Source organism: Streptomyces sp. ISL-1, from assembly GCF_018614585.1.
Classification (GTDB): domain Bacteria; phylum Actinomycetota; class Actinomycetes; order Streptomycetales; family Streptomycetaceae; genus Streptomyces; species Streptomyces maoxianensis.
In genome coordinates this window covers 1-55,844 of sequence record NZ_JAGGOI010000023.1, presented here as the reverse complement: position 1 = coordinate 55,844, position 55,844 = coordinate 1, and the positions used below count along the sequence as shown (strand labels likewise).

The window sequence follows — 55,844 nt, the reverse complement described above, 5'->3', positions numbered from 1 at the left end:
CTTGCGCTCGGGCTGTTTGCGCTGCTCGGCGAGGAACATCGAGTAGAAGGCGGTGGAGCCGCCCGCGACGGTGACGCCGTGGCTGCGGTAGCCCTCCAGCGCTTCGGGCAGCGCGAAGTGCTCGAACATCACCGCGGGGAAGCCGTACAGCAGCAGCATCACCGTGTAGTCGGGCCCGGCGATGTGCGCGAAGGGAAAGGCCATCGAGCCGACGTCGTCGGACGACAGGTGCAGCGCGTGCGCGAGGCAGGAGCCGCCCGCGATCAGCGAACGGTCGGTGTGCAGCACGCCCTTGGGGTCCGATGTGGTGCCCGAGGTCCAGTAGATCCACCGCACGTCCGTCCCGGAGGCGGGCGGTGGCGGCAGCACGGCGGGGTCGGCGTCGGGCAGGGTGTCGTACGCCTCGAAGACCAGCGGCGGTTCGGGGAGTTCCAGCGCGAGACGGCGTGCCATGCCGGTGTGGTCGAAGCCGCGCCAGGTGCCGGGAACGGCAAAGAAGGCGGCCTTCGACTCCCGTAGCGCGAAGCCGACCTCCCGTTCCCGGTAGAAGGGGATGACCGGCGACTGTACGGCTCCGAGACGGGCGAGCGCGAAGGAGAGCAGCGCTGTCCCGATCCGGGTGGGCAGCTGCCAGGCGACCACGCTGCCGGGCCGTACGCCCAGCTCCCACAGCCCGGCCGCGACCCGCTCGGAGCGGTCCCGCAGGGCGCCGAAGGTGAGGATGCGGTCGTCCTGGAGGAGCACCGGCCGGTCCGGGGTGAGGTCTGCCCTGCGCTGGACGAGTTCCCAGAGTGTGCGCGATTCGCCCAGTGCGTGTGGGGTCTCGGTCATGCCCGTGTCCCTCCGTGGCAGGCACCTAGCTGACGGTTAGTCAGATGTTGCGGCGAGCGTAGGGCTCACCGCCTTGTCGGTCCAGGGGTGCGGGGCTAGCCTGATTTCTGACGGGCCATCAGAAACTGCTGGATCCATCAGAAACTGTCGGAGGGGACACCATGACCGAACTGCCTCGGATCATCAGCGTCGACGACCATGTGATCGAGCCGGCCCACCTCTTCGAGACCTGGCTGCCCGCCAAGTACCGGGACCGCGGGCCCAAGCCGCTGACCGCCGGCATCGGCGATCTCGCGTACGTCGCGGGCAAGTACCGGATCACGATGGATCCCGATGGACCGCCGACCGACTGGTGGATCTACGAGGACCTCAAGTTCCCGTACAAGCGAAATATCGCCGCCGTCGGCTTCGACCGCGACGAGATGACCCTCGAAGGCATCACCCGCGCGCAGATGCGGCCCGGCTGCTGGGACCCGAAGGAACGCCTCAAGGACATGGACCTCAACCATGTCGAGGCCTCACTCTGCTTCCCGACCTTCCCGCGCTTTTGCGGGCAGACCTTCGCGGAGGCGCACGACAAGGAGGTCGCGCTCGCCTGCGTACGCGCCTACAACGACTGGATGGTCGAGGAGTGGTGCGGGGACAGCGGTGGCCGGCTCATCCCGCTGTGCATCATCCCGCTCTGGAACATCGACCTGGCGGTGGCGGAGATCGAGCGCAACGCCGCGCGCGGGGTGAAGGCCGTGACCTTCTCCGAGATCCCGACCCATCTCGGGCTGCCGTCGATCCACTGCGGCTACTGGGACCCGTTCTTCGCGATCTGCCAGGAAACCGGCACGGTCGTGAACATGCACATCGGCTCGTCCTCCCAGATGCCCGCCGCGTCGCCGGACGCGCCGCCCGCCGTGCAGGCGTCCCTCAGCTTCAACAACGCCATGGCCTCGATGATGGACTTCCTCTTCAGCGGCGTGCTGGTGAAGTACCCGCGGCTGAAGCTGGCGTACAGCGAGGGCCAGATGGGCTGGATTCCCTATGCCCTTGAGCGCGCCGACGATGTGTGGGAGGAGCACCGGGCGTGGGGTGGGGTGCGCGACCTCATCCCCGAGCCGCCCTCCACGTACTACTACCGGCAGATGTTCTGCTGCTTCTTCCGGGACAAGCACGGGATCGCCTCGCTGGACGTCGTCGGCCGCGACAACGCCACCTTCGAGACCGACTATCCCCATGTCGACTCGACCTTCCCGCACACCAAGGAAGTCGCTCTCGACCACGTGAAGGGCCTGGACGACGAGACGGTCTACAAGCTGATGCGCGGCAACGCGATCCGCATGCTCGACCTCGACCTGGACCGGTAGTGGACCTCACGTACACCGCGGAGGAGGAGGGCTTTCGGGCGCGGCTGCGCGAATGGCTGGCCGTTTCGCTGCCGAAGCTGCCCGTGAAGCCCGGCCCGCTGGACTGGCCGGGTCGGCGTGCGTACGACACCACCTGGCAGCGGATGCTGTACGACGCCGGCTACGGCGAAGTGCACTGGGACGCGCCCCCGACCCAGCGGCTGATCTTCCTGGAGGAGACGGAGCTGGCCGGCGCGCCCTATGTCGGCGCGAACTTCGTGGGGCTGCTGCACGCGGGCCCCACCATCGCCGCTGAGGGCGCGGCCGAGCAGCGCGCCCGCTGGCTGCCGCCCGTGCTGCGTGGCGACGAGGTCTGGTGCCAGGGCTTCAGCGAGCCCGAAGCCGGCTCCGACCTGGCGTCGCTGCGTACGAGAGCCGTCCGGGACGGCGACTCCTACGTCGTCACCGGATCCAAGATCTGGACCTCGCACGCCGAGGTGGCCGACTGGTGCGAGCTGCTCGTACGCACCGATCCACAAGCGTCCAGGCACCGCGGCATCACCTGGCTCGCCATGCCGATGGACGCGCCCGGGGTCACCGTCCGACCGCTGCGGACACTGGCCGGGGCGGCGGAGTTCGCGGAGATGTTCCTCGACGAGGTCCGGGTGCCGGTCGAAAACCGGGTCGGCCGGGAGAACGACGGCTGGCGCGTCACCATGGTCACCCTCTCCTTCGAGCGCGGCACCGCCTTCGTCGGCGAGGTCGTCGCCTGCCGCCGCACGCTGGGCGAACTGGCCGCCGCCGCCCGCGCGAACGGCACCTGGGACGACCCGGTGCTGCGCCGCTCGCTCGGCCGGCTGAATGCAGAGTTCCGCGCCCTGTGGCGGCTCACCCAGTGGAACGTCAGCGAGTCCCAGAGGACGGGCGGCGTACCCGGCATCGGCGGCTCGGTCTTCAAGCTCCGCTACTCGCACGCACGCCAGGAGCTGTACGACACGGCCGCCGAGGTGCTCGGACCCGACGCCTTCGACCTCGACCGGGAGTGGACCGCGGACCGGCTCTCCTCCCTCTCGTACACCATCGCGGCGGGCACCTCCCAGATCCAGCGGAACATCGTCGCCGAGCGGATCCTCGGCCTCCCGAAGGGACGCCGGTGGACTTCCAGTTGACGGACGACCAGCGTGCGCTGCGCAGAGGTGTACGGGAGCTGCTGGCCCGCCGCTTCGGGCGCGATGCCCTCAGGGCGGCCGTGGACCGCGAGGGCACCGTCGACCGGAAGCTGTGGCGGGAGCTCGGCGCGGCCGGATTCTTCTCGCTGCGCCTGCCGGAGGCGGAGGGCGGGGCGGGGCTCGGCCTGCCCGAGGCGGTCCTGGTCTTCGAGGAGGCGGGCCGGGCGCTGCTCAATGGGCCGCTGGTGGCGACCCATCTGGCCGCGTGCGGCGGGCTGCCGGGTGCCACGGACGGCACACGGATGATCACATGTGTAACCCAACTGAGCTCCCTCGTACCGCATTTCGCCGACGCGGACGCGGCCGTCGTCATCCATGGCGGCTCGATGCGGGTCCGGTACCCGAAGGAGCTGCCGTCGGCCAGGGCTGTACGGTCCATGGACCCGCTCACGCCGCTGCACCGGATCCAGGGCGGGGCTCCGAAGGCCCCGCCGCGTCCCGACGCCGTGCTCCTCACGGCGGCCGAGCAGCTCGGCAGCGCCGCCCGCACCACCGAGGCAGCCGTGCAATACGCCAAGGAGCGCGAACAGTTCGGGCAGCCCATCGGCGGTTTCCAGGCAGTCAAGCACCTGTGTGCCCAGATGCTCGTACGCACGGAGGTGGCCCGCGCCGCCGTCTACGCGGCTGCCGTCACCGAGGACTTCACCGAGATCGCCGGCGCCAAACTGCTCGCCGACGAGGCCGCGGTCCAGGGCGCGCGCGACTGCCTCCAGGTATACGGCGGAATGGGCTTCACCTGGGAGGCGGACGTGCATCTGCACCTCAAGCGGGCCTGGCTGCGCGCACAGATGTGGCTGACGGCGGCGGAGGCGGAGGAGATCCAGGCGGAGGCATTGGCCTCAGCACTCTGAAGCGTCACCGAGAGTTGCCGATACGCCGGGAATGGGCGTCGATACCGGGTTGTGTCCTTCGAGTGACTCGTCACGGCCCGGAGTCGGGTACCTGCTCCGGTACCCTCCGTGGGATGCGAGTGGTTCCGAGGCGGGGTTGTCACGGTGTTGCCGGTGCGGCGGCTCCGAGCCCGGGAATGCGTGCCGTTCACCCCGTGCGCGCGGGTGCTGCGAGCCTCAGTTCGACTCCCCGCAACGTGCGTCGCACAGTATGCACCACGGGTACTCCTTCGCGCTGGAATATGCCCGAAGCGCTTGTTGCGGTGACTGTACGTCAACCATGCTGTCTTGCAAGGGAGTCACGTTCAGTGACCTGGTTCAGGACCTTGTCGAGGCGCGAGGCGATGTGTCCGCCGGTTCGGATGGTGTGAGCGGTGCAGGTGCTTCTGGTTCAGTTGGAAGTCGGGCCCGACCCCGCGGAGGTGGGACGCGCCCGGAGGTGGGCCCGTTCGCGCCTCGCCGGATCCGGCATAGGGGACGACGAGCCACTGGCCGACACGCTGATCCTGCTGATCTCGGAGCTGGTGACCAACGCGGTCGTGCACACCGGCTGTCCGGCGGTGCTGCGGATGCTCTTCGGCGCGGGCGCGGCGGAGGCCGGGACCGTTCGGGTGGAGGTCGCCGACATCAGCGCCTGCCCGCCGCGGCCGCGCCACGCCGACGGTGACGACACCAACGGCCGCGGGCTCGAGCTGGTCGATGGCCTCGCCGACAGGTGGGGCTGGCAGCCGGAGGGCGCGGGCAAGTCCATCTGGTGCGAGGTGGACAGGGGCGCGCGGCAGGTCGCGTACGAGCCGGCGGTGCGGGGCTTCGTCGCCGCGCCGTAGGGCGGGGCCTCCCACGACGGCGGTCCCTCCCACGACGGCGGGGCCTCACAGGATCGCGACCGGGGCGACGGGGGTTCCGGTGCCGCCGACGAAGGGCTCGGGCATCGCGGAGAGCAGGAACGCGTACCGCCGCGCTTCGGCACAGGCTGTGGACAGGTTCTCCAGATTCCAGTTCTGCCCCTGGAGCATGCCCATCTCGACGAGGTCGAGGGCGTGCACGGGCAGCCAGAGGTTCTCGATCTCCGGCGGGAAGATCTCGAAGGTGAGGGTGTCGTTCGCCACCGCGGCGACATCGTGTGCGTGGAACCACTCGGGGGTGCGTACGGACAGGCCCGGGGACGGATATCCGTAGCCGTGCTTGTCGCCGGCGAGAGCGACCTGCAGCTGTCCGGTCCGTACGAGAACGATGTCACCGGGCTTGACGGTCAGGCCCGCGAACGCGGCGGCCTCGTCCAGGTCCTCGGGCGTGACGGCGTGATCGCCGGGCAGCCGGTCGAGCCCCTTGGTGCGGGCGACGTCGAGCAGCACGCCGCGCGAGACGATGTGTTTCGCCTTGTCGATTCCGCTGTACCGGGCCCGGGTGTGCGGGGTGATGGTGCCGGCGGGGCGGCCGTTGTAGATCTTCCCCGAGTGGGAGACATGGGTCAGGGCGTCCCAGTGGGTGGCGGCCTGAAGTCCCATGGTCACGACGTCGTCGCTGGTGGCGACGGTGCCGGGGCCGAAGAGCTCCTGGTTGATCTGGACCATGGTGTGCAGGGGGTTCACCCGGCCGGGGATCATGCCGGTCTGGATGCCGTCCTGCTGGAGGGGGAGCGCGAGGGCGACACGGCGGCCGCTGCGGACGGTGGCGGCGGCGTCCTTGACGACCTCGTCGGTGATCAGGTTGAGCGTCCCGATTTCGTCGTCCTGGCCCCAACGCCCCCAGTTGTTCACCCGCTTGGCGATCTCGTGGAACTCGGCCGGGAGTGACATCGGGCCTCCTGGGTCTTGTGCTCATGTATCTGACTGCCCGTAGAATCTAACGGTCCGTCAGAAACTGCGGGAAGGGGCCGGACGTGGGGAACTTCTTGGCAGGCAAGGTCGTCGCCGTGACGGGTGCCGGGCGCGGCATCGGCCGGGCGGTGGCACTGGCCGCGGCGGCGGAGGGGGCACGGGTCGTCGTAAACGACTACGGCGTCTCGATCGAAGGCGGCGAGCCGACGTCGGAGGTCGCGTCGGCGGTCGTCAAGGAGATCGCCGCGGCGGGTGGCGAGGCGGTCGCGGTGGCCGACGACATCGCGACGATGGCCGGGGGGCAGCGACTGATCGACGTTGCGCTCGCGGAGTACGGCCGTATCGACGGGGTCGTATGCGTGGCCGGGATTCTGCGTGAGCGGATGCTCTTCAACATGTCGGAGGAGGAGTGGGACCCGGTCGTGGCGACCCACCTGAAGGGGACCTTCACGGTCTTCCGCGCGGCGTCCGCGGTGATGCGCAAACAGGGCATGGGCACGCTGATCGGCTTCACCAGCGGCAACCACCAGGGCAGCGTGGCGCAGGCGAACTACTCCGCCGCGAAGGGCGGAGTCATCTCCCTGGTCCGCAGCGCGGCGCTGGGCCTGAACAAGTACGGCGTGACGGCGAACGCGATCGCCCCGGTGGCCCGTACGCGCATGTCCGCGAACGTCCCGATGGAGCTGAAGGAGATCGGCGAGCCTGAGGACGTGGCGGCGTTGGTGGTCTACCTGCTCTCCGAACGGGCCCGGGAGGAGCGGATCACGGGCCAGGTCTACACGATCGCCGGCCCGAAGATCGCGGTGTGGGCCCAGCCGAGGGAACTGCGCGCGGGATACGCGGAGGGCTCCTGGACCCCGGAGAAGATCGCGGACTTCCTGCCGGGAACGGTGGGCGTGGACCCGATGCCGATGCTGGCGCGACTGGAGGAGATGGCGCGGGCGGCGGCGTCCGGGGACCGCCCGAACGCGTGAGGGGGCCGCGCCTCGATCGCCGGCGGGGCTGGATGTGCGGCTCGGCCGCAAATTTCAGCCCGTCCGGTGTTTGAGGACATGCGGCCGAAGGTTGCATCCGGGGTCCGGGGCGAAGCCCCGTCGGGGGTCTGGGGGCTTGCCCCCCAGGTCGGGCAGGGGCGGGGTGGGGGAAACACAACTCCTGGGAGACGATGTGGACTTCGAGTTCGGCCCGGCGGACGACGCCTTCCGCGCAGACGCCCGCGCCTGGCTCAACGCGCACGTGACCCGCGCCATCACCCCCCGCACCTGGGAGCGCCGGCTCGGCCGCGACGGCTGGATCGGGATCGGCTGGGCCGAAGCCGGTTACGGCAACAGGCAGGCCGGCCTTACCCAGCAGGTCGTCTGGGCCGAGGAGTACGCCCGTGCCGCCGCCCCCGCCCGCGTCGGCCACATCGGCGAGAACCTGCTCGCGCCGACGCTCATCGCGCACGGCACCGCCGAGCAGAAGGCGCGCTTCCTGCCCGCGATCGCCCGCGGCGAGGAGCTCTGGTGCCAGGGGTACAGCGAGCCGAACGCGGGGTCCGACCTCGCCGCGGTCCGGACCATGGCCGTACGCGACGGGAACGTCTACCGGATCAGCGGGCAGAAGATCTGGACCTCCCTGGCGCGGGACGCCGACTGGTGCTTCGTACTGGCACGGACCGACGAGGGATCCCGGCGCCATCACGGGCTGTCGTTCCTGCTCGTGCCGATGGACCAGCCGGGCCGTATCGACGTACGGCCCATCCGGCAGATGACCGGGACCAGCGAGTTCAACGAGGTCTTCCTCGACGCCGCCGAAGCCCGCGCCGAGCATCTCGTCGGCGGCGAGGGCAACGGCTGGGGTGTCGCCATGGGGCTGCTCGAATTCGAGCGCGGGGTCTCCACGCTCGTCCAGCAGATCGGCTTCGCCGAGGAGCTGGGGCGCGTGATCCGTCTGGCCGTGGAGAGCGGGGCCGCCGACGACCCCGTGCTGCGCGACCGGCTCGTGCGGCAGTGGGCCGAGCTGCGCACCATGCGGTGGAACGCCCTGCGGACCCTGGGCAGTTCGGGTGACCCCGGCGCCCCAAGCGTCGCCAAGCTGCTCTGGGGCGGCTGGCACCAGCGTCTGGGCGAGCTCGCCATGACCGTGCGGGGCGCGAGCGCGGCAGCGGGCCCGTACGACTGGAGCGGCGAGAGTCCGTATGAACTCGACGCCCTCCAGCGCCTGTTCCTCTTCAGCCGCGCCGACACCATCTACGGCGGCTCGGACGAAATCCAGCGCAACATCATCGCCGAGCGGGTGCTCGGTCTACCGAGGGAGCCCCGATGAGAGGCGTCGTCTTCGACGGCACGCAGGCCCAGGTGGTCGACGATCTGGAGATACGGAGCCCGGACCCCGGCGAGGTGCTGGTCGCCGTCGCCGCCGCCGGGCTGTGCCACAGTGATCTGTCCGTGATCGACGGCACGATCCCCTTCCCCGCGCCGGTCGTGCTCGGGCACGAGGGCGCGGGCGTCGTCGAGGCGGTCGGCGCGGGTGTCGGCCATGTCCTGCCCGGCGACCATGTCTCGCTGTCCACCCTCGCCAACTGCGGCGCGTGCGCGGACTGCGATCGCGGCCGTCCCACGATGTGCCGCAAGGCGATCGGCCGCCCCGGCCGGCCCTTCTCCCGCGGCGGTGAGCCGGTCTTCCAGTTCGCCTCCAACTCGGCCTTCGCGGAACGCACGATCGTCAAGGCCGTCCAGGCGGTGAAGATCCCCGCTGATCTGCCCCTCACCTCGGCCGCGCTGATCGGCTGCGGGGTGCTGACGGGGGTGGGAGCCGTACTGAACCGCGCGAAGGTCGACCGCGGTGACACCGTCGTGGTCATCGGCACGGGCGGCATCGGCCTGAACGTCATCCAGGGCGCCCGGATCGCGGGCGCCGCGGCGATCGTCGCCGTCGACTCGAACCCGGCGAAGGAGGCGGTGGCCCGGCAGTTCGGGGCGAGCGACTTCCTCGCGTCGGTGCAGGGCGTACGGGACATCCTGCCGACCGGCGCCGACCATGTCTTCGAGTGCGTCGGGCATGTGGGGCTGATCCGGCAGGCGATCGAGCTGCTCGACCGGCACGGCCAGGCGATCCTCCTCGGCATGCCCGCGGCGACGGCGGAGGCGAGCTTCGTGCCGGCGGCGATGTTCCTGGACAAGTCCATCCTGGGCTGTCGTTACGGCTCCTCGCGCCCGCAGCACGACATCGCTCTGTACGCCGAGCTGTACCGGCAGGGCAGGCTGCTGCTGGACGAACTGGTCACCGAGACCTACCCGATCGAGGACTTCGCGAAGGCGGCGGACGACGCGCACCACGGGCGGGTGGCGCGCGGCGTTCTGACCTTCTGAGCCCTCGCGGCCCCGCGGCCCTCAGTTTTCCGCTCCGGCGCGGAAAGCACGCCGGTAGGCGGTCGGCGGCACCCCGAGCGACGCCTGCATGTGCTGGCGCATCGACTGCGCCGTGCCGAAGCCCGCGTCCCGTGCCACCTGGTCGACGGAGAGATCCGTGGATTCGAGCAGATGCCGGGCCCGCTCCACGCGCTGCCGCGTCAGCCACTGCCCGGGGCTGACCGCGCTGTGCGCGGCCGCGGCGCTGATGGCACTGGTGATCCGGCGCAGACCACTGGCAACGCCGGCGCCGGTGCCTCGGTGAAGTCGGCCGACCCGGTCGGGTGAGCCGCACTTCGCTGCCGTACGGCGTGACCGGCATGTGTGCTCCTCGGCGAGAGCAGGATGATCCGACGCCCGCTCCGCCGTGCTGAACGCCTCTCGTTCACCCGATCGTGAGTCGGGCATGCGTAAGGGTGGGGGGCGACACGCACCGGGCGCGGGTCAGTCCGCCAAGCGCCCGAATTTCCCCCGGTGGAAGAGCAGCGGCGCGCCCTCGTCCTCCGCGCCGAGCGCCGCCACCCGGCCGACGACGATCAGGTGGTCGCCCCCTGTATGCACGGCCTGGATCGTGCAGTCGATCCAGGCCGGTACGGCGTCGAGGAGCGGCGACCCGGTCGCGGGTGACGCGGTGTGGGCGACCCCGGCGAACTTGTCCGCGCCGCTGACGGCGAACCCCCTGCACAGCTCGCCCTGGTGCGCCCCGAGGACGTTGACGCAGAAGGCCCCGGCGCGGGCGATACGCGGCCAGGTCGTGGACGTACGGGCGACCATGAAAGCGATCAGCGGTGGGTCGAGCGACAGGGACGCGAAGGACTGACAGGCGAACCCGGCGGGACCGTCCTCGTCGTACGCCGTGACGACGGTGACGCCGGTCGCGAAATGCCCCAGCACGCGCCGGAATTCGGCCGGTTCGACGGGCAGCCGCTCGTCATCGCCGACAGCCCGCAGATCGGGGCGCGGCAGCACGTCGAACGGCTCGCCGGCCGGGTCGGCGGCCGTGGGAGCCCCCACGGACCTGAGGTATCGGACGGCGGTGGCCGCCATCCCTGCGTGTCCCATCACATTTCTCATTGAACCTGACGATGCGTCAGATTGGAAGAGCGTCCGCGCAGCACGAGCGGCGGTCCGTGCTCAGCGGTGCTCAGCGGTGCTCAAGGTGCTTGCATTTCGTCCCCCTGTCACATCGCATTGGTTTCTTCGGTCATCGCTGTGACACGACGCGACGGAGGTATGTGGCCGATGGACGAGCACGAGCGGCTGGCTGAGCGGTTCGAGGCGCACCGGAGCCATCTGCGGGCCGTGGCCTACCGCATGCTCGGCTCGGTGAGTGAGGCGGACGACGCCCTTCAGGAAGCCTGGCTGCGGATCAGCCGGTCCGACACCAGCGAGGTCCGGAACCTGGGCGGCTGGCTGACGACAGTGGTCGGCCGGGTGTCGCTCAACATGCTGCGGTCGCGGACGTCACGGCGTGAGGACCCGCTGGACGCGCAGGCGCCCGAGCCTGTCGTGAGCCGCGCGGATGGCGCCGAGGGGATCGACCCCGAGCGGGAGGCAGTGCTGGCCGACTCGGTCGGGCTCGCGCTGCTCGTCGTACTCGACACGCTGGCGCCTGCGGAGCGGCTCGCTTTCGTACTGCATGACATGTTCGCCGTGCCCTTCGACGAGATCGCCCCCATCGTGGAGCGCTCTCCGGCCGCGGCGCGGCAGCTCGCCAGCCGCGCACGCCGCCGGGTGCAGGGGGCGGCCCTGGTTCCCGAGGTCGACCTCGGTCGCAAGCGTGCGGTCGTCGACGCCTTCCTCGCCGCCTCGCGCGGCGGCGACTTCGGCGCGCTGCTCGCCGTGCTCGATCCGGACGTCGTGCTCCGCGCCGACCGCGCCGCGGTTTCCGCGGGCGCGGCGGAGCAGGTCCGAGGTGCGCAGGCGGTGGCCGACACATTCTCGGGGCGGGCCCGGATGGCGCAGCCGGCGCTGGTGGACGGGGCGGCGGGTGCCCTGTGGGCTCCGGGCGGGAAGCCGCGGATCGTATTCGACTTCACGATCAGGGACGGGAAGATCGTCGGGATCGACATCCTCGCCGACCCCGGGCTGATCGGCGAACTCGAGCTGGCGGTCGTCGACGACTGAGCTCAGGCGACCGGTGAGCTGGTGAGCTGGTGAGCGCTTGAGCCGGCGCGCCAACGGCCCCTGTGGCCGGGCATTCAGTCCGGCCGCAGGGGCCGTCACAGCGAGCGCCTCAGAGAGAGGGCTGCGAGCGGAGGGTGGGACGAGGTCTCAAAACCCCTGGACGTAGTACGGCTCGAGGGTCATCCGGCCGTTCGCGCGGGCGCCGTTGCGGCGGCCGGTGTCGTTCTTGGCCAGGGTGTACCAGGAGTCGACGTAGTCCGGGTCGTCGGTCCACCAGTCGTCGGGAATGGCGTCCAGGACCGCGTTCACCAAGGGGATGTAGACGCCCTGGTCGGCGATGGTGAGCAGGATGCCGGCGATGGCCTTGGCGAGGTCGCGGTAGTTGGTGCTGCCGTCCTCCTCCATCATCACGGCGTCGGCGAGGTTGTACTTGTAGTTGGACCAGTTCACCAGGATCTGGTTGGGGTGGTAGACGACTCCGTCTTTGTCCAGATAGGGCATCTCGACCGGGTCGACGCGCACCTTGCCGTCCAGACCGAAGCCGGTGACGAGCGAGTAGATCTCGGCGTCGCCCTTGACCCAGGGCTCCTCGTCGTCCGAGAGCTCCACGCCGGTGATACGCGTGGTCCAGAAGCCCGCAGCGGCGGTGCTCGCCTGCGGCACGTTCAGGCCGTGCTTGCTGAACTCCTGGCGCATGACCGTCATGCCCGCCGCAAGGGCCTTGGACTCGTCGATGTCGAGCACATAGACGGGCCGGTCGGGCGCATTGCGCGCGTCCAGGGTGTGGGCGGCCCCACGGCTGTCGTACGCGGTGATCGTCTTGGCGTGGTCGTCGGCCGTGGCGGCGGCGACGAGCGGGGCGGCGCCCGCCTTGAGGTCCTTGCGCATCGAGTCTGCGCCCAGGCGCAGTCGCAGCAGGGAGCCGGTGTCCGCGCCGAGGCCCTTGGCGGCGGCGATCTGCCGGTCGGCCGAGGCCAGCGAGGATGTGAGGCGCTTGCCGGCCTGCGCCGCGGCTGCCCGGCCGGTCAGCGCGCGCAGATCCAATTGCTTGTCGGTCACGGCAGCGTCCCGCACCTGCGAGCGCCAGCCCGCGTCGGCGAGGGAAACGGCGACCGCCCGGGCGGTACGGTCCTCGATGCGGCTGACCGCGGCCGAGGTTGCCGCGCGGGACGACGGGGCCGATGCGGTCGCCCGGTCACCCGCCGCGGTGTCGTCCGGGGCAGCTGCCGCGGGGAACGCGGCAAGCTGGACGGTGGCCAGGCAAGTGACGGAAATGATGGCACCGGCAAGGAGTTTGGGCCGTGCACGTCTACTGCTCAAGAGGTCCTCCTGAAGCGAGTGGGGGATTCTGGTCGCATTCGGATGGAGCGTGAGAGCGGTGGTACAGAGCGATCTACACGAGTAGACCTACTCGCGGGTACAGCATGGCGGGGCCATGTCAGAAATGCAACGGGTCTGTGCCCAACTCGGTTTTGCCCAGGGCGCGTTGGCTGCCTATTCGAGGAAGCCGACTGGGGCGCTGGTGCTGTGACCAAGGTGGTTCGCCGGGTTGCGGGTGGAGCCGAAAGTGCCTGCGCCGGTCGGATATGAGGGCACATCAAACGCGGTGCGGGAGGGGCGTGGTGGCACAACCGGTCAAGGAATGCGGGCTGACTGATCAAGAGGGGCAGAAGCTGCAGCAGTTCGTGCGTCGGGGCAGCACCGGCACCGTGCGCTACCGGCGGGCAGACACCGCGAACGCGCCCGAATCGGCGCCCGAATCGGCAGCGAGAAAGGCGTCTGCCGGGGCGGACGACCCCGGCCGACCGCAGCCTGAACAGGCGTCCCGGCGAACTTCACGGTCACAGCACTACAGAGGCGCCCCTCCGTACCCGATCTCGTTGCCGTCGGGATCGCGGTACAGCACCTTGCGCATGCCGTTGGGATAAGTCTCCCGCTTCACGGGTTCGATCCCGCGATCGGCGATCCGATCGACGCGGGCGTCGAGATCGTCGACGAGAATCGTCTGGACGGCGTGACCGGCGTGCTCGGCGTTCTGCTGGATGTACAGATATCGGTGCTCGGCGAGCTCCCACACCGCTTCCGTGTCGGATGGGAGGAAGGCCGGCTCGGAGCCCAGCACACGCACGTACCAGGCCTTCGCAGCCTCGTAGTCACTGACGTAGATCCCGGCGAACAAGTCGATCGGCATCTGACCAGGCTAGTGGCGCGGCCTGAGCCGACCCGGCGAACCTATTGCGGTCACAGCATTAGAGCCCGCGGTACTGGGGCGTGCGGCGTTCCACGAAGCTCGCCACGCCCTCGTTCGCGTCCCGCGTCGTCATATTGATCTCCTGCGCGGCCGCCTCCGCGGCGAAGGCCGCGGTCCGGTCGGCGTCGAGTGAGGCGTTCACCAGCTGCTTGGTGAGCGCGATCGCCCTCGTCGGCCCGGCCGCCAGCCGCAGCGCCCACTCACGCGCCGTCTTCGCCAACTCCTGCGCCGGCAGGACGTGGTTGACCAGCCCAATCCGCTCGGCCTCCGCCGCGGGCAGCGAGTCGCCGAAGAACATCAGCTCTTTGGCCCGTTGCGGACCGACCAGCCGCGCCAGCAGATACGCCCCGCCGCCGTCCGGGACGAGCCCGCGCCGCACGAACACCTCGATGAACTTGGCCTCTTCCGCGGCCAGTACGAGATCACAGGCGAAGGCAAGATGCGCGCCGATGCCCGCGGCGGTGCCGTTGACCGCCGCGATCACGGGCTTCTCGCAGTCCAGTACGGCCCCGATGAGGCGCTGCGCGCCGAGCCGGATCGTCCGCGCGACGTCCCCGGGGATCCGCTCGCGGCCGTCCGTCGGCGTCCCGCGCAGGTCCGCGCCCGCGCAGAAGCCCTTGCCGGTTGCGGTGATGACGACGGCCCGTACTTCGGGGTCGGCGGAGGCGGCGGCGAGCAGCGCGATGAGCTTCTCCCGCTGGTCCCAGGTGACGGCGTTCATGGCTTGGGGGCGGTTGAGGGTGATCCATGAGACTGCGTTGTCAGTGCTGTGCAGTATCAATGAGTCAGTGGATTCTTCGGGGGAGGAAGTCATGGGGGAGCAGCTCCGATTCGTACGGTCGACGTCACCGGCACACTCACCGGCACACGGCCAGCGCGTCCAGCGCCACCGCGCCCTGCCCGCGCGGCAGCACCATCAGCGGATTGATGTCCAGCTCCGACAGCTGCTCGCCCAGCTCCAGCGCCATCCGCTCGACCCGCAGCATCACCTCCACCAGTGCGTCCACATCCACCGGCGGGCCGCCCCTGACACCGTCCAGCAGCGCGCGGCCGCGCAGTTCGCCGAGCATCGCGCGCGCCTGGCCCTCGCCGAAGGGCGGTACGCGTACGGCAGCGTCGTGCAGCACCTCCACCAGCACCCCGCCGAGGCCGACCGTCACCGTCGCGCCGAACAGCGCGTCGTGGGTGACGCCGACGACCATCTCGACACCCCGCTCGACCATCTGGCAGACCAGGATCCCGTCGAGGTCGACGCCCTCGTAGTGGGCGATGTCGGTCAGTTCGCGATAGGCGTCGCGGACCTGGCTGGCCGACGTCAACCCCACCTTGACCAGGCCGAGTTCGGTCTTGTGGGCGAGCTGAGTCCCGGACGCCTTCATGACGACCGGGTAGCCGACCAGGCCCGCTGCCCGTACCGCCGCCGCCGCGCTGGTCACCAGCTGCTCGCGCGGCACGCGGATGCCGTACGCCCGAAGGAGCTGCTTCGCCGCGTGCTCGCTCAGTTGCTTGCCCGGGCGCATCAGTGCCTGCGCCTTGCGGAAGGAGGGGGACGAGGTGCGCGGCGCGTCGTCGAAGGGGGAGCGGTAGCCGGCCCTGAAGCGGTGGTGGTCCAGGTAGGCGCTGACGGCGCGGATGCAGTTGGCGAAGGTACGGAAGGTGGCGACCCGCGAGGACCCGAGCAGCGTCTCGCGGTACGCCGCCTCCGTGCCCACCGGCGACCCCCACACCACGCACACCAGCTTGTCCGTGGCCTCCGCCGCGTCCACCAGGTCCTGCGCCAGCTTGTCGCTCATCGGCGGGAAGGGGCCGGTGATCGGACAGATCAGGACCCCGACCGCCGGGTCGGCCAGGATCGCGTCGATGATCTTGCGCCCGCGCCAGTCGCCGACGGGATGGCCGCCGTTGTCGACGGGGTTCGCGACGCTCAGATAAGGGGGTATCCACTCGTGCAGCTCAGCCTGCTTGGCCTCGGAGAGCCGCGGCAGTCGCAGCCCCGCCGCGGTCGCCAGGTCCGAGAAGTGCGCGCCCGTGCCGCCCGAGATCGAATAGACGACGATGCCCTCGGCCACGGGCCTGCGCGCTCGCGCCAGCAGCGCTGAGGTGTCCTGGAGTTCGTCGAGCCCGTCCACCCGGATCACGCCGAACTGCCGCATCGCCGCGTCCACCACTTGGTCCGCGCCGGTCAGCTTGCCGGTGTGCGAGGCGGCCATCCGTGCCCCGGTCTCGGTCCGCCCGACCTTGACCGCGACTACCGGCACCCCGCGCCGGGCGGCCCGGTCGGCGGCGAGCAGGAAGGAGCGTCCGTCCTTGAGCCCCTCCACGTAGCAGGCGATGGCCCCGACCTCGGGCCGCTCGGCGAAGTACGAGATGAAGTCGGCGGTCTCCAGGTCGGCCTCGTTGCCGGTGGGTGCCCAGTGGGACAGCCGTACGCCGAGTTCCTGCATGGTGAAGACGGGCCGCCCCTGGTGTCCGGACTGGGTGATCAGCGCGATCGCGGGCCCGTCCAGGTCGTCCCGGAACTTCTCAAAGGCGTTGAGGTTGGTGTTGGGGCCAAGGAGCCGTAGCCCGGAGCGTTCCGCCGCTGCCGCCAGCCGCCGCTGAGCCACCGCGCCCTGCTCGCCGGTCTCGGCGTACCCGGAGGCGAAGGCCACGGCGAACTTCACCTTGGCCTGGGCGAGTTCCTCGATCACCGGCAGCGGGTCGCCTACCAGCAGCACGGCGAGGTCGACCTGCTCGGGCAGCTCTCCGACGGACGGCACGCAGCGCAGCCCGAAGACGCTCTCCCGGGTCGGGTGCACGGGATGGATCCGCGCCCCGACGCGCTCTGCCCAGTCGACGAGCTGACGGGTGATCCCGGTATTGGGCCGCCCGTCGCCGTCGGACGCCCCGACGACGGCGACGGACTCGGGCCGGAAGAACCGGTCCAGATCGGGCACGGGCGCGTACAGCGGCCGCCCGCTGACATCCAGATCACCGTCGGTGGCGGTGCCGTGCACAACGGTGTGCGGTGATTCGCCGCAGGCCACAACGCGGGCGCGGAGGTCGGTGGTGAAGGTGCCGTGAGTCGATCCAAGCATCGCCGAGCCCCGCTCCTGCTCGTCGGACAGTTAACTGACGCATAGTCAGATTACAGAGCTGACGGCCAGTCAGGAACAGTCCTGCGGGCAAAGGCTCCCGACGGGAACGGATTTGCAGGTCCCGGGACCGGGCGCGCTCAGTTCTCGCGGATGGCGCCGAGCGCCCGCCGAAGGGGCCCTGTCCCACTCGTACTCGTACCCATGCCTGTGAGCCCGCACCCTCCACAGCGGGCGAGCGGGCGAGCGGGCGAGCGGGTCGGGGGCGGGGCGGGTTCTTGGACCGCGGCGGGTGGCCGGGCGCCCCGCCCGCTAGCGCGCCAGCGCCTTCGCGATCTTTCGCGCGTCGATCGCCATCTCGCGGAACATCCCGCTGATCGGGTTGGTGAACCCGGTGAAATACAGCCCCGGCGCCTGAGCGGCGGCGCGGCCGCCGTGCGTCACCGGCCGCCCCCGTTCGTCCAGTACGCCGAGATGGCCGACCAGGCCTTCAAGCGCCCGTCGGTAGCCCGTCGCCGCGATCACCGTGTCCGGGGAGATGCGAGTGCCGTCCGCCAGGACCGCCTTGCTGTCCTCGAAGGAGTCCACTGCCGCGACCGGCTCGACCTTTCCGGACCGTACCGCGTCGATCAGACCGACGTCCTGGACCGGGATAGCGCCCTCGCGCACCCGGGAGTACAGGCCTGTCTCGGGGCGTGGCAGGCCGTGTTCGGTGAGGTCGGGGACGGAGATCTTGCCCATGATCCCGCCCGCCCGGTCCACGAGGCGGACCGGGAGGCGACGGACCAGGATGCCGGTGCGCTGGGCCGGCCAGCCCGCAGTCGAGCGGCGGACGATGTGCGGGGTCGTCCGCACGGCGAGGCGGACCCGGGCGCCGCCGCCTTCCATCAGGTCGACGGCTATCTCGGCGCCGGTGTTGCCGACCCCGACGACCAGTACGTCCTTGCCCGCGTACGGGGCGGCGTTGCGGTACTCGCCCGCGTGAAGCACTTCACCGGTGTACGAATCGCGGCCCGGCCAGTCCGGCAGGCGCGGGGTGTGGTTGTAGCCGGTGGCCACCACGACGGCGCGTCCGGTCAGCAGCCGCCCGCCCGTCGCGTGCAGCAGCCAGTCGGAGCCCGACGGCTCGATCCGGGAGACCTCGACCCCCGTCACGATCTCCAGCTCGTGGAACTCCGCGTACTTCTCCAGGTAGCGGACCACGTTGTCGCGCGAGACCCAGCGTCCGAAGGACCTGGGCATCGCGAGGCCGGGCAGGCCGGACAACCGCCGGGTGGTGTGCAGATGCAGCCGGTCGTAGTGGCGGCGCCAGGACGCGCCCACGGATTCGGACTTCTCCAGCACCACGGCCCGTACGCCCTGCTCCCGCAGCGCCGCGGCAGCCGCGAGACCGCCCGGGCCGCCGCCGATGACGTAGACGGGCCGGTCGTTTGTGAGGTCGATGTCCATTTCGTCGGGCATGAATCGTGAGCGTAATCGCCCGATTACTTGATGGGTCTCAGTCAAGAGGGGAATCGGTTGCGAATTGATCACGCGCGCACACCACTTGTTCACAAGCTGCCGGATCTCTTGCGCGCGGGCCGCCCCATCCGCTGAACTGACGTACCGTCAGAAACTGGGAAAGGGGTCCCGGATGGAGACCGTCTGGCTCACCGGTGCCGAGTGGCTCGCCGTCCTTCGCATCGGTCTCGGCCTGTGGTGGCTGGAGAGCTGGCGTCACAAGGACAAGAAGGGCTGGTTCGAGCGCGGCACCGGCATCGCCTGGGCCGCCGACGTCGCCGGCAGGCACAAGTGGCCCGTAGTGAAGACCGGCTTCGAGGCGGTGGTCCAGCCCCGCCCCAAAATGATGGCCTACATCGTCGTCTACGCCGAACTCGCCCTCGGGCTCGGTCTGGTCGTCGGCTTCCTGACCCCGATCGCCCTCGCCGGCGGCCTGCTCCTCAACCTGCTCTACCTCATCCTGATGATCCACGACTGGGCGGAACAGGGGCAGAACGCCATGATGGCTCTCATATCCTTCGTCGCGCTCTTCGCCATGTCCTGGCAGACCTGGTCCCTCGACAGCGCGATCGGACTCTTCTGATGACGACCGGACCGCGGTTCGATCTGCCCGAAATCGACGACTTCACCCGCCCCTTCTGGGACGCCGCCGCCGACGGGCGACTGCTGATCCGCCGTTGCCGCGCGTGCGGGAGGGCCCACCACTATCCGCGCGAGTTCTGCCCGTACTGCTGGAGCGAGGACGTCGACTGGGAGCGGGCGAGCGGCCGCGCGACGCTTTACACGTGGTCCGTCGTGCACCGCAACGACCTGCCGCCCTTCGGTGCCCGCGTCCCGTACACCGCCGCCGTCGTCGATCTCGTCGAGGGGCCGCGCATGATGACCGAGATCGTTCAGTGCCCGCGGAGCGGGCTGAGCATCGGCATGGCGCTGGAGGTCACCTTCCGCCGGGAGGACGGAGAGCAGGAGGACGGAAAGCGAGAGGACTGCGAGCAAGAGGACGCCGAGCGAGCCGTGCCCGTCTTCCGGCCGGCATGATCACGGCCAGAGCAGCTCCGTCGCCCAGTCGCTGTCCTCGCGGCGGTAGCGCAGCCGTACGTGCCGCCGCCGCTCGTCACCCTGGAAGAACTCCACCTCGTAGGGGTCGAGCACATAGCGCGTCCAGGTCGGCACGGGCGCGTCAGGCTCGGCCTGCGCCCGCTCCCACGCCGCCTGTGAGGCGTCCGCCAACTCGCCCGGCGAGCTGAGGACTTCACTCTGGCGGCCGGTGAGCGCCGCGGCCAGCGCTCCCGTTGAGCGGGCGTGCAGATCGGCCTGGCTCTCGGTGGAGCCGCCCGCGCTCACCCGGCCCCGGATCCGGATCTGGCGGCCCTGCGCCGCCCAGTAGAAGCCCAGCGCGGCATCGGGGTGCGTGGCCAGTTGGCGGCCCTTCGCGCTGGTGGCGTGCGAGGCGAAGTGCCAGCCCCGCTCGTCCGCGTCGTGCAGCATCAGTGTCCGTACGTCAGGACGCCCCTGGTCGTCCACGGTGGCAAGGGTCATGGTGTGCGGCTCGGTCTGACCCGCTGCCACGGCCTCGGCGAACCACTGGTGGAACAGCGGCAGCGGCGCGCGCGGTGCCGCGGCGGGGTCGAAGCCGGGGAGTGTGGTGTCCCAGACCCGCTGTGCGCGCAGGAGGCTGCGGAACGTTTCCTGCTGATCGTTGTCCATGCCGTTATTACTACACTCGCAGTGGTGTCAGGGGGCAGCGACCAGGGGGCCGTGAGAGGAACACGCATGAGGCAGAACCTCGCCCGGCGCGCCGCGCTGATCGACGCGGCCATCGAGGTGCTCGCCCGCGAGGGGGCGCGCGGTCTGACGTTCCGGGCCGTGGACGCCGAGGCCGAGGTGCCCAACGGCACCGCGTCCAACTACTTCGCCAACCGCGATGATCTGCTCACCCAGGCCGGCGGCCGGATCTACGAGCGGATGCGCCCGGACGAGGCGACCATGGCGGCCATGTTCGAGGGGCCGCCCACCCGCGAGCGGACGGCCGAGCTGGTTCGCGATGTGGTGGAGCGCGTCACCGCGTTCCGCACCGGCTATCTCGCGCTGCTGGAGCTGCGCCTGGAGGCCACCCGCCGCCCCGCCCTGCGCGCGGTGCTCACCGAGCGCGTCCGCGAGGACATCGAGAACAATGTCACCAGCCACCTCGCCGCCGGTCTGCCCGGCGACGCCGACGCGGTCAAGATGATTTACCTCGCCGCCAATTGGCTGGTGGTGGAGCGCCTCACGCTTCCCGGCGTCTTCGCCCAGGAGGAGGCCGGCGACCTCATCGCGGCGCTGGTCGAACGCCTCCTCCCGGAGTAGCCCGAGCGTCACGACTCCCGGGTCGCGTCGTGGGCGGCGATGCGCCTACGCGGCTGCCGGGGGCCCGGCTGACGGATGTGCGGATCCCCTCGGCTTCCCCTCGGCTTCCTCTCAGTCCCGGCCCAGCACCACCGTCCCGGACGAGCAGAACCAGCCGCCCGTACCGGATGCCACGGCCAGTCGCGGCGGCCCGCCGTCCGCCTTGCGCACCTGGTGGCCGGCCGCCTCGCCGCGCAGCTGCCGTACCGCCTCGACCAGCAGAAACAGCCCGCGCATCCCGGGATGGCAGGCGGAAAGACCGCCGCCGTCGGTGTTCACCGGCAACTCGCCGTCGAGCCTCAGCCGTCCCTTCTCGACGAAGGGGCCGCCCTCGCCCTTGGCGCAGAAGCCCAGATCCTCCAGTGTCACCAGCGTCATGTAGGTGAAGGCGTCGTAGATCTCGGCGATGTCGATGTCGGCGGGGGTGACGCCCGCGCGCCCGAAGGCGAGCCGGCCGCTCACCGCCGCCGGGGAGAGCGTGAAGTCCTCCCACTCCGACATGGTGGTGTGGGAGACGTATTCGCCGGTGCCCAGAATCCACACCGGCTCCTTCGCGCAGTCGCGTACGTACTCCTCCGCGGCGATCAGCACCGCGCAGCCGCCGTCGCTGCGAACGCAGCAGTGCAGTTTGGTGAACGGGTCCGCGATCACCGGCCCGTCCAGCACCTCGTCGACGGTGATCGGGTCGCGGAACATCGCGTCCGGGTTGGCGGCGGCGTTCGCCCGCGCCTGGACCGCCACCGAGGCGAGCTGTTCCAGCGTCGTGCCGTACTCATGCATATGGCGGCGGGCTGCCATCGCGTACTTGGCGATGAGGGTGTGGCCGTAGGGGACCTCGAACTGGAGCGGTCCGCGGCCGCCGAAGGAGAGATTGGAGGTGCGCCGGCGCGCCTTGATGTCGGCGCGCGAGGTCGATCCGTAGACGAGGAGCACGGCATTGGCGTGACCGGCGGCGATCGCGTCCGCCGCATGGGCCGCCATCACCTCCCAGGTGGCGCCGCCGACGGCGGTCGAGTCCACCCAGCTCGGCCTCAGGCCCAGATACTCGGCGACCTCGGCCGGGGCGAGCATGCCGAGGCCGGCCGAGCCGAATCCGTCGATGACGGACCGGTCGAGGCCGCTGTCGGCGAGTGCGCGGCGGGCGGCCTGGGCATGGAGGGCGTAGGGCGTGGGGCCGTCGACGCGGCCGCAGTCCGAGAGGGATATACCGAGGATGGCGACTCTGCGCTGTGGGGTAGCCATGAATCTGACGGTACATCAGATAGCGTGGAGCGTATGGCTGGAAGCAATGCCGAAGATGTCGACACCTATCTCGCCGAGGTGCAGGAGCCGGACCGGCTCACGGCGCTTGTCCGGATCCGGGAGCTGTGCCGTACGGAGCTCGCGGGGTACGAGGAGGTGATGGCCTGGGGCATGCCCTGCTACCGCCGCAAGGACGGTGAGCCGGAGATCGCCTTTGCCAATCAGAAGCAGTACGTCTCCTTCTATCTGATGCGGCCGGACATCCGGGAGGGGTTCGAGGACCGGCTGGCGGACCAGGACATGGGTAAGGGGTGCCTGCGGTTCCGGCGTACCGAGAAGGTCGACTACGACCTGGTGCGGGATCTGCTGCGGGCCACCGCGGCTGCGCCGGGCGAGGCCTGCTGAGTGCCCCGTGGCGGCTGAACGCCCGCGCGCATGCCTCTGTGCATCTGGGGCCACCGGCTCTAGCATGACGGCCCGTCAGATACGGAGGGCTCCCATGGACACCGCCTTCACCGCGGAGCAGGACGAGATCCGCCGCACCCTGCGCGAACTGCTGACCAAACGGTCCGGCCCGGACGAGGTCAGGGCCGCCGTCCGCACCGCCGCCGGGTACGACCCGCAGCTGTGGGCGCAGCTGTCCGAGCAGCTGGGCCTGCCGGGTCTCGCGCTGCCCGAGTCGTACGGCGGAGTGGGGTGCGGCCTCGCGGAGCTCGCGCTCGCCTGCGAGGAGACCGGGCGGGCACTCCTGCCCTCGCCGCTGCTGGCCACCGCGGGGCTCGCGGCGCCGTTGATCACCGCGCTCGGAACCCCCGGGCAGCAGGGCGAGCTACTGCCGCGCATCGCGGACGGCTCGCTGACCTGCGCACTCGCCGTGCCGGGAGGTGCCCTCGCGCCGGCTCTTGGGCTGACCGATGACAACGTGGGCGGAGAGTGGGCGGGCGGCGGGCGGGCCGGCGGCGTGCAGGCGCGGCCCGGCGACGGCGGGGAGTGGCTGCTCTTCGGCGAGGCAGGGCAGGTCCTCGACGGGCACAGCGCGGGACTGCTCGTGGTCGCGGCGCATACGGGGGGCTTCGCCCGTAGCCGTACGCTCCTGTTCCTGGTCCGGGCGGACGCGGCGGGCCTTACCCGGGTCCGGCAGGCGACGCTGGACGAGACCCGGCCGCAGGCCCGCATCGAACTGCGCGACTGCGCAGGGTGGTTGCTGGGGGCGGACGACGCGGCGGACGTGCCGGGGGCGCTGGCCGCTACGGGGGCGCGGGCGGCGGCCCTGCTGGCGGCAGAGGCGGTCGGGGCGGCCGGGAGTGCGCTGGACCGGACGGTTCAGTACGTCCGCGCCCGCGAGCAGTTCGGCCGGGCGATCGGCTCCTTCCAGGCGGTGAAACACCGGCTGGCGGATCTGTACGTACAGGTCCAGGCGGCCCGCTCGGCGGCGTACTACGCGGCGTGGGACCCGGCGGAGGGCGGCCTGGCCCTGGCCCAGTGCCTGGAGGCGCTGCGGGTGGTCACCGGGGAGGCCGTGCAGTTGCACGGCGGGATCGGCTTCACCTGGGAACACGAGGCGCACCTCTACTTCAAACGGGCGACGGCGGACGAGCTGCTCTTCGGCCCGGTCCACCGGCTGCGCGCCCATGCGGCCGAACGGGCGGGACTCTTCGCCGCGCGGCCGGCGGTGGCGGTCTGATGCCTCCCGGTGTGCGACTGGTCCAGAAGGTCTCCTCGACCCGTGCCTTCGCGAAGATCGCGCCCCACGTCATCCCGGCGTTGGACCGAGCGGTGCACCGCCTGACACGCGGCAAGGTGCTGCTCAGCGCACAGATGCTGCCGGGCGTCATTCTCACGGCCCGCGGCGCGAAGAGCGGCCTGCCGAGGGTCACCCCGCTGGCCTGTATGCCACAGGACTCGGGCGACTGGCTTCTGATCGGCTCGAACTTCGGCCGCCCGGGCCACCCGTCCTGGACGGCGAACCTGCTGAAGAACCCGGACGCGGAGGTGAGCTGGAAGGGCGAGGACATCCAGGTCCATGCCCGCCTGCTGGAGGGCGAGGAAAGGGAAAGGGCCTGGCAGGCGGCCCTGGACTTCTGGCCGCCATACGCGACGTACCAGTCAAGGGTGGACCGGCAGATCCGCCTCTTTCGCCTCACGCGGCGGTAGGGGTCGCGGGTTGCGGTGCCCTGGCCCATGTCCGCGGGTTGCGATGCCCTGGCCCACGCCGACCACGGACCAGGAAGACCAAAGCCGACGGCGGTCACCCGGGAAGGGACCGCTGTCGGCGTGACAGGACTTGGAGAAGACGAGCCGCAGCCGCCTACTTGATCGGCTTCTTTTCCGTGATGCCCAAGTGCACCAACAGCGCCAGATTCGGCTTCAGTTCCGCCTGCTTCACACCCCAGGTCGTGAATCCCTTCTGATGCGCCGCCACCGCCGCCAGCATCGCTACCAGCGAGCCTGCCACCGCCGCCGGGCTGACGTCCTTGTCGACCTTGCCCTTGGACTGCAGGTCTTTCACCGCGTCCGCAAGGGAGTTTGTGACCGAGGTAAGGATTTTCATGCGGATCTTGTAGAACCGCTTGTCCCCCTCCGCGGCCCCCAGATCCACCACTCGCAAAATCGCGTCGTGGCGGCGCCAGAAGTCGAGGAAGCCCTCGACCAGTTGCACCGACGTCTGCCAGGCGGCCTTGCCGACCCAGGAGCGGCCGGAGACGAGTTCGGTCAACTCCGCGCCCTCCTTGGCCATTTCCTCCGCCAGCTCGAGGACCGCGCCCTCGACGTCCGGGAAGTACTGGTAGAAGGTCGCGGGTGAAGTGCCCGCCTTCCGGGCCACGTCGATGACTTTGACGTCCCGGTACGGCGAGGAGCTGAGCATCTCGCTGAGGCAGTCGAGCAGCTTCTGCCGCGTCGCCTGTCCGCGTCGTCCGGCCACTCGGCCGTCGACGGTACGTACTTGTCCTGTCATGCCGTCAGCTTACCGAGGGGTGATCGGCGCGCGATTCGGCCGACTGCAAATGGGGTGCGGCAGGGGCGCGGCCGGCTTGCTGCCCCGCTGCTGCCAGGGGCGCGACCGGTGTACGCCAATAGTGTTATCAACAGCCTGTGGACAACTTCCGTGGACAACTCAACAAATCCGGGCTTCGTCCCGGCCCGCTGTAGGCCTTATATGGCGATAATTGGTCAAACGTTCGATTCGATTCTCTGCGCCGCGCGGGCCGCGACGCTAGCTTGAGTGTGACGGGCACCACACTCGCCGCATCCCGCACCAGGGAAGGAACCAGGTCCATGGCCGAATTCCCACAGGGCGCGCCGTGCTGGGTGGACGCGGCGCTCCCCGACGTCGAGGCGGGCAAGCGCTTCTACGGCGAGCTGTTCGGCTGGACATTCGGACAGGGCGAGGGACCGTACTTGGACGCCTTCAGCGACGGAAAGCTGGTCGCCGCCCTGGTGCCCAAGCGTGACGGCCGGATGCCCACCGTCTGGGGCGTCCACTTCGCCACCGCCGACGCCGCCGCGCTGAGCAGGGAGATCCGGGATGCCGGCGGCCAGGTGATCACGGCCCCTGTGGAGGTCGGCACGGCCGGGACGATGGCGCTCGCCACGGACCCCGGCGGCGCGGTCTTCGGACTCTGGCAGGCGGGCGAGAGGGCCGGCTTCGAGAAGCAGGGCGAGCCGGGCTCCTTCTGCTGGACCGAGGTGTACACGCGGGACAAGGAGCGGGCCGACCCCTTCTACGAACGGGTTTTCGGCTTCAAGGGCACGGATCTGCCCGACGACTCCATCGACTTCCGGATGTGGTCCCCGGCCGGTACGGAACCGGGGGAGGACACCGCCATCGGTGGCCGCAGCGTCATCACCGACGCCTTCCCGGCCGAGATGCCCGACCACTTCCTCATCTACTTCTGCGTCGAGGACTGCGACGAGACCGCCGCGGCCGCAACCCGCCTCGGCGGCCGCATCCAGGCGTTGCCCTTCGATATTCCGTACGGGCGCATCGCCGTGCTCGCCGACAACCAGGGCGCCTCGTTCGCAGTACTCGCCGAACCGAAGGCGGCCTGAGGGCAACTCGAGGTGGCCGGACCGCGTCAGGACGCATGGGGGGCGCGCGGCTGAACCATTCCGCCCCCCGGTCCGTGCCCGAAACCGGGTGAGACACCCCGATCCGCCCCCGGGTTCGCAACCGTCGCCTCCGACAGGAAGAATCAGGGTGCGCACCGCTGAGGGTCTCGGTGGTGAGACTCTGCACGGGGCTGTAGTTGACGGGCTCCATATCTTCTGGGGCCCGTACGGGGAGGTGGCAGGCAAGTGATCGAGCAGCTGACGCAGCATGACCCGAGACGGATCGGTCCGTTCGAGGTGCTGGGCCGGCTCGGTGCAGGCGGCATGGGACTGGTCTATCTCGCCCGGTCGGCGTCCGGCCGACGGGTGGCGATCAAGACGGTGCGCACCGAGCTCGCCGAGGACCAGCTGTTCCGCGTCCGCTTCACGCGTGAGGTGGAGGCCGCCAGGGCCGTCAGCGGTTTCTACACGGCGGCGGTTGTCGACGCCGACCCGCGGGCGGCCGTGCCGTGGCTCGCCACCGCGTACGTTCCGGCCCCCTCCCTCGAAGAAATAGTGAATGAGTGCGGGCCGATGCCCGCTCAGGCGGTGCGCTGGCTGGCGGCCGGCGTAGCGGAGGCGCTGCAGTCCATCCATGGCGCCGGCCTCGTCCACCGCGACCTCAAGCCGTCGAACGTCCTGGTCGTGGAGGACGGGCCGCGCGTCATCGACTTCGGCATCGCGTCCGGCGTCTCCAACACCCGGCTGACCATGACCAATGTCGCCGTGGGCACGCCCGCGTACATGTCACCGGAGCAGGCGCGCGACTCCCGCAGCGTGACCGGCGCGAGCGATGTGTTCTCGCTCGGCTCCACATTGGTCTTCGCGGCGACCGGCCACGCCCCCTTCCACGGCGCGAACCCGGTCGAGACCGTCTTCATGCTGCTGCGCGAGGGCCCGGACCTTCAGGGGCTGCCGGACGAGCTCCGGCCGCTGATCGAGTCCTGTATGCAGATGGAGGCCGTGCGGCGGCCCTCGCCGGAGGATCTGCAGGCGCAACTCGCCCCGCATCTGTTCTCCTCCGGCAGCGACGACAGCGGGACCGCGTCCGCATGGCTGCCGGCGCGGGCCACCGCGATGATCGAGCAGCGTCGCGGCGGCAGGCCCGCCGCCCCGGCCCCGGTCGCCGCACCCCGCCCCGCGGAGCCCGCCCCGCCCGTTCCCCAGGCACCGCCGCAGCCGCCCCGGCAGGGCGCCGACTGGGACTCCGCCTGGCGCGGCGGCAGCGATCCGCGTACGGGACAGGCCTCGCCCGCACCCGTAGCGGCGACCTCTCCCGCCGCCGCGGGACCCGTGCGGCTGCCCGGTTCCAAGGTGCCGATCGGCCCCGGCCCGCGCGTCGCCGACGCCGGGCGCGGCGGGGTGGTCGAGACCGGCCCCGCGACCGGCTGGATCCGCCCGCCCGGCGCCCTGAACGGCGCCGAGGCCGCGACGAGCGCCGTCCCGGCACCCGGACCGGTCCCCGTCCAGGCCCCCGTGCCGCCGCCCGCCTTGCCCCCGGACTCACCCTCCGGGCACTGGCGCCCGTGGCGTTTTCGGATGTCGAACGACGTCTGGGGCACGCCGGTGGTCGCCGGGGACCTCCTCTACGTCACCTCCTTCGAGGTGCACGCGCTGGACGTGGGCAGTGGCCGCCGCCAGTTCAAGACCCGTGACGTGGCCTGGGCGATGGCCGTGTCGGGCGGCCGTATCCATGCCTCCGACGGGCCTTCGCTGTACGCCCTGGACGCGACCAGCGGCCAGGAGCGCTGGCGGCTCCAGACCGACGCCTGGGTGTACTCCCTCAAGGTCGACCGCGGCACCGTCCTCACCGGGACGCGCGGCGGCGGCGTACAGGCCTGGGAGGCGTCCAACGGCGAGAAGCTGTGGGAGACGACCGGCGCGCAGACGGACTTCGAGACCCAGGAGGCAGGGCCCGCGATCTTCGGCGACACGGTGTACGTGTGGCAGAACGCGAGGCTGCGCGCGCTGGAGGCCCGTACGGGTGTAGAGCGCTGGTCCTACCCCGTCGGTGACGCGGCGTCCTGCGGCAATGTGCCCGTACGGGTGCATCCCGCGGCCGACGGGTATGCGTATGTCGCTGCCGGCACCCGCGTCCTCGCCGTCGACATCGCGAACGGCCTGGTCCGCTGGCACTTCGAGGCCCCCGCGGTGTTCCTCTCGCCGCCGGTCTTCGCACCCGGCCCGGCGGTGACGGGCGGCGGCGTCTATCTGGCCGACTACCTCGGCACGGTGTACGCCCTGGACGCCACGACCGGCAAGGACCGCTGGCGTATCGCCACCGAGGCGCGCCAGTCCGTCGAGCCCGTCCTCGTGGCCGGCGGCAACATCCATGTCGGCAGCGGCAGTGCGCTGTACACGCTGGACGCGGTGACCGGCACCCCGATGTGGCGGTTCGCCGCGGGCGGCGAGGTCATCGGCGCGCCGGTCGTCGCGGACGGCCGGGTGCACTTCGGCTCCGCGGACCATGTGCTCTACACGCTGGACGCGAGCGGCGGCCAGCTGCGCTGGAAGCTCGCGACGGGCGGCGAGATCACCGGGTCGCCGGTGGCGCAGGGCGGTGTGGTGTACGCGTGCAGCAAGGACCGGTGTGTGTACGCGCTGGACGCGGTCAAGGGGACGGCGACGGGGCGGAGCGGGGCGCGGTAGTCGTTGCCGGGGCCGCCCCGCGCCCGGTGGTGGGGGGCATTCCCCGGGCGTCCTGGGGCCAATCCCCGCCCGGCCGCGCCTGATTCGCGACTGCTACGGTGTCGCGCGGTTGTCAGGTACATCAAGTACCTCGGTTCCAGGGGGAGAATGGCCATGGTGCGTCGACGTCTCAAGCTCGCGGCGGTACTTGTAGTCGTAGTGCTCGCGCTGACCGGATTCTCGAGTTCGTCGGGCGGCAAGGGTGGCAAGGGCGGAAAGAGCGGGTCGAAAGGCAGCAGTGGCGGCGGAGGCGGCTGTTCCAGCTCCAAGAAGTCGAACAGCGGCTACCGCGACTACGACGATGACGACTACGGCTCCTCTTCCGGCTCGGACTCGTACACCGGCGACCCCACCCCCACCGCGACGGACAGCGGCCCGGCCGAGGCATATGTCGTCGACTGTGTGAAGAAGGGCCGCGGCTCGCGCAGGGCCGATACGGCGGCCACGGTGAAGGTCGTCTCGGGCTCCACGGTGGCGCATCTGTACGAGGTCGACGTGGTGTTCCTGGACGCCGTGGGTGAGGTTGTCGACCGCGGTTACACCAAGGTCAGCCTGGACGCCGGGGAGACCGAGACCGTCAAGGTCAGGATGCAGAGCCCCAAGAAGGTGTCGCGCGTGAAGAAGTGCGAAGCGGACGCCCTGCTCGACGACTGAGCCGCCTGCGCCAGGCCGCCCGGGCCCCGGGGACGGGTTGAGGTGGCGGGGGGCTGAGGCAGCAGGCTGCTCAGGGCCTCGGGACTGGCCTGAGGTGGCAGCCGCCCTGGCCCGCCAAGAGGGCTCTGATGGAGACTCGCCGGCGTTCGAGGCGTGGGGGTCCCCCCCACGCCCGCAGGGCGAGGGGGAGGGTCCGGGGCGGAGTCCCGGCTACCGCGCCCGGTAACTCCCCCTGCCCCGCCCGTCCTCGAAGAGCTCCGCCTGCCGCTCCGGTGGCAGATTCCCGAGCGCAATCAGGTGCGGGGCGTGGGCGAGTGCCTGCGTCCTCGCCGCCTCGCGCGCAGACCACACCGCCCGTACCGTCCCCTGCACCGCCTCGGCCGGATGCGACGCCACCACCGCCGCGGCGCGCAGCGCGGCCGCCGCCGCCTCGCCCGGTTCGGTCAACTCCGAGACCAGGCCCGTCTCGTAGGCCCGCCGGGCCGATATCCGTTCCGCCGTCCCCATCAGCGCCATCCGCGCCACCTCACCGAACGGCATCCGCTGCGCCAGATAGATCGTCTCGTACGCGCTGACCATGCCGTACGTCGTATGCGGGTCGAAGAACGTCGCCTCCCGCGACGCCACCACGAACTCGCTCTCGCCGATCAGATAGAACGCCCCGCCGCAGGCCATCCCCTCCACGGCCGCGATCACCGGCTTCCACAGGTCGTTCGCCTTCGGCCCGATCGCGATCAGCGGATCGTCGATCGAGTACGGGGAGGAGGGCTGTGGCACCCGCACCGAGCGGTCGATGCCGGTGCAGAACGCCTTGCTGCCCGCGCCGGTCACCACCACGGCCCGTACGGCGTCGTCGCGCCGGAACTCCCGCCAGACAGCGGTCAGTTCGGTTGCGGTCTCCAGATCGATCGCGTTGTGCTTCTCGGGCCGGTCGAGCGTGACCAGCGCCACGCCCGTCTCCTTGTCGCTGTCGATACGCACGCTCATGAGCGCTCCAGCAGCCAGCGCGGCACAGTGAGGTCACCGAGCCGGGTGAACGCCACCTTCACCCCCGCGCCGATGCGCAGCCGCGCCGGGTCAACCGAGTTCAGCGAAGCGTCCGGCGCTGCGACCACATTGCCGACGAGCCGGACGTGGGGGGCGTCCAGGAGCTCGACGACGACCGCGTTGTAGGGGGCCTGGGCGGCGTAGTCGGGCAGCAGCGGCGGATGGGGAACGACGTACGACCAGATGCGCCCGCGCCCGCTCATCCTGTGCCACTCGTTGTCGAAGGACCGGCAGTGCGGGCAGCAGGGCCGGGGCGGGAAGCGCAGCTCGCCGCAGGGCGCGCAGGCCTGAACGCGGAGCTCGCCCCGGGCGGCGTACTCCCAGAAGGGCGCGCCGTCCTCGTCGACGACCGGTGTGAGCATCTCAACTCCTCAGCAGAACAGCCGAAGTGGGCACACCCTCGCCCGCGGTGACCAGGCAGGTCGCGGCGTCCGGGACCTGCGCGGTGGAGATGCCGCGCAACTGCTTCACGCCCTCGTTGATGAGGTTGAAGCCGTGTACGTACGCCTCGCTCAGTCCGCCGCCCCCCGTGTTGAGGGGCAGCCGGCCGCCGATCTCCAGCGCGCCGCCCTCGGTGAAGGCCGCGCCCTCACCCCTGCCGCAGAAGCCGTAGCCCTCCAGGGAGAGCGGTACGAGCGGGGTGAACGCATCGTAGATCTGCGCCACATCGACGTCCTGCGGCCCGAAGTCGGCGGTCTTCCACAGCTGGCGGGCCGCTGTCCAGGCGGGTCCGGTGAGCGGGTCGTCGTTCCAGTAGTTGACCATTCCGTGGTGCTGGGCGGGCAGGCCCTGGGCGGCGGAGTGGATGTACACCGGCCGGTGGCGGCAGTCGCGGGCGCGCTCGGCGCTCACGATCACACAGGCCAGCGCGCCATCCGTTTCCAGGCAGTTGTCGAAGAGGCAGAGCGGCTCACTGATCCATCGCGAGTTCATATACATGTCGCGGGTCAGCGGCCGTTCGTACATCATCGCGGCGGGGTTCTGGTTGGCGCGGTTGCGGCAGGCGAGGGCGACGTTGAAGAGATGGTCGCGGGTGGCGCCGTACTCGTGCATATAGCGCCTCGCCAGCATGCCGATCTCGTCGGCGGGCCGCAGCAGCCCGAACGGCCGGGTCCACTGGCCGGGGGTGGGCAGCTGAACGGCGGTGTTCTTCCAGGGCCTTGGGCCCGATCCGCGTTTGCGTGAGCGCCAGGCGACCCCCACGCTCGCCTGGCCCGTCGCGATCGACCCGGCGAGATGGGCGACGGTGGCGCAGGAACCGCCGCCGCCGTAGCCGACCTTGGAGAAGAAGGTCACGTCTCCGGCACCGATGGACTTCGCGATCTCGACCTCGTCCGTTTCCTCCATCGTGTACGAGGCGAAGCCGTCGACCTCGGACGGGTCGATGCCGGCGTCGTCGAGCGCGGCGACGATGGCCCGGCAGGCCAGGGTCTTCTCGGATTCGGGAAGGTGTTTCGCGAAGGCCGTCTGCCCGATTCCGGCTATCGCGGCTGCGTCCTTGAGGCTCGCCATGAGGGGGAGAGTACAGCTAATCTGACGGACAGTCAGCTACTGCGGTGGGAGGGCTTACGATGCGCGGCGACCTGGAGTGGGGCACCATCCCGAAGCTGGTACGGAGCGCTGCGGGACGTTACGGGCAGCGGGAGGCCGTCGTCGATGGCCGCACCCGCGTCTCGTACGCCGAACTGGGCGAGCGCGTCGAACGGGCGGCCGCCGGCTGTATGGCTTCGGGCATCGAACCGGGCGACCGGGTCGCCATCTGGGCACCGAACACCCTCGACTGGATCGTCTCGGCGCTCGGCGCGGTCACGGCCGGCGCGGTGCTGGTGCCGCTGAACACCCGCTTCAAGGGAACGGAGGCCGCGTACGTACTCCAGCGCAGCCGGGCCAGACTGCTCTTCGTCACCGGCACCTTCCTCGGCACCTCGTACGTCGCGTCCCTGCGCCGCGCCGAGGTGAACCTGCCGCACCTGGAACAGGTCGTGGTCCTCGCCGACAGTGCGCCCGAGGACTTCCGCACCTGGAAGGACTTCCTGGCGGGCGGCGACGCGGTGACATCGGCGGAAGTCCGCACCCGCGCCGACTCGATCGACTCCTCGGCCCCCTCCGACATCATCTTCACCTCGGGCACCACCGGCCGCCCCAAGGGCGCTGTCATCACCCATGCGCAGACGCTGCGCTGCTACGACGTGTGGAGCGAACTCGCCGGGCTGCGCGAGGGCGACCGCTATCTGATCGTGAACCCCTTTTTCCACACCTTCGGCTACAAGGCGGGCATCATCGCCTGTCTGACCCGGGGCGCGACGATGGTTCCGCAGCCGGTCTTCAATGTGGACACGGTCTTGGCCAACATCGCCTCCGAACGCATCTCGGTGCTGCCCGGCCCGCCGACCCTGCACCAGTCGCTGCTCGACCACCCGGCCCGCGACCAGCACGACCTGTCCGCGCTGCGCCTTGTGGTCACCGGCGCGGCGGTGGTCCCGCTCCGGCTGGTGGAGCGGCTGCGCAGCGAACTGCGCATCGCCACGGTGCTGACCGCGTACGGCCTCTCCGAGGCGAGCGGCATCGTCACCATGTGCCGCCGCGGCGACGCCCCGGAGACGATCGCCACCACCTCGGGCCGCGCGATCCCCGGCACCGAGGTCCGCGTGTCGGCCGCCGCCGGGCAACCGGGCGAGGTGCTGGTACGTGGTCACCATGTGATGCGGGGGTACTTCGAGGACCCGGAGGAGACGGCGCAGGCGATCACCGAGGACGGCTGGCTGCGCACGGGAGACGTCGGCGTACTGGACGAGAGCGGCAATCTCCGTATCACCGACCGGATCAAGGACATGTTCATCGTCGGCGGCTTCAACGCCTACCCGGCGGAGATCGAGCAACTGCTGGGCCTGCACCCGGATGTGGCGGATGTGGCAGTCATCGGCGTCCCCGACCCGCGGCTCGGCGAGGTGGGCAAGGCGTATGCGGTACGGCACCGGGGCTCGACGCTCACGGCGGACGATCTGATCGCCTGGTCGCGGCGGGAGATGGCGAACTACAAGGTCCCGAGGGAGGTCGAGTTCGTCAGCGAACTGCCCAGGAACGCGAGCGGGAAGGTTCTGAAGACGGAGCTGCGGTCGCGGCAGCGGGCCTGACGGCATCGGACGGGCGGCGTACCGTCCGGTCGCGGGCGCGCGCCTGACCGGCCCGGACATACGCGGGCGCCGGGACGCAGGCGGCGTCCCGGCGCCGTACATGCCGCGGCCGCGACGGCTCCCCCTCCGCGCCGCCGCGGCCGCACTCCGTCCGAGTGGAGTCCGGATCAGCCCTTGGGCGGGGCCGGGGCGTGGTGGTCCATGGTGGTGAGGGTGCCGTCGGTCGGCGGTGCGGGCGCGTGGTGGGCGCCCAACGTGGTGATCTTTTCCTGGTTCTGCTCGTTGCTGCTCATGGTGTCCCCCATGGGATTGCTTCGTCATGACCGAAGGCGGCCTTCTGCCCGGAGACTCCCCCGAGGGTCGCCGGACAGAAGGCCAGTGGACCTGCCGCCCCTGCTGAGGTGACGGTCCCAGCGATCCGCTTGCCCCCCGACGCGACGGATCGAATGCTGTTGAGCATGTCGGACGAGCATAAACAATCGATGAACGCCCTGGCCCGGAGTTCTCAGGCCGCCCCACTGAGGGGGGTGAGCAACTCCCGTACTTCCTCGGCCTCCGGGGCGCCCGACTGCTCGTGCAGCAACAGCGCCTCTCGCCAGCAGGCACGCGCCCGGTCCGCCTGACCGAGGCTGTCCAGCGCCTTGCCCAGCGTGACCAGCACATTCGCCCGGATCCGGTCGCCGCCGATGCATCCGATGGCCAGCGCCTGCTCGGCGTGCTGGGCTGCCCGCGCGGCGCCGCGGGCCGCGAGATGGGCCTGCGCGATGCGGAAGTGCGTGGTCCCCTCCCACAGGCGCTGCCGGTTCGCCTCGAACCGGTCAAGTGCCTCGGCCAGTTGCTCCAGCGCCTCGGTGTGACGCCCGGCCTGGGTGAGCGCGACCCCCAGGGCGTAGCGCGCATTGGCCAGCCGGAGCGGGTGTCCGATCCGGTGGTACATCGCGATGCCCTGCTCGGCGAGCGCGATGCCCTTCGCGGTGCGGCCCGTGGCGACGTGGATGCGCGAGAGGTTGCACAGGGCGCTGGCCTCTCCGGGAAGGTTCCCGTCGGCGCGTGATCCCTCCCTCGCCCGGCGCAGGTGTGCTTCGGCCTCCTCGTTGCGCCCCTGTATGAAGGCGATGATGCCGCGGTCGTTGTCGGACCAGTACACGGGCGCCGGGTCGTGCGCGTCTCTCGCGAGCACGGCCACCTGCTTGGCCTCCTCGTCCGCCTCCTCGTAACGGCCCGCCACCAGATGGACGTTGGTCACGGAAGTCCGCGCGCGCCCCTCGGTGCGGGTGTCGCCGACGGCGCGTGCCGCTTCGAGCGCCGTGAAGGCGACGGCCTCGTACACCTTGGAGTTCGCGCCGGACTCCGCCAGATCCTGTGCCGCCCACAGCAGATCGACGGCCGCCCGGAGCCGGCCCGTCCCACCGGCAGCCTGTCGCGCACAGGCCAGAAGGCAATGCGCCTCCGCGTAGAACCAGTCCTGCGCGTCCTGCCGGTCGGTGAACTCGAGCCCCGGGTGGCCGGTCGGCTCCAGGTGGGCAACCAGCCGGTCGCCCGGCCGTTCTATGGCGAACACCTTCGACGTCGTCGCCAGATAGAAGTCGAGCAGCCGCGTCAGAGCCAACTCCGTCTCCTGCGGCGGCTGTTCGTCGCGCTCCGCGCAGGCACGCGCGTAGAGCCGTACGAGATCGTGATACCGGTAGCGCCCCGGCGCCGCCGACTCCACCAGCGACGTGTCGACCAGCGCCTCCAGCAGGTCCTCCGTCTCCTGGGGCGGCAGATCGAGCACCGCGGCGGCCGCGGCGAGCGAGATGTCGGGGCCGTCGGCGAGGCCGAGGAGGCGGAAGGCGCGCGCCTGTCCCGGCTCCAGCTGGCCGTAGCCCAGTTCGAAGGTGGCCTTGACCGCGAGGTCCCCGGCCTGGAGTTCGTCCAGCCGGCGGCGCTCGTCCGCGAGCTTCGCGGCCAGGACCGAGACCGTCCAGGTGCGGCGCGCGGCCAGCCGGGATGCGGCGATACGGATCGCGAGCGGCAGGAACCCGCACGCCGCGACCACATCGAGCGCCGCCTCGCGCTCGGAGGTGACCCGCTCCTCGCCCACGATCCGGGTGAACAGCTGGAGCGCCTCCTCCGGCGACATCACATCGATGTCGACGAGGTGCGCGCCGGCCAGGTCGACCATCCGGACGCGGCTGGTGACCAGGGCCGCGCATCCCGCCGTACCGGGCAGCAGGGGGCGGATCTGCGCGGCATCGCGCGCGTTGTCGAGGAGGACCAGGATGCGGCGGCCGTCCAGCGTCGAGCGGTAGAGCGCCGCCCGCTCGTCGAGGGTGTCCGGAATCGCGGAGTCCGGGGTGCCGAGCGCGCGCAGGAAGGCCCCGAGCACCGTTTCCGCCTCGGCGGCGCGGCTGCCCGCGCCCTGGAGGTCGACGTACAGCTGGCCGTCCGGGAACTGCGGCCGCGCCTCGTGCGCCACATGGACCGCGAGAGTCGTCTTACCGACGCCACCGATGCCCGCAAGCGCCGAAACGGCCATCACCGTGCCCTCAGCGGTCGCCAGCTGGCCGACCAGTTCGCGTACGAAGGAGGCGCGTCCGGTGAAGTCCGGGACCGTGGCCGGGAGTTGGGCGGGCCGGGTGACGTGCGGGGCAGGGGCGGGCTCCTCGCTGGGGCGGGCCAGTTCCTCGTCGGCCTGCAGAATGCGCTGCTGCAGCCGGGCGAGTTCGGGCCGCGGGTCGACGCCCAGCTCCTCGGCGAGCAGCCGTCGGGTGTCGGCGTACACGGCGAGCGCCTCGGCCTGCCGCCCGCTGCGGTACAGGGCCAGCATCAGCAGCTCGCGCAGCCGCTCCCGCAGTGGATGGGCGGCGGTGAGCGCGGTCAGTTCCGAGACCGCCTCGGCGTGGCTGCCGACCTCCAGGTCGAGGTCGAGCCGGGTCTCCAGGAGCTGGAGCCGCCACTCGTCGAGGCGGGCCCGGTGGTTCTCGGCGTACGGCCCCGGCACATTGGCCAGCGGCTCGCCGTCCCACAGGCCGAGCGACTTGTTGATGAGTACGCGGGCCTGGCCGCGGTCCCCGGCGGCACGGGACTTCTCCGCCTCGGCGGCCAACTCCTGTGCCACCGACAGGTCGAGGGCATCGCGCCTGACCCGTATGGCATAGCCGCCCGACTCGCTGACCAGGGCGTTCGCGGAGAGTACCTTGCGCAGCCGGGAGGCGTAGGTGCGGACCGCGGCGAGCGCCTGCGAGGGCGGGTCCTCGCCCCAGATCGCGTCGATCAGTTCGGAGGCGGTGGCGGTACGGCCGTCGCGCAGCAGCAGCGCGGCCAGCAGGGCGCGTTGCTGCGGTGATCCGGACGGCAGGCTCTCGCCGCCGCGCCAGGCGCGTACCGGGCCGAGCACGCTGAAGCGCAGTTCGCTGACGCCGCTCTGCGCCGGAGCGCGCTGCTCCGGTACGCGTGGCCCGCTGTCACGGTCCATAGCTGCCCCCTGCCCCGTACTGCCGGAATCGCCCTCGACAGTCTGCCCTGTGCATGGTGGCCCCGTCAGCAGCGGGGCACTTCCTCCTCGGCCCTGCCCTGGTACGGCTGTTGGCTAACCCGCGCGAGGTGAGCATGGTGTGTGATCTTTGTCAGGAGGTGGTGATCAGGGGCAGTGGTCGGGGCCGGTTGGTCAGCGCCAGATAGCTGACGGATCGTCAGGTAAGCGCTACCGTGGAACGCATGGAGACCTTCCCGAAGATCATCTCGGTGGACGACCACACGGTGGAGCCCCCCAACGTCTGGCGGGACCGGCTCCCGTCGAAGTACCAGGACACCGGCCCGCGGATCGTCCGGGCCCCGCTGAAAGAAATGACCTTCATGGGTGGCAGGTTCGCCCCGGTGATGGGCGTACAGGGGGACGACGGGCCGATAGGCGACTGGTGGGTCTACGAGGATTTGCACCGGCCGCTGACCCGGCTGGACACGGCGGTCGGCTGCGACCGCGACGAGATCAAGCTCGAGATCATCACGTACGAGCAGATGCGGGCGGGGTCGTACAGCGTCCCGGAGCGCCTCGCCGACATGGACGTCAACCACGTCCAGTCGGCGCTCTGCTTCCCGACGTTCCCGCGCTTTTGCGGTCAGACCTTCACCGAGGCGAAGGACCGCGAGCTGGGGCTGCTGGGGGTGCGCGCGTACAACGACTGGATGGTGGAGGAGTGGTGCGGCCCCGAGGCGCACGGCCGTCTCATCCCGCTCACGCTCATCCCGCTGTGGGACGCGGAGTTGGCGGCGGCGGAGGTCCGCCGCAACGCGGCGCGGGGCGTACGGGCGGTGGCCTTCTCCGAGATACCCCCGCACCTCGGCCTCCCGTCCATCCACACGGACGAGTGGGACCCCTTCCTGCGGGCCTGCGACGAGACGGGCACCGTGATCGCGATGCACATCGGCTCGTCCTCGAAGATGCCCTCGACATCGGCCGACGCCCCGCCGGCCGTCGGCTCGACGATCACCTTCGCCAACTGCTGCTTCTCGATGGTCGACTGGCTGATGAGCGGCAAGTTCGAGCGCTTCCCCGGCTTGAAGATCATGTACGCGGAGGGCCAGATCGGGTGGATCCCGTACATCCTGGAGCGCGCGGACGTGGTCTGGGAGGAGAACCGCGGCTGGGGCGGCGTCGCGGACAAGGTCCTTCGGCCGCCCTCCGAGCTGTTCGCCGGGCATGTCTACGGCTGCTTCTTCGACGACGCGTTCGGACTGCGGAACCTGGACGCGATCGGTGTGGGGAATGTGCTGTACGAGACGGACTACCCGCACTCGGACTCGACGTGGCCGAAGTCGAAGGAGGTCGGGGAGAGCCAGATGGGCCACCTGGCGTCGGATGTGGTGGAGCGGATCGTCCGCCGGAACGCGATCGAGCTGCTCGGCCTGACGGACGACGGGCTCTGGGCGGGGCCGGGGGCGGGATCCGGAACCTGACGGCTGCGGTTCGGGCGGGGGCGGGCTCGCGGGCCCCCGCCGGGGGCCGCCCTCGGGCGCCCCACCCGAAGTCGGCACGCCTGGGCGACACCACCCCGTAGCGCGCTACCCGGAAGCGGTTTTCCGGTGCACCATCAGGGCATGACGCTGCCTCTCGCCGAAGCCGAGAAGATCCTCGCCGACAACTTCGCGCCCTGGGTGCTCGATCTCAAACTCGCCGTCGTCGAGACCGGCGAGCGCCACGCCGTCCTGCGGCTGCCCTGGTCCGACCGGCTCGCCCGTGAAGGCGGCGCGCTGTCGGGGCAGGCGCTCATGGCCGCCGCGGACACCGCCACCGTGATCGCCGTCGCGTCGGCACGCGGTGAGTACGGGCCGATGACCACCGTCCAGCAGTCGACCACCTTCCAGCGCGCGATTCTCGGTGCCGACGTGCTGCTCGACGCCCGGATCACCAAGCTCGGGCGCCGTATGGCCTTCGCGGACATCACCATGACGGCCGACGGCTCCGAGGACGTCGCCGCCCGCGCCTCCACTGTGTACGCCCTGCTCGGCTGAGGCTGCCGGCCGACGGCCGATGTCAGTGCCGGGGTGTTCAATCGGAAGCATGTCCAGCAAACGCGAGCGTGCCAATGCCGACCCCTCCTCGCACCGGCCCCCCGTCCCCGACGAAGGGCTCGTCATCAGGGGCGAGGACTGGTACGGACGGGATCTGTCCGGGCAGAGGTTCGCCCGCCACACCTTCTACGACACGGACTGGACCGAGGTCGTCAACGACGGCGGCATCTTCGACGAGTGCACCTTCTCCGGCGTACGGTTCAACGCCTCCCGGCACACCAATGCCGCCTTCACCAACTGCACCTTCAAGAGCTGCACCTTCTTCGACACCCGATTCGAGCAGTGCAAGGCCATCGGCAGCCTCTTCCAGCAGTCCACCTTCAATCTCTTCTCGGTGACCGGCGGGGACTGGTCCTTCGTCGGGCTGCCCGCTGCCGATCTGCGCAAGGCGGTCTTCGAAGGGGTGCGGATGCGGGAGGCCGACCTCACCGCCGCCCGGCTGGAAGGGGCGACCATCGCGGGCGTGGATCTGTCCGGGGCCATGCTGCACGGCTCGAAGCTCACCGGTGCGGATCTCCGCGGCAGCGACCTGTCCGCCCTTGATCCCCTCACCGTCGAACTCGCGGGCGCGAAGATCGATCTGGAGCAGGCCGCCGTCATCGCCACCTCGCTGGGGTTCGACGTGTGCTGAGACCGGCTGCCGTCCGCGCGACCCCTTGTCTGATGGGGCGTCAGGTACGACGATGGCTCCGCTTGGCTAGTTGACGGCACGTCAGGTCAGGGCGGAGGAGGCGGCACGGTGCATGTGCAAGTACTGCCCAAAGGGCGGCTGTCGTACGGGATGCAGCTCCCGGTCCAGTCGCAGAGCACCATCTACGCCGAGCCCTGGGAGGCCGGAGCCGGCGCCGAGGACCTCGCCGAGATCGCCAGGGCCGCCGACCGCGCCGGTTTCGCGTATCTCGCGAGCTGCGACCATGTCGCGATCCCGCGGCGGCTCGCCGGGGCCATGTCCACCGTCTGGTACGACCCCGTCGCCACGCTCTCCTTTCTCGCCGGGATCACCGAGCGCGTCCTGCTGCTCAGCCATGTCGCCGTCGTCGGGCTGCGGCACCCCCTCGCGACCGCCAAGCAGTACGCCACCTTGGACCATCTCTCCGGCGGCCGGCTGATCCTCGGGGTCGGTGCCGGACATGTGGCGGAGGAGTTCCAGGCGCTGGGCGTCGACTTCGCCCGGCGCGGGGCTGTGCTCGACGAGACGATCGACGCGCTGAGGGCGGCGCTCGGCACGGAGGAGTACCCCGAGTTCGCCGGGCAACGGTTCTCCTTCAGTGGGCTCGGGCAGCGGCCCAGGCCCGCCCAGCCGCAGATCCCGCTCTGGGTCGGAGGCTCCTCGCCCGCCGCCGTGCGCAGGGCCGCCGTGCGGGGCGACGGCTGGCTGCCCCAAGGGGATCCGCGCACCGAACTTCCGGCGCAAATAGCGAAATTGAGGGCGTACAGGCAAGAGGCGGGAATCACCGAACCCATTGAGATCGGGGCCATCACCGAGCCCCTCTATGTGGGAGACGCGACGTGGGAGGTCGGCCGGCGGACCCTGTCCGGCAAGCCCGACGTCATCGCCGAATCGCTGCGCGCCTACGCCGCGATGGGCGTGCACCAGATCCAGGTCCGGTTCCGCAGCCGGAGCCGCGCCGAACTCATCGACCAGATGGCGGCGTTCGGCGCCGACGTGGCTTCGCACCTCAACACTTAGGGAGTACGGACATGGGCAAGCTCGACGGGCGCGTCATCCTCATCACCGGCGCGGCGCGCGGACAGGGCGAGCAGGAGGCGCGGCTCTTCGCGGCGGAGGGCGCCAAGGTGGTGCTGGCCGATGTGCTCGACGACCAGGGCGAGGCGCTCGCGAAGGAGCTGTGCGAGGAGCTGGGTGAGACCGCGGCCGCGTATGTCCATCTCGATGTGAGCCGGGAGCCCGACTGGATCGCCGCCGTGGCCGCCGCGAAGGAGGCGTTCGGGAAGATCGACGGGCTGGTCAGCAATGCGGGGATCCTGCGCTTCAACGAGCTGGTGTCCACGCCGCTGGACGAGTTCCAGCAGGTCGTCCAGGTCAATCAGGTCGGCTGCTTCCTCGGCATTCGTAATGTCGCGCCCGAGATCGAGGCCGCCGGCGGCGGGACGATCGTCAACACGGCTTCGTACACGGCTCTCACGGGCATGGCGGGCGTGGGCGCGTACGCCGCGACCAAGCACGCCGTGCTCGGTCTGACCCGGGTGGCGGCCGTCGAGCTGGCTGCCGGGAACATCCGGGTCAACGCCGTCTGCCCGGGCGCGGTGGACACCCCAATGAGCAACCCGGACGGCGTGGACCCGGCGGCGGTGGGTGAGCTGTACCACAAGCTCGTGCCGCTCGGCCGGATCGGGCGGCCGGAGGAGGTCGCGAAGCTCGCACTCTTCCTGACCAGCGAGGACTCCTCGTACATAACCGGACAGCCCTTCGTCATCGACGGCGGCTGGCTGGCCGGAGTGAGTCTTTTCTGACTGGGCGTCAGGGGAATCTATTGACGCTTCATCCGCGCGGTGGAACAGTCGGGGCCATCCAGATCTGACGATCCGTCAGAAATATAGGACGGCGGTGAACCCCCGTGGAATTCGGGCTCTTTGTACAGGGATACGTCGGCAAGCGCGCCGAGACCGATCCGCTCGCCGAGCACAAGGCGCTGATGGAGGAGACCGAGTACGTCATCCAGGCGGACAAGTCCGGATTCAAGTACGCCTGGGCCTCCGAGCACCACTTCCTGGAGGAGTACTCGCACCTCTCGGCGAGCGACGTGTTCCTCGGCTATCTCGCGCACGCGACGGACCGGATCCATCTGGGCTCGGGCATCTTCAACCCGCTGGCGCCCGTGAATCACCCCGTGAAGGTCGCCGAGAAGGTCGCCATGCTCGACCATCTCTCCGAAGGCCGCTTCGAGTTCGGGTCGGGCCGCGGTGCGGGCAGCCACGAGATCCTCGGCTTCCTGCCGGGCATCACCGACATGAACCACACCAAGGAACTCTGGGAAGAGACGATCACGGAGTTCCCCAAGATGTGGCTCCAGGAGGAGTACGCCGGCTTCCAGGGCAAGCACTGGTCGCTGCCGCCGCGCAAGGTGCTGCCGAAGCCGTACGGGAAGTCCCACCCGGCGATGTGGTACGCGGCCGGGTCACCGCCGTCGTACGCCATGGCGGCGAAGAAGGGGCTCGGGGTACTGGGCTTCAGCGTGCAGAAGGTCTCCGACATGGAGTGGGTGCTGGAGCAGTACAAGACGGCGATCATCGAGGCGGAGCCGGTCGGGGACTTCGTCAACGACAACGTGATGGTGACGTCGACGGCGATCTGCGCGCCCACGCACGATGAGGCGGTGCGCATAGCCGCGGGCGGCGGCCTGCACTACCTGCAGTCGCTGGTCTTCCGTTACCACGACACTTTCCCGCGGCCGGAGGGTTTCCCGGTGTGGCCGGAGACGCTGCCCGAGTTCAATGAGGAGATCATCGAACTCCTCATCGCCGAGGAGCTGTTGATCTGCGGCGATCCGGACGAGGTGCTGACCCAGTGCAAGCGCTGGGAGCAGGCGGGGGCGGACCAGCTGAGCTTCGGGCTTCCGATCGGGATCTCCCGCGAGGACACGCTCCAGTCGATACGGCTGGTCGGCGAGCATGTAATCCCGAAGATCGACACGGATCCGGTGCACCGGACGACGCGCTTCCGCCGGGCGGCGAGCTGAGGAGGCCCGTGCGGGCCGCCCGACTGGGGCTCCGCCCCAGACCCTCCCCCTACGCCCTGGCGGGCGTGGTGGGACCCCCACGCCTCAATCGCCGGCGGGGCTTGAGTTGGCGTCCGGGACCGCGCCTCAATCCGGCGGGGCTTGAGTTTCCGCCGGGCGGGCTGAATTTCGGGGCTCTGCCCCGGGCTCCGCGCCTCAATCTCCCCCAGACTTCGTCCGGGGGGACCCCCAAGGGGCTCAATTTCAGCCGGTCCGGCGATTGAGGACAACGCCCGAAGGGCGTACTGGGGGTCCCCCCACGCCCGCAGGGCGTAGGGGGCGGTCCGGGGACTTGCCCCCAGTACGGGATGGGGGTCCCTCCCACGGCCGCCAGGCCGTAGGGGGAGGGCGGGGTGGGGAAAACGCCCCCGCCCACAGAACGGCGGCGGCCTCCCGGACCGCTGCCCCCGCGCTCCGGCCGGGGCGGCGTGCACCCGGCAGCGGCCTGCCGCGCCGCCGCCCCGGCCGGAGCCACGAATCACCGACGTACGGAAGGGACTTCACGTCATGCTCGACCACCTCATTCGCTCCGCGACCGTCGTGGACGGGACGGGCGCCCCCGCGTACGTCGCCGACGTCGGGATACGGGACGGGCGCATCGCCGTCATTGCCGCCCCGGGGACCGTCGAGGAAGCCAGGACGAGCGAGGACGCGTCCGGGCTCGTCCTCACCCCCGGTTTCGTCGACCCGCACACGCACTACGACGCGCAGCTGTTCTGGGACCCGTACGCCACGCCCTCCATGAACCACGGCGTGACCACCGTCGCGGGCGGCAACTGCGGCTTCACCCTCGCCCCGCTCAACCCCGACCGTCCCGAGGACGCCGACTACACGCGCCGCATGATGTCCAGGGTCGAGGGCATGTCGCTGGTCGCCCTGGAGGATGGCGCGCCGTGGAACTGGCACACCTTCGGTGAGTATCTGGACGCCCTGGAGGGCCGGATCGCCGTCAACGCGGGCTTCATGGTGGGCCATTGCGCGCTGCGCCGGCATGTCATGGGGCCCGACGCGGTCGGCGGGCAGCCCACGCCCGAGCAGCTGGACGCGATGCTCAGGCTCTTCCACGACGCGATGGACGCGGGCGCGTGGGGGCTTTCCACCACCCAGTCATCCACCCACTCCGACGGAGACGGCGAACCGGTCGCGTCCCGGCACGCCGAGCCGGAAGAACTCCTCGCCCTGTCCAGGGCAGTCGCCGAGCACGAGGGCACGCAGCTGGAAGCGATCGTCGCGGGCTGTCTGGACCAGTTCGCCGACGAGGAGATCGATCTGTTCGTCGCGATGACCGCGGCCGCCGGACGGCCGCTGAACTGGAACGTTCTCACCATCGACGCGTCCGTGCCCGAGCGCGTACCGCGCCAGCTGATACCGAGCGAGCGCGCCCGCGGGGCCGGCGGCCGCATCGTCGCCCTGACCATGCCGATCCTCACCCCGATGAACATGTCGCTGGGGACCTTCTGCGCGCTCAATCTCATCCCCGGCTGGGGCGAGATCCTCTCCCTCCCCGTCCCCGAACGGATCGAGAGACTCCGCGACCCCGGCGTACGCGCGGACATGCTGCGCCGCGCCGACAGCAAGGAGGCCGGAGTCTTCCGCCGCCTCGCGAATTTCGGCCGCTACGTCATCGGCGACACGTACTCCAAGGAGAACGAGGGTCTGAGCGGGCGGGTGGTGAAGGACATCGCGGCCGAGCGCGGCCAGGACTCCTTCCACTGCCTCGTCGACATCTGCGCCAACGACGAGCTGCGTACGGTCCTGTGGCCGATGCCCACCGACAACGACCCGGCGAGCTGGGAACTGCGCCGGCAGACCTGGCAGCACGAGGACGTCATGCTCGGCGGCTCCGACGCGGGCGCGCACCTGGACCGGATGTGCGGTGCGCCGTACACCACGCGCTTCATCGGCGACTGTCTGCGCGGCCGGGGGCTCGTCGGCCTGGAGGAGGCCGTGAAGATGCTGACCGACGACCCGGCGCGCCTCTTCGGCCTGCGCCAACGCGGCCGCGTCCAGGAGGGCTGGCACGCCGACCTCGTCCTCTTCGACCCGCAGCGGATCGAGGCGGGCCCGGCGACCCTCGTACACGATCTGCCGGGTGACAGCCCGCGGCTGGACGCGAAGGCGATCGGCATCGTGTCGGTGCGGGTCAACGGCGTGGAGACGATACGGGACGACCAGGTCACCGGGGCGGTGCCGGGCACGGTCCTCAGGTCCGGCCGCGACACGCAGACGGTGAGCACCAAGTGACGCACCCGCAGCGGCTGTTCATCGGTGGCGAGTGGGTCGAGCCCGACGGCGGACACTACGAAGTGCTCAACCCGGCCACCGAGGAGGTAGTCGGCCTCGCGCCCGAGGCGAGCCGCGACCAGGTGTACGCGGCGGCGTACGCCGCCCGCGAGGCCTTCACCACCTGGTCCCGTACCACCCCCGAGGAGCGCGCCCGGATCCTGGACGCGGCCGCCGACGTCATCCAGCGCGAGGCCGAGCCGTACGCTCTGCTGGCCCGCGCCGAGTCCGGCGCGACCACGGCGACCGCGCGCGGGATGCAGGTCGCGGTGGCCGCGGCCCGCTTCAGGCGGTACGCGAAGGGCGCGCTGGAACCGGTGGAGCAGGGGCTGCCGCCGCAGATCAACGCCGCGGGCCCGATGGGCAGGGCCGGTGTGTTCGGGGCGCTCGCCGTACGCCGCCCGGTCGGCGTCGTCACCTGCATCACCTCGTACAACAACCCCTGGGCCAACCCGGCGGGCAAGGTGGCGCCCGCGCTCGCCATGGGCAACACGGTCGTCGTGAAGCCCGCCCCGCAGGACCCCCTCTCCGTCTACCGGATGGCCGAGGCTCTCGCGGAGGCGGGCGTGCCGCCCGGCGTCGTGAATGTCGTGACCGGCTCCTCGCCGGCCGTCGGCGAGGCCGCCGTCGACTCCCCGGACATCGAGATGGTCAGCTTCACCGGCTCGACGGCGGTCGGACAGCGCATCGCGGAGGTCTGCGGCCGGGGGATGAAACGCCAGCTGATGGAGCTGGGCGGCAAGGGCGCGGCGCTGGTCTTCGACGACGCGGATGCGGACTCCGCGGTGGCGGGCATCGGCACCACGTTCTCCTTCTACAGCGGCCAGATCTGTACGGCGCCGACGCGGGTGATCGCGCAACGCGGCATCTACGACCTGCTGATCGAGAAGCTGTCGGGCTACCTCACGCATATGAAGGTGGGCGACCCGGCGGAGCGGGGCACGGTGGTCGGCCCGGTGATCTCCGCGGCTCACCGTGACCGGGTCGAGTCGTACATCGAACTGGGGAAGAAGGAGGGCGCGCGGCCGGTCGCGGGCGGCGAGCGCCCGGCGTCACTGGACCGGGGCTTCTATGTCGCGCCGACGCTCTTCGCCGACTGCACGAACGACATGCGGGTGGTCAGGGAGGAGATCTTCGGTCCGGTGCTCGTGGTGGTGCCCTTCGACGACGAGGAGGAGGGCGTCGCGCTGGCGAACGACAGCGACTACGGCCTCATTGACTACGTCTGGTCGGGGGATGTGGCCCGGGCGTTCCGGGTGGCGGGACAGCTGCGGGCGGGCGGGGTGGGCGTCAACACCATCGGCCGGAATATGGAGGCGCCGTTCGGCGGGTTCAAGAAGAGCGGAGTGGGGCGGGACGTGGGTTCGTACGCGCTGCATGCGTACAGCGAGCTGCAGTCGATCGTCTGGCCCGGCTGAAGCCTCGAGAAACCCGTACGGGAAAGGTCGTCAACGACTGGAAATGCGAAGGGCCCCTCTCCCGAATCAGTGGGGGAGGGGCCCTTGTGCATGGAACTCAACTTGCTTGACCTCGGCCGGTCATGGGCCGTGGGGTGGTCTCAGTTCACGTCTGCGCCGCGTCCCTGCGTCGCTTCCACCACACGAGGGCTGCACCGGCGGCCGCCAGGGCCGCGGCAATGCCGGCGATCAGGCCGATGGGCGTGTCGGAGCCGGTGTCGGCGAGGTCGCCGTCCGGGTCCTTGGGGTCTACCGGCTTGGATGGTTCACCACCCGGGGAGGGGCTGTTGCCCGGGTCCGGGCTGTGCGACGGCGTCGTCGGGTCGGTGGGCTCCGGGTCCGACGGGGTCGGATCCGGGGTCGGGTCTCCTCCGGTGGACTTCCCGGAGGTGTTGCCGCCGAGGTAAAGGGTGTCCTTGCTCTCGGCGTCGTCCGTCATCGCCTTGACGGAGGTGTCCTTCGTCCTCGGCAGGTGTCGGTGTTCGGCAACGAAGCGCTGGCTGGTGATGTTGCGCTTGGGTGCCTTGGAGAGGTCGACGCCGCCGACGATGTAGGTGTAGACGGTTCCGCGTGCCGGGATTTCGTAGCGGAACTCGCCTTCCTTGAAGATCTTCACGTACTTGCGGTAGACGTCGTTCTTGTCCCACTTGGCCCCGCGGATCGGCCACTTCGACACATCGTCACTGTTGATGATCTTGTGGTAGTCCGTGGGGTTCTTCGCGTCCTGCTGGCGAATCCACTCCGCGGCGACCCGGGAGGTGTAGACGCGGCGCAGGTCGGCGTACTGCGGGGCGGTGTTGATCTCCTTCTCCACCTCGGGGACGATCATCCGGTCCACGACGACCTGAGCTGCCCTGGCCTCGGCGTCGCTCGGGTTGCAGATGGGCTCACCCGGGCCGCCGGTGCTGGTCTGCTGCGGGGTGGAGTTGAGCTTCAGCGGGGCATCCAGGATGTAGATGCCGCCGTCCTGCTCGCGCACCTGCGCGGGCTTGGGCTCGATCCAGTTGCGGATGCCGTGCAGGCACGGCATGCCGTTCTGCTTGGGCAGTGACTCCCAGAACCGCTTGCCGAGGTCGGTCTTGGGGTCCATCGCCTCGTAGAAGTCGTGCTTCATCCGGAGGTCGGCTTCCAGCAGGATCCGGCCCGCGTCGGTCCTGCCGAACGCGCTGTCCATGATCTTGTCCGGCTGGTCCGGGTTCAGATTGACCCAGAACTTCTCCGGCGTGAGGGCGAGCCAGGTGAGGAAGGAGTCGGAGACGAGCTGGGCCTTCTCCTTGCCGCCCCAGCCCGGGTTGGTGTCCTCGTCCGTCTTCCTTGCGGAGAAGGAGTAGTCCAGGCCCTTGCCCTTGACCGGCTTGCCGACGTACCGCAGCTCGAGCGTGCTGAAGTCGACGCCGCCAGGACCGCGCACACCCATGCCGCCCCGGTTGAGCTGACGGGCACGCTCCATCTGCTTACGGGCGTCCTCGGGGTTCGGCGCGGAGCGGTTGACAACGTCGTTTCCGCCCCCGGTGGAGCCCTGGTTGGGCTTGGGGGTGGCGTTCATCCAGGTGTCGTACTTGCTGTAGACGCTCTGACGCCACCGGGGCGCCGCGGTGGAGCGGTGCTCGTAGGTGGACACCCGCCGGCCGGCGTCGGTGCCGCCGACGGCCCTGTTCAGGTTGCCCAGCGCGGTGCGGGTGTTCTTCTTCTGCTCCTGGCCGAAGACGTAGCGGAGCTTGTGCTCCTTGAAGTCCTGGTGGTTCAGGATCTTGCGGTCCTTCGGCGTCTGTCCGCCGTCGTGCTCGCCGCCGGACTTGAACTCCAGGAACTCCTTGGTGCGCTTGTTGTACGCGTCGTACGTCCGCTTGATGGTCTTCTTGGGGTCGTCAGGGTCAGGGATCTCGACGGTGTACTGGCACAGCCAGTCCGGCCCGCCGAGCTGCAAGTCCTTGACGACCTTCGCCTCGTACTTCAGACCACGCCGGTTACGGGCCTGGTTCTCGATGTACTGCTCGTTCAGCCACTCCTCGAAGGTGCCGGTCCACTTCTGCTTGCCGTTCTCCTGGTTGTTGAAGAACGTGGAGAAGACCCGGCGCGGATCGCCTTCGGGGTACTTCTTGTAGTCCGTACCGATCCGCTTCTGGAACTCTTCGCGCTCCTTGGGATCGGTGGGCAGGGTCAGGCCGTCCATGGCCTTGCGGTCGTTGTCGAAGTCGTACTCGTCCCAGTCGGCCTCGGGGCGGACGTCGTAGGGCAGCTCCTCGGGGGACTGCCCCGGCGGCGGGGGCCGTTTGGGAATCTTGTACTTCTGGTCGCATCGCTGCGGCGGCTTGGGCGCAGCGTCAGCGTCATGCTGCAGACCGCCAGGGAGACCGCTGGTCAGCACGCCTGCGCAGGCGAGCGCGACCGCGATCCTCCCCCACATGCGGCTACGCCGCCGCACGGGTATCTCAAGGCTCACGTGAGTGTCTTTCATCCGCGGTGGGGGCACGCGTGATGTCCTGGCGGTGTGTGTGACCCCCGTGACATGACTCCGCCAACAACGAACCCTAGAGCCTCAACTGTTCGTTGGCGCAGGCTTATTGGGGGAATGGCGTGTCAACCGGTCCACCGGGGTGTCCCGTTCGGGCGTTGTCACCGGCGTGCTCTACCCTCGGGTCGCATGCCCAAGGAGACGCAAGAGCGGGACGACTGGCGGGACAACACCCACCTGAACACCTGGCTCACCGAACGGAAAGAGTCCTTCCCCACATGGGCCGCTGAGGCCGGCGGCGGGTGGGACTTCTCCCTCGCCTCTCTCACCCAGCTCGTGAACCTGGTACTCGGCGTGTACCGCAGCTACGAGGAGATGCAGGACGCGGCACAGAAAGCAGATCCGTTCCTCGCCGGAGCCGTCTGGTACCTGGGTGAGGTTCAGATCCGCAGCTCCGGGGCGGCCTGGCACTGCCGACCGGAACCCGACCACACTCCCCTCCAGGTCGGCGACCCGTTCATCCGGATGCCCGAGGACCCCGAGCACGAGTGCGACGACGAGTGCGACGAGTACGACGACGACCACTACGTCCCCTCAGCCACCCCGTTCGACCAGCTCGCCAGGCTCCTGCTGCTCGGCCCCGACCACCGTCTGCAGGACGACCTCCTGACCGGCCCCTAAGCGGTCTTGGGTAAGTGCGTTGTGGTTGGCGCCACTGCCGCGGCTCGTCTCATGGCGCGTGTGCATGCCCTGCAGCGGTGATGTCCCTCAGCACGCCGACCGGGGTTGCTTACCAAACGGGTCGACCCGTATCGTAAATCGCTATGAGCTCCTTTCCGTCCTCCAGGGGACGTCCCAGGGATCCCCGCTCGCACGAGGCGATCGTCAGCGCGGCCACAGAGCTGGTGATCGAGGTCGGCTACGCCGCGACATCGATCGGGGCGGTGGCTGCCCGTGCCGGTGTCGGCAAGGACACGGTCTACCGGCGGTGGCGGGGCAAGCCGGAGTTGGTCTTCGAGGCCGTGTTCACGACCACCGACCATGCTCCGGTCCCAGACACCGGAACGCTGGCCGGGGACCTGACCGCACTGCTGCGGGGCCTGGTCGACGAGTTCCACGCACCTGCCGCCGCAGCGGCGCTCCCGGGGCTGCTCGCCGACTTCGCCGCCGATCCGGTGCTGAAGGCGCGCATCCGCAGCGACTTCCTGGCCCCGTCGAAGGAGCGGCTGCTGATCGTCTTCGAGCGTGCCGTGACGCGCGGAGAGATCGCGGCCGCCACGCCCGTGGATCTGGTCCTGGACACGCTGGCCGGAGCCGTGTTCTTCCACGTCGGTCTGGTCGGGGAACATCCCGACCGTCAGCTGGCCGACCGGCTCGCTGCTGTCATAGCCAAAGGAATCGAGATCCGATGAACGGCTGGCTTCTCGCAGCGGGCATCACCGCGTTCGGTGTGGCCGCAGCGCACATCGTCGGCGGGCACCGGGATGTGGTCCGCCCGCTGCTGTCCTGCGGACTCGCTGACGAACCCAAGCGCGTCCTTCATGCCGTGTGGCACATGGTGAGCGTCGACCTGGTGCTCTCCGCAGCCGCCTTGGTCTACCTCGCGCTGGCGGACGATACGTCAGCGACCGGCCTGATGGCGTGGTTCGTGGCTGCGCACTTCGTCGCGTACACAGTCGCCTTCCTGGTCGTCACACTGTCGGTCGGCTGGCCGAAGCCACTGCTCCGGCTGCCGCAGTGGATTCTGCTCCTGCCGGTCGCGGTCCTGACAGTGGCGGGCGCCGCGTAGCGACAGCCCCGGAGAGATACAGCAGAGGTGCCCACGGAGCTGATCCGATACCGCACAGGCAGCGCCCGCTGAACGCCATGTCCGTTTCCCGCCGGAACTAGGACGCCCCGCGCGCCACGCTGAAGTCATGACATCGACTCTCTGGACCGCCCGCCCCATCGAGCCCACCGCTCTCAAGCAGCTCCGCGACACCGACGACGCGGGCCGCCCCTGCCTCCCGTACACCGACACCGAGGGCGGCGAAGTGCTGCGCTGCTGTCTGCGGCGGAGCGGGACCGGGGAGCGGATCGCTCTCGTCTCGTACGCGCCGCTGCGGCGCTGGGCCGCCCAGACATGGGCCAAGCCCGGTGCGTACGACGAGCAGGGGCCCGTCTTCATCCATGCCGATGAGTGCGAGGGGCCGGTGGAGCAGGACGGGTACCCCTTCGCCCGCCCCGGGGCCCTGCGGACGTTGCGGCGCTACGACGCCGAAGGCCGCATCAGCGGTGGCCGCCTCCTGGAGATTCCGGAGGCGGCCACCGAAGGGTTCGACGCGGCGCTGGCGGAAGCCTTTGCCGACCCCGAGGTGGTCCTCGTACATGTCAGGGCCGTGGAGTACGGCTGCTTCCAGTTCGAGGTGCGCCGGCCATAGGCGAGCCTCGTCCCCTTATCCCTCAGCTGCCGACATCCCTCAGCTTCCGAGGAAGACCGGGTTCGTGAACGCCGCCAACGGGCCCGGCAGCCCCGGCACCACCGGCGCGTGCCGCACCTCCGCCCGTACATAGGCCGCGTACGACGCCGTCGTGCCCCACTCCACCGTGCCCGTCCCCGACGCCGGCAGCGCCGCCGTGTGCAGCACGCCCTGGTCGGTGACGATGCGGGCCGAGCAGTTCGGCGCGCCGCTGACCTCCAGACGTACCGTCACCGGGTCGTCGGCGTCGACGCGCAGCCGTTCGCCGATGCCCGCGTGTCGGCCTCGCCCGCCCGCCGCCGAGAAGGACAGCGGCACCGCGGAGGACTCGGCGACATACGAACGTCCCGCCCGGATGCCGTCCAGGATCGCCTCGCGGGACAGCTCGTCGGCCAGGACCACGGTCTGCGGTGTGCCGACCGGGTCCGGGTGGCGGTGCGCGTCGCTGTTGCCCATCGCCGGGGTCCAGCGCTTTCCGGAGCGCACGGAGGCGACCAGCGTGTTGTCCCACGACTGGAGCGAGACCTCGTCGTCGGGGGTGTACGCGCCGTTCCACACCTCCACCGCGTCCGCCTCGCCGAAGCCGAACTTCCAGTTGCAGCCGATGCAGGTGGCGTGCGGGTGAGCCGGGACGACCAGGCCGCCGGAGCGCCTGATCTCGCGGGCGAAGTGGCCGAAACGGTTGTCGCGGGCCCGGTAACGCCAGTCGATGAAGGTCCCCGGGTCGGTGCCGAGCGCGACGACGTGCCCGTTGCGGGTCGTCACCTCCTCGCCGGTCAGGACCAGCAGGTCGTCGCCCCACTGCCCTTCCCACGCCCGGTGCGCCGCATGGGTGTTGTGCTCGGAGCTGTTGATGAAGTCGAGCCCCGCGCCACGGGCCAGCGCGGCGATCTCGGCCGGGGTGCGCTTGCCGTCCGAGTACCAGGAGTGCAGATGGCAGTCGCCGCGGTACCAGGCGCGGCCACGGCCCTTGGCCCGCTCGGGCGGGTAGACCGGCTTCGATGTCCGGCCGGGCGCGCCGTACCGGAGCGTGATGGTGACTTCGTACGCGAGACCCTGCGGCGAGACCGTGTACGGACCCAGCGCGATGGACCAGGTGCCGGCCCGCACCGGGCCGGGGATGTAGCCCGGCGTCGCCTCGTCCGCGCGGATGAAGAACTCGGTGCGCGCGCCGCCCGACCAGCCGCGGAAGCCCTCGCCGCCGAGCTCCGTGCCGCGCTCGTCGAAGATGCCGATGTCGAGGGCGTTGCCCTGGGTGCCGGCCGGGACGGCGGGGCGCTCGTAGGTGTACGCGACGTGGATCTCGCGTACGCCTCGCGGGACTTCGACCGGCAGATACACGAAGTCGGGGGAGCCGGGCGGCAGCGTGCCTCGCACGACCTCGGTCTGGCCGTCGCTCTGGCCGGTCTGTGCGTCGCTGTTCGGCGCGGCGTGCGCGAAGCTCACAGTTCCCAACGTAAGCGCGGCGGCCGCTCCCGTCACGAACAGTCCGCGTCTGTCCATCGCGTGTTTTGCGTGGTCGTCATTGCACATGCCGTCGGCTCCCCAGGATGGTGAGAGGGACAGAAGGGGTGTACTCAAACCCTCGTATTGAGCCGTGAACTGCCGCGCAAGGGAAGGGGGGCGGCAGGGGGCGGGGCGATGGCCGGACAGTGGCGTGCGGCCGGCCTGCGGCAGGGCGTGCGCTCGGCCTGGACTCGACGGCGCTTTTGGCCTGCTCCCGGCGTGCGCTCTTGCTCTGCACCGGGCCTGGACCCGGCCTGCACCCGGCGTGCCCTCGGCATCTGGCGCGGGACGGCGTACCTTTGGCCCGCCACCAGCGCCGACGACGACGGAGGAGCCTCATGAGGATCTCGACGACGATCTTCCTCACGGACGAGACGATCACGCCCGTGCGGCTGGCGCGCGAGTTGGAGGAGCGCGGCTTCGGCGGGCTCTACCTGCCGGAACACACCCATATCCCGGTGGAGCGCACGACCCCGTACCCCGCGGGCGGCGAGCTGCCCCCCGAGTACGGCCGCACCCTCGACCCCTTCGTCGCGCTGGGCCAGGCCGCCGCGGTCACTTCGCGCCTCGGCCTCGGCACCGGCATCACGCTCGTCGCCCAGCACGACCCGATCGACCTGGCCAAGCAGATCGCGACCCTCGACCATCTCTCCGGCGGCCGGTTCACACTCGGCATCGGCTTCGGCTGGAACAAGGAGGAGGCCGCGGACCACGGCGTGGATTGGGCGACGCGGCGCGAGCTGGGGCGGGACCGGATGGCGCTGATGCGGGCGCTGTGGGCGGCCGAACCGACCGCGTACAAGGGCGAGTTCGGGGCGGTGCGGGCGTCGCACGCGTACCCGAAGCCCGCGGGCGGCGCGCCGCGGACGCTGATCGGCGGGGCGGCCGGCCCGAAGCTCTTCTCGCAGATCGCGGAGTACGCGGACGGCTGGCTCCCGATCGGCGGGCGTGGCTTGACGGAGTCGGTCCCGGTCCTGCGCGAGACGTGGGAGAAGGCGGGGCGGGACCCGGGCGCCTTGCAGGTGGTCCCGTACGCGGTCCTGCCGTCGCCGGGAAAGCTCGCGCACTACGCCGAACTGGGCGTGGAGGAGGTCGTGCTGCAGCTGCCGCCGGCGGGGGAGGCGGAGGTCCTGGGCGTGCTGGACGAGTACGCGCAGTACGTGTGACCCCCGGCCGCCGGTCCGGGTGCCTGCACGGTGGGCGCCCGGGAGGCGGCGGCGCTGGTGGCGGCGAGCAGTACGGCAGCGGGGAGCGCGGCGGCGGCCAGCGCGGCGACGGCGATCAGGCGTGATGTCTTCATGGACCCGAGCCTGCCGACCAGGCCCGACAGGGTGCCGAAGACACGCACGGGCCTCAGCCGGTCGGGTGCCGCCGGGCATAGGAGACGAAGGCGGACCAGCTGGCGGGGGTGACGGCGAGCCGGGGGCCGTGGCTGACTTTGGAGTCGCGGATGTGGATGGCGGCGGGGCAGGTGGCGACCTCGACGCAGTCGCCGCCTTCGTCGCTGCTGCGTCTGGACTTGCGCCGGGCGACGGCGACTTCGAGGCGCTCGCCACGAAGTGGGGCACGGCCGACCGTGTCATCGGCAAGACGGTCTGGGCCGAACTGCCGCTGCTGCCACTTGGTTCGGGCGCGGTTGTCAGACCCCTCCGCTACGTTGCCGCCATGACTGAATTCGTACTGGTTGCAGGCGCGTCGCTCGGATCGTGGGCGTGGGACGAGGTGGCGCCGCAGCTGCGTGCGGCCGGCCACGGAGCCCATGCGTTGACACTGTCCGGCCTCGCGGAGAAGCAGGGCGTGCCGGCCGGGCAGCAGACCCACGTCCAGGACATCGTTGACGAGGTGGAACGCCTGGATCTGCGCGACGTCGTCCTGGTCGGGCACAGCTACTCGGGCATCCCGGTCGGCCAGGCCGCCGAGCGGATCGGCGACCGGCTGGCCCGGGTGGTCTTCGTGGACTCCGATGTTCCGACACACGGAGAGTCGTTTGTCTCCGGCTGGTGGGAGGGGTCGGCGAAGCTGGAGGCTTCGATCGCAGGGAACGGCGGCTTCTGGGCACCGCTGACCGCGGCCGACTGCGACGGCCAGGGCCTGACCGATGAGCAGATCGCACGGATCGTCGGCGGCTCGACGCCGCACCCGGGCGCCTCTCTGGCCGAGCCGGCCGTGCTGACACGGCCACTTGGCGAGCTGCCGGCGACGTACATCAAGTGCCTGCTCGACGGCGCCGAGCCGAGCGACGACGTGGCCGAGCTGCTGACCAGCAAGCACTGGCGGCTGGTCGAGATGGACACCGGTCACTGGCCGATGTTCTCCCAACCGACCGAACTGGCACGGATCTTCCTCGACGCGGCGGGGGAGTGACCGCAGTTCCACGCCGAGGGGCCGCGCAGCTCAACGCGCTCGGCGCCTGGAAGGCGGGCTACGAGGGCCACGGCGTCAAGGTGGCGGTCCTCGACACCGGTGTCGACGCGAACCACCCCGACCTGGCCGACCGCATCGCGGGGGGCGAGGACTTCTTCGGCAGCGAGGGCACGCACGACGCCTTCCGGGCCCAGTGACGCAATTTGGACGAGTCGAACAGGCCGGCAGCCATGGTGGGTTCGTGGGACGAGCCTCCGTCACCAGGCTGTGAAGGTTCGACGGGAGGCGTGTGCGGCCACCGCCTCCATCGCGGCCCACTGAGCCTTTTCAGCGTTGCCGC

51 protein-coding genes and 2 pseudogenes (1 of these 53 running past the window's edge) are annotated in these 55,844 nt (G+C 70.4%); 33 read left to right on the top strand and 20 right to left on the bottom strand.

Features of this window, described 5'->3' with window-relative positions:
* Positions 1–831, bottom strand: partial view of a class I adenylate-forming enzyme family protein gene (locus J7E87_RS16970; protein WP_215094757.1) — the 5' portion only. Its footprint begins 681 nt before the window's first position; 831 of the gene's 1,512 nt are visible here — the first part of the coding sequence; its start codon is at positions 829–831; its stop codon lies beyond the left edge, outside the window.
* Between the two features lie 161 nt (positions 832–992).
* Between J7E87_RS16970 and J7E87_RS16965 the strand changes: the two genes are divergently transcribed.
* The 4 genes from J7E87_RS16965 to J7E87_RS16950 all read left to right on the top strand — a co-directional run bounded on the left by J7E87_RS16965 (position 993) and on the right by J7E87_RS16950 (position 5,111).
* The gene (locus tag J7E87_RS16965; RefSeq protein WP_215094754.1) at positions 993–2,186 is read left to right on the top strand and encodes an amidohydrolase family protein; all 1,194 of its coding nucleotides are present in this window, start codon (positions 993–995) and stop codon (positions 2,184–2,186) included.
* Positions 2,186–3,334: an acyl-CoA dehydrogenase family protein gene (locus J7E87_RS16960; RefSeq protein ID WP_215094752.1), complete on the top strand. Its 1,149-nt coding sequence runs from the start codon at positions 2,186–2,188 to the stop codon at positions 3,332–3,334. Before J7E87_RS16965 ends, J7E87_RS16960 begins: the two co-directional genes overlap by 1 nt.
* Complete coding sequence (locus J7E87_RS16955; protein ID WP_215094750.1) at positions 3,319–4,245, top strand: acyl-CoA dehydrogenase family protein; 927 nt, start codon at positions 3,319–3,321, stop codon at positions 4,243–4,245. The genes J7E87_RS16960 and J7E87_RS16955 overlap by 16 nt, the downstream gene beginning before the upstream one ends.
* 413 nt (positions 4,246–4,658) lie before the next feature.
* Complete coding sequence (locus J7E87_RS16950; protein WP_215094748.1) at positions 4,659–5,111, top strand: ATP-binding protein; 453 nt, start codon at positions 4,659–4,661, stop codon at positions 5,109–5,111.
* A gap of 45 nt (positions 5,112–5,156) precedes the next feature.
* Here J7E87_RS16950 and J7E87_RS16945 read toward each other — a convergent pair whose 3' ends face one another.
* On the bottom strand, positions 5,157–6,083 hold the full coding sequence (locus J7E87_RS16945; protein ID WP_215094746.1) for a cyclase family protein: 927 nt from the start codon (positions 6,081–6,083) through the stop codon (positions 5,157–5,159).
* Between the two features lie 83 nt (positions 6,084–6,166).
* Between J7E87_RS16945 and J7E87_RS16940 the strand changes: the two genes are divergently transcribed.
* The 3 genes from J7E87_RS16940 (at position 6,167) to J7E87_RS16930 (ending at position 9,457) form a co-directional block, all read left to right on the top strand.
* A complete protein-coding gene (locus J7E87_RS16940; RefSeq protein ID WP_215094744.1) occupies positions 6,167–7,078 on the top strand; it encodes an SDR family NAD(P)-dependent oxidoreductase in 912 nt (303 codons plus the stop codon).
* A gap of 193 nt (positions 7,079–7,271) precedes the next feature.
* On the top strand, positions 7,272–8,411 hold the full coding sequence (locus J7E87_RS16935) for an acyl-CoA dehydrogenase family protein (RefSeq protein ID WP_215094742.1): 1,140 nt from the start codon (positions 7,272–7,274) through the stop codon (positions 8,409–8,411).
* Positions 8,408–9,457, top strand: coding sequence for an alcohol dehydrogenase catalytic domain-containing protein (locus tag J7E87_RS16930; protein ID WP_215094740.1), 1,050 nt, complete (start codon positions 8,408–8,410; stop codon positions 9,455–9,457). The genes J7E87_RS16935 and J7E87_RS16930 overlap by 4 nt, the downstream gene beginning before the upstream one ends.
* A 21-nt stretch (positions 9,458–9,478) precedes the next feature.
* On the opposite strand, the pseudogene J7E87_RS16925 reads toward J7E87_RS16930, so the two are convergent.
* Both J7E87_RS16925 and J7E87_RS16920 read right to left on the bottom strand, forming a co-directional pair.
* Positions 9,479–9,682 (bottom strand): annotated as a pseudogene (locus tag J7E87_RS16925) (helix-turn-helix domain-containing protein); the annotation flags it as partial.
* A 258-nt stretch (positions 9,683–9,940) separates the two neighbouring features.
* Positions 9,941–10,543, bottom strand: a complete 603-nt coding sequence (locus tag J7E87_RS16920; RefSeq protein ID WP_215095173.1) for a flavin reductase family protein — start codon at positions 10,541–10,543, stop codon at positions 9,941–9,943.
* Between the two features lie 195 nt (positions 10,544–10,738).
* Here J7E87_RS16920 and J7E87_RS16915 point away from each other — a divergent pair, with 195 nt between their 5' ends.
* Complete coding sequence (locus J7E87_RS16915; RefSeq protein ID WP_215094739.1) at positions 10,739–11,623, top strand: sigma-70 family RNA polymerase sigma factor; 885 nt, start codon at positions 10,739–10,741, stop codon at positions 11,621–11,623.
* 147 nt (positions 11,624–11,770) lie between these two features.
* Here J7E87_RS16915 and J7E87_RS16910 read toward each other — a convergent pair whose 3' ends face one another.
* From J7E87_RS16910 to J7E87_RS16890, 5 genes are all read right to left on the bottom strand, one after another.
* Positions 11,771–12,943 (bottom strand): DUF3103 family protein, encoded by a 1,173-nt coding sequence (locus J7E87_RS16910; protein ID WP_251017570.1) that lies wholly within the window; start codon positions 12,941–12,943, stop codon positions 11,771–11,773.
* A 529-nt stretch (positions 12,944–13,472) separates the two neighbouring features.
* On the bottom strand, positions 13,473–13,814 hold the full coding sequence (locus J7E87_RS16905) for a VOC family protein (protein ID WP_215094737.1): 342 nt from the start codon (positions 13,812–13,814) through the stop codon (positions 13,473–13,475).
* 58 nt (positions 13,815–13,872) lie between these two features.
* Positions 13,873–14,688 (bottom strand): enoyl-CoA hydratase/isomerase family protein, encoded by an 816-nt coding sequence (locus J7E87_RS16900; RefSeq protein ID WP_215094735.1) that lies wholly within the window; start codon positions 14,686–14,688, stop codon positions 13,873–13,875.
* Positions 14,689–14,731: 43 nt separating this feature from the next.
* Positions 14,732–16,951: an acetate--CoA ligase family protein gene (locus J7E87_RS16895; protein ID WP_215094733.1), complete on the bottom strand. Its 2,220-nt coding sequence runs from the start codon at positions 16,949–16,951 to the stop codon at positions 14,732–14,734.
* 309 nt (positions 16,952–17,260) lie between these two features.
* Positions 17,261–18,409, bottom strand: coding sequence for an NAD(P)/FAD-dependent oxidoreductase (locus J7E87_RS16890; protein ID WP_215094731.1), 1,149 nt, complete (start codon positions 18,407–18,409; stop codon positions 17,261–17,263).
* 172 nt (positions 18,410–18,581) lie between these two features.
* Between J7E87_RS16890 and J7E87_RS16885 the strand changes: the two genes are divergently transcribed.
* Both J7E87_RS16885 and J7E87_RS16880 read left to right on the top strand, forming a co-directional pair.
* Positions 18,582–19,031, top strand: coding sequence for a DoxX family membrane protein (locus J7E87_RS16885; protein ID WP_215094729.1), 450 nt, complete (start codon positions 18,582–18,584; stop codon positions 19,029–19,031).
* A complete protein-coding gene (locus tag J7E87_RS16880) occupies positions 19,031–19,486 on the top strand; it encodes a Zn-ribbon domain-containing OB-fold protein (protein WP_215094727.1) in 456 nt (151 codons plus the stop codon). The genes J7E87_RS16885 and J7E87_RS16880 overlap by 1 nt, the downstream gene beginning before the upstream one ends.
* Here J7E87_RS16880 and J7E87_RS16875 read toward each other — a convergent pair whose 3' ends face one another.
* Positions 19,487–20,155 (bottom strand): pyridoxal 5'-phosphate synthase, encoded by a 669-nt coding sequence (locus J7E87_RS16875; RefSeq protein ID WP_215094725.1) that lies wholly within the window; start codon positions 20,153–20,155, stop codon positions 19,487–19,489. It abuts the gene before it with no gap.
* Between the two features lie 66 nt (positions 20,156–20,221).
* On the opposite strand from J7E87_RS16875, the gene J7E87_RS16870 reads away from it, so the two are divergent.
* A complete protein-coding gene (locus tag J7E87_RS16870; protein ID WP_215094723.1) occupies positions 20,222–20,794 on the top strand; it encodes a TetR/AcrR family transcriptional regulator in 573 nt (190 codons plus the stop codon).
* A 111-nt stretch (positions 20,795–20,905) separates the two neighbouring features.
* Here the strand turns inward: J7E87_RS16870 and J7E87_RS16865 are convergent, their stop codons facing one another.
* Positions 20,906–22,075, bottom strand: coding sequence for an acetyl-CoA acetyltransferase (locus tag J7E87_RS16865; protein ID WP_215094721.1), 1,170 nt, complete (start codon positions 22,073–22,075; stop codon positions 20,906–20,908).
* Between the two features lie 33 nt (positions 22,076–22,108).
* Between J7E87_RS16865 and J7E87_RS16860 the strand changes: the two genes are divergently transcribed.
* The 3 genes from J7E87_RS16860 (at position 22,109) to J7E87_RS16850 (ending at position 24,229) form a co-directional block, all read left to right on the top strand.
* The gene (locus J7E87_RS16860) at positions 22,109–22,480 is read left to right on the top strand and encodes an iron chaperone (protein ID WP_215094719.1); all 372 of its coding nucleotides are present in this window, start codon (positions 22,109–22,111) and stop codon (positions 22,478–22,480) included.
* 94 nt (positions 22,481–22,574) lie between these two features.
* A complete protein-coding gene (locus tag J7E87_RS16855) occupies positions 22,575–23,759 on the top strand; it encodes an acyl-CoA dehydrogenase family protein (protein WP_215094717.1) in 1,185 nt (394 codons plus the stop codon).
* The gene (locus J7E87_RS16850) at positions 23,759–24,229 is read left to right on the top strand and encodes a nitroreductase family deazaflavin-dependent oxidoreductase (RefSeq protein WP_215094715.1); all 471 of its coding nucleotides are present in this window, start codon (positions 23,759–23,761) and stop codon (positions 24,227–24,229) included. Before J7E87_RS16855 ends, J7E87_RS16850 begins: the two co-directional genes overlap by 1 nt.
* Before the next feature lie 154 nt (positions 24,230–24,383).
* Here J7E87_RS16850 and J7E87_RS16845 read toward each other — a convergent pair whose 3' ends face one another.
* The gene (locus J7E87_RS16845; RefSeq protein WP_215094712.1) at positions 24,384–25,031 is read right to left on the bottom strand and encodes a TetR family transcriptional regulator; all 648 of its coding nucleotides are present in this window, start codon (positions 25,029–25,031) and stop codon (positions 24,384–24,386) included.
* Between the two features lie 320 nt (positions 25,032–25,351).
* Here J7E87_RS16845 and J7E87_RS16840 point away from each other — a divergent pair, with 320 nt between their 5' ends.
* The 3 genes from J7E87_RS16840 (at position 25,352) to J7E87_RS16830 (ending at position 29,506) form a co-directional block, all read left to right on the top strand.
* Positions 25,352–26,125, top strand: coding sequence for a VOC family protein (locus J7E87_RS16840; protein WP_215094710.1), 774 nt, complete (start codon positions 25,352–25,354; stop codon positions 26,123–26,125).
* A 249-nt stretch (positions 26,126–26,374) separates the two neighbouring features.
* The gene (locus J7E87_RS16835; protein ID WP_215095169.1) at positions 26,375–28,813 is read left to right on the top strand and encodes a PQQ-binding-like beta-propeller repeat protein; all 2,439 of its coding nucleotides are present in this window, start codon (positions 26,375–26,377) and stop codon (positions 28,811–28,813) included.
* A gap of 153 nt (positions 28,814–28,966) precedes the next feature.
* Complete coding sequence (locus tag J7E87_RS16830; protein WP_215094708.1) at positions 28,967–29,506, top strand: hypothetical protein; 540 nt, start codon at positions 28,967–28,969, stop codon at positions 29,504–29,506.
* 210 nt (positions 29,507–29,716) lie between these two features.
* On the opposite strand, the gene J7E87_RS16825 is transcribed toward J7E87_RS16830, so the two are convergent.
* Genes J7E87_RS16825 through J7E87_RS16815 form a run of 3 tightly spaced genes read right to left on the bottom strand, consistent with a single transcriptional unit; the run spans position 29,717 to position 32,065 of the window.
* Positions 29,717–30,493, bottom strand: a complete 777-nt coding sequence (locus J7E87_RS16825) for an enoyl-CoA hydratase/isomerase family protein (RefSeq protein ID WP_215094705.1) — start codon at positions 30,491–30,493, stop codon at positions 29,717–29,719.
* Positions 30,490–30,915: a Zn-ribbon domain-containing OB-fold protein gene (locus J7E87_RS16820; RefSeq protein WP_215094703.1), complete on the bottom strand. Its 426-nt coding sequence runs from the start codon at positions 30,913–30,915 to the stop codon at positions 30,490–30,492. Before J7E87_RS16820 ends, J7E87_RS16825 begins: the two co-directional genes overlap by 4 nt.
* A 1-nt stretch (position 30,916) precedes the next feature.
* Positions 30,917–32,065, bottom strand: a complete 1,149-nt coding sequence (locus tag J7E87_RS16815; protein ID WP_215094701.1) for a lipid-transfer protein — start codon at positions 32,063–32,065, stop codon at positions 30,917–30,919.
* A gap of 59 nt (positions 32,066–32,124) precedes the next feature.
* Between J7E87_RS16815 and J7E87_RS16810 the strand changes: the two genes are divergently transcribed.
* Positions 32,125–33,687, top strand: coding sequence for a FadD3 family acyl-CoA ligase (locus J7E87_RS16810; protein ID WP_215094699.1), 1,563 nt, complete (start codon positions 32,125–32,127; stop codon positions 33,685–33,687).
* Positions 33,688–33,854: 167 nt separating this feature from the next.
* Here the strand turns inward: J7E87_RS16810 and J7E87_RS35885 are convergent, their stop codons facing one another.
* Both J7E87_RS35885 and J7E87_RS16805 read right to left on the bottom strand, forming a co-directional pair.
* The gene (locus tag J7E87_RS35885) at positions 33,855–33,980 is read right to left on the bottom strand and encodes a hypothetical protein (RefSeq protein ID WP_285427344.1); all 126 of its coding nucleotides are present in this window, start codon (positions 33,978–33,980) and stop codon (positions 33,855–33,857) included.
* A gap of 212 nt (positions 33,981–34,192) precedes the next feature.
* Positions 34,193–37,144: a BTAD domain-containing putative transcriptional regulator gene (locus J7E87_RS16805; RefSeq protein ID WP_215094697.1), complete on the bottom strand. Its 2,952-nt coding sequence runs from the start codon at positions 37,142–37,144 to the stop codon at positions 34,193–34,195.
* A gap of 242 nt (positions 37,145–37,386) precedes the next feature.
* Between J7E87_RS16805 and J7E87_RS16800 the strand changes: the two genes are divergently transcribed.
* The 8 genes from J7E87_RS16800 to J7E87_RS16765 all read left to right on the top strand — a co-directional run bounded on the left by J7E87_RS16800 (position 37,387) and on the right by J7E87_RS16765 (position 46,681).
* Positions 37,387–38,625, top strand: coding sequence for an amidohydrolase family protein (locus J7E87_RS16800; protein WP_215094695.1), 1,239 nt, complete (start codon positions 37,387–37,389; stop codon positions 38,623–38,625).
* A gap of 141 nt (positions 38,626–38,766) precedes the next feature.
* A complete protein-coding gene (locus J7E87_RS16795) occupies positions 38,767–39,180 on the top strand; it encodes a PaaI family thioesterase (RefSeq protein WP_215094693.1) in 414 nt (137 codons plus the stop codon).
* Positions 39,181–39,229: 49 nt separating this feature from the next.
* Positions 39,230–39,871, top strand: a complete 642-nt coding sequence (locus tag J7E87_RS16790; RefSeq protein WP_215094691.1) for a pentapeptide repeat-containing protein — start codon at positions 39,230–39,232, stop codon at positions 39,869–39,871.
* A gap of 150 nt (positions 39,872–40,021) precedes the next feature.
* Positions 40,022–40,930, top strand: a complete 909-nt coding sequence (locus tag J7E87_RS16785; protein WP_215095167.1) for an LLM class F420-dependent oxidoreductase — start codon at positions 40,022–40,024, stop codon at positions 40,928–40,930.
* Between the two features lie 11 nt (positions 40,931–40,941).
* Positions 40,942–41,715, top strand: coding sequence for an SDR family NAD(P)-dependent oxidoreductase (locus J7E87_RS16780; RefSeq protein WP_215094689.1), 774 nt, complete (start codon positions 40,942–40,944; stop codon positions 41,713–41,715).
* A 104-nt stretch (positions 41,716–41,819) separates the two neighbouring features.
* Positions 41,820–42,941 (top strand): LLM class flavin-dependent oxidoreductase, encoded by a 1,122-nt coding sequence (locus J7E87_RS16775; protein ID WP_215094687.1) that lies wholly within the window; start codon positions 41,820–41,822, stop codon positions 42,939–42,941.
* A 546-nt stretch (positions 42,942–43,487) separates the two neighbouring features.
* Positions 43,488–45,224, top strand: a complete 1,737-nt coding sequence (locus J7E87_RS16770; protein WP_215094685.1) for an amidohydrolase family protein — start codon at positions 43,488–43,490, stop codon at positions 45,222–45,224.
* Positions 45,221–46,681: an aldehyde dehydrogenase family protein gene (locus J7E87_RS16765; RefSeq protein ID WP_215094683.1), complete on the top strand. Its 1,461-nt coding sequence runs from the start codon at positions 45,221–45,223 to the stop codon at positions 46,679–46,681. Before J7E87_RS16770 ends, J7E87_RS16765 begins: the two co-directional genes overlap by 4 nt.
* 145 nt (positions 46,682–46,826) lie before the next feature.
* On the opposite strand, the gene J7E87_RS36180 is transcribed toward J7E87_RS16765, so the two are convergent.
* Positions 46,827–49,163 (bottom strand): LPXTG cell wall anchor domain-containing protein, encoded by a 2,337-nt coding sequence (locus tag J7E87_RS36180; RefSeq protein WP_308312957.1) that lies wholly within the window; start codon positions 49,161–49,163, stop codon positions 46,827–46,829.
* A 201-nt stretch (positions 49,164–49,364) separates the two neighbouring features.
* Between J7E87_RS36180 and J7E87_RS16755 the strand changes: the two genes are divergently transcribed.
* The 4 genes from J7E87_RS16755 (at position 49,365) to J7E87_RS16740 (ending at position 51,595) form a co-directional block, all read left to right on the top strand.
* Positions 49,365–49,856 (top strand): hypothetical protein, encoded by a 492-nt coding sequence (locus J7E87_RS16755; protein WP_215094681.1) that lies wholly within the window; start codon positions 49,365–49,367, stop codon positions 49,854–49,856.
* Positions 49,857–49,999: 143 nt separating this feature from the next.
* A complete protein-coding gene (locus J7E87_RS16750; RefSeq protein WP_215094679.1) occupies positions 50,000–50,587 on the top strand; it encodes a TetR/AcrR family transcriptional regulator in 588 nt (195 codons plus the stop codon).
* Positions 50,584–50,964: a hypothetical protein gene (locus tag J7E87_RS16745; protein WP_215094677.1), complete on the top strand. Its 381-nt coding sequence runs from the start codon at positions 50,584–50,586 to the stop codon at positions 50,962–50,964. Before J7E87_RS16750 ends, J7E87_RS16745 begins: the two co-directional genes overlap by 4 nt.
* A 127-nt stretch (positions 50,965–51,091) precedes the next feature.
* Positions 51,092–51,595, top strand: a complete 504-nt coding sequence (locus J7E87_RS16740; protein WP_215094675.1) for a DUF1203 domain-containing protein — start codon at positions 51,092–51,094, stop codon at positions 51,593–51,595.
* 39 nt (positions 51,596–51,634) lie between these two features.
* On the opposite strand, the gene J7E87_RS16735 is transcribed toward J7E87_RS16740, so the two are convergent.
* Complete coding sequence (locus tag J7E87_RS16735; RefSeq protein ID WP_215094672.1) at positions 51,635–53,167, bottom strand: CehA/McbA family metallohydrolase; 1,533 nt, start codon at positions 53,165–53,167, stop codon at positions 51,635–51,637.
* 311 nt (positions 53,168–53,478) lie between these two features.
* On the opposite strand from J7E87_RS16735, the gene J7E87_RS16730 reads away from it, so the two are divergent.
* Entirely contained in the window at positions 53,479–54,306 is an 828-nt protein-coding gene (locus tag J7E87_RS16730) for an LLM class F420-dependent oxidoreductase (RefSeq protein ID WP_215094670.1), read from the top strand.
* 187 nt (positions 54,307–54,493) lie between these two features.
* On the opposite strand, the pseudogene J7E87_RS36480 reads toward J7E87_RS16730, so the two are convergent.
* Positions 54,494–54,694, bottom strand: a pseudogene (locus J7E87_RS36480) (DUF397 domain-containing protein); the annotation flags it as partial.
* Between the two features lie 111 nt (positions 54,695–54,805).
* On the opposite strand from J7E87_RS36480, the gene J7E87_RS16720 reads away from it, so the two are divergent.
* Positions 54,806–55,504 carry an alpha/beta fold hydrolase gene (locus J7E87_RS16720; protein WP_215094668.1) on the top strand — a complete coding sequence of 233 codons (699 nt, stop codon included), beginning with the start codon at positions 54,806–54,808 and terminating at the stop codon, positions 55,502–55,504.
* Complete coding sequence (locus J7E87_RS35880; protein ID WP_308312955.1) at positions 55,501–55,701, top strand: S8 family serine peptidase; 201 nt, start codon at positions 55,501–55,503, stop codon at positions 55,699–55,701. Before J7E87_RS16720 ends, J7E87_RS35880 begins: the two co-directional genes overlap by 4 nt.
* The last annotated feature ends 143 nt before the right edge of the window (positions 55,702–55,844 follow it).

Coding starts and splice junctions, on each gene's coding strand:
- J7E87_RS16750 (WP_215094679.1), top strand. CDS start 50,000: ATGAGCTCCTTTCCGTCCTCCAGGGGACGTCCCAGGGATCCCCGCTCG.
- J7E87_RS16855 (WP_215094717.1), top strand. CDS start 22,575: ATGGACACCGCCTTCACCGCGGAGCAGGACGAGATCCGCCGCACCCTG.
- J7E87_RS16735 (WP_215094672.1), bottom strand. CDS start 53,167: ATGTGCAATGACGACCACGCAAAACACGCGATGGACAGACGCGGACTG.
- J7E87_RS16780 (WP_215094689.1), top strand. CDS start 40,942: ATGGGCAAGCTCGACGGGCGCGTCATCCTCATCACCGGCGCGGCGCGC.
- J7E87_RS16745 (WP_215094677.1), top strand. CDS start 50,584: ATGAACGGCTGGCTTCTCGCAGCGGGCATCACCGCGTTCGGTGTGGCC.
- J7E87_RS16785 (WP_215095167.1), top strand. CDS start 40,022: ATGCAGCTCCCGGTCCAGTCGCAGAGCACCATCTACGCCGAGCCCTGG.
- J7E87_RS16905 (WP_215094737.1), bottom strand. CDS start 13,814: ATGCCGATCGACTTGTTCGCCGGGATCTACGTCAGTGACTACGAGGCT.
- J7E87_RS16830 (WP_215094708.1), top strand. CDS start 28,967: ATGGTGCGTCGACGTCTCAAGCTCGCGGCGGTACTTGTAGTCGTAGTG.
- J7E87_RS16895 (WP_215094733.1), bottom strand. CDS start 16,951: ATGCTTGGATCGACTCACGGCACCTTCACCACCGACCTCCGCGCCCGC.
- J7E87_RS16825 (WP_215094705.1), bottom strand. CDS start 30,493: ATGAGCGTGCGTATCGACAGCGACAAGGAGACGGGCGTGGCGCTGGTC.
- J7E87_RS16740 (WP_215094675.1), top strand. CDS start 51,092: ATGACATCGACTCTCTGGACCGCCCGCCCCATCGAGCCCACCGCTCTC.
- J7E87_RS16850 (WP_215094715.1), top strand. CDS start 23,759: ATGCCTCCCGGTGTGCGACTGGTCCAGAAGGTCTCCTCGACCCGTGCC.
- J7E87_RS16875 (WP_215094725.1), bottom strand. CDS start 20,155: ATGGACAACGATCAGCAGGAAACGTTCCGCAGCCTCCTGCGCGCACAG.
- J7E87_RS16795 (WP_215094693.1), top strand. CDS start 38,767: ATGACGCTGCCTCTCGCCGAAGCCGAGAAGATCCTCGCCGACAACTTC.
- J7E87_RS35885 (WP_285427344.1), bottom strand. CDS start 33,980: ATGAGCAGCAACGAGCAGAACCAGGAAAAGATCACCACGTTGGGCGCC.
- J7E87_RS16770 (WP_215094685.1), top strand. CDS start 43,488: ATGCTCGACCACCTCATTCGCTCCGCGACCGTCGTGGACGGGACGGGC.
- J7E87_RS16920 (WP_215095173.1), bottom strand. CDS start 10,543: ATGGCGGCCACCGCCGTCCGATACCTCAGGTCCGTGGGGGCTCCCACG.
- J7E87_RS16870 (WP_215094723.1), top strand. CDS start 20,222: ATGAGGCAGAACCTCGCCCGGCGCGCCGCGCTGATCGACGCGGCCATC.
- J7E87_RS16860 (WP_215094719.1), top strand. CDS start 22,109: ATGGCTGGAAGCAATGCCGAAGATGTCGACACCTATCTCGCCGAGGTG.
- J7E87_RS16845 (WP_215094712.1), bottom strand. CDS start 25,031: ATGACAGGACAAGTACGTACCGTCGACGGCCGAGTGGCCGGACGACGC.
- J7E87_RS16965 (WP_215094754.1), top strand. CDS start 993: ATGACCGAACTGCCTCGGATCATCAGCGTCGACGACCATGTGATCGAG.
- J7E87_RS16810 (WP_215094699.1), top strand. CDS start 32,125: ATGCGCGGCGACCTGGAGTGGGGCACCATCCCGAAGCTGGTACGGAGC.
- J7E87_RS16915 (WP_215094739.1), top strand. CDS start 10,739: ATGGACGAGCACGAGCGGCTGGCTGAGCGGTTCGAGGCGCACCGGAGC.
- J7E87_RS16820 (WP_215094703.1), bottom strand. CDS start 30,915: ATGCTCACACCGGTCGTCGACGAGGACGGCGCGCCCTTCTGGGAGTAC.
- J7E87_RS16945 (WP_215094746.1), bottom strand. CDS start 6,083: ATGTCACTCCCGGCCGAGTTCCACGAGATCGCCAAGCGGGTGAACAAC.
- J7E87_RS16800 (WP_215094695.1), top strand. CDS start 37,387: ATGGAGACCTTCCCGAAGATCATCTCGGTGGACGACCACACGGTGGAG.
- J7E87_RS16790 (WP_215094691.1), top strand. CDS start 39,230: ATGTCCAGCAAACGCGAGCGTGCCAATGCCGACCCCTCCTCGCACCGG.
- J7E87_RS16815 (WP_215094701.1), bottom strand. CDS start 32,065: ATGGCGAGCCTCAAGGACGCAGCCGCGATAGCCGGAATCGGGCAGACG.
- J7E87_RS16730 (WP_215094670.1), top strand. CDS start 53,479: ATGAGGATCTCGACGACGATCTTCCTCACGGACGAGACGATCACGCCC.
- J7E87_RS16805 (WP_215094697.1), bottom strand. CDS start 37,144: ATGGACCGTGACAGCGGGCCACGCGTACCGGAGCAGCGCGCTCCGGCG.
- J7E87_RS16720 (WP_215094668.1), top strand. CDS start 54,806: ATGACTGAATTCGTACTGGTTGCAGGCGCGTCGCTCGGATCGTGGGCG.
- J7E87_RS16890 (WP_215094731.1), bottom strand. CDS start 18,409: ATGCCCGACGAAATGGACATCGACCTCACAAACGACCGGCCCGTCTAC.
- J7E87_RS16880 (WP_215094727.1), top strand. CDS start 19,031: ATGACGACCGGACCGCGGTTCGATCTGCCCGAAATCGACGACTTCACC.
- J7E87_RS16885 (WP_215094729.1), top strand. CDS start 18,582: ATGGAGACCGTCTGGCTCACCGGTGCCGAGTGGCTCGCCGTCCTTCGC.
- J7E87_RS16900 (WP_215094735.1), bottom strand. CDS start 14,688: ATGACTTCCTCCCCCGAAGAATCCACTGACTCATTGATACTGCACAGC.
- J7E87_RS16865 (WP_215094721.1), bottom strand. CDS start 22,075: ATGGCTACCCCACAGCGCAGAGTCGCCATCCTCGGTATATCCCTCTCG.
- J7E87_RS16930 (WP_215094740.1), top strand. CDS start 8,408: ATGAGAGGCGTCGTCTTCGACGGCACGCAGGCCCAGGTGGTCGACGAT.
- J7E87_RS16755 (WP_215094681.1), top strand. CDS start 49,365: ATGCCCAAGGAGACGCAAGAGCGGGACGACTGGCGGGACAACACCCAC.
- J7E87_RS16840 (WP_215094710.1), top strand. CDS start 25,352: ATGGCCGAATTCCCACAGGGCGCGCCGTGCTGGGTGGACGCGGCGCTC.